The organism is Pseudonocardia yuanmonensis (assembly GCF_039542425.1).
GTDB lineage: Bacteria > Actinomycetota > Actinomycetes > Mycobacteriales > Pseudonocardiaceae > Pseudonocardia > Pseudonocardia yuanmonensis.
Genome location: NZ_BAABIC010000011.1, coordinates 57,672 through 113,398 on the forward strand (window position 1 = coordinate 57,672; position 55,727 = coordinate 113,398).

55 protein-coding genes (2 of these 55 cut by a window edge) are annotated in these 55,727 nt (G+C 75.4%); 24 read left to right on the top strand and 31 right to left on the bottom strand.

The annotated features are described in order from the left end of the window. The 7 genes in view from ABD990_RS17365 to ABD990_RS17395 are tightly spaced (at most 7 nt apart) and all read left to right on the top strand, a layout consistent with a single transcriptional unit that may run on beyond the window. Positions 1 to 772, top strand: the 3' portion of a protein-coding gene (locus ABD990_RS17365; RefSeq protein ID WP_345381592.1) for a hypothetical protein. It extends 665 nt beyond the left edge of the window; only the last 772 of its 1,437 coding nucleotides appear in the window; the start codon falls outside the window, past its left edge; the stop codon is at positions 770 to 772. Continuing rightward, positions 765 to 1,721 (top strand): complex I subunit 1 family protein, encoded by a 957-nt coding sequence (locus ABD990_RS17370; protein WP_345381593.1) that lies wholly within the window; start codon positions 765 to 767, stop codon positions 1,719 to 1,721. Before ABD990_RS17365 ends, ABD990_RS17370 begins: the two co-directional genes overlap by 8 nt. Continuing rightward, positions 1,722 to 2,279, top strand: a complete 558-nt coding sequence (locus ABD990_RS17375; RefSeq protein ID WP_345381594.1) for an NADH-quinone oxidoreductase subunit J — start codon at positions 1,722 to 1,724, stop codon at positions 2,277 to 2,279. Then, complete coding sequence (locus ABD990_RS17380; RefSeq protein ID WP_345381596.1) at positions 2,276 to 2,581, top strand: NADH-quinone oxidoreductase subunit NuoK; 306 nt, start codon at positions 2,276 to 2,278, stop codon at positions 2,579 to 2,581. The genes ABD990_RS17375 and ABD990_RS17380 overlap by 4 nt, the downstream gene beginning before the upstream one ends. A 6-nt stretch (positions 2,582 to 2,587) precedes the next feature. Continuing rightward, the gene (locus tag ABD990_RS17385) at positions 2,588 to 4,474 is read left to right on the top strand and encodes a proton-conducting transporter transmembrane domain-containing protein (protein WP_345381597.1); all 1,887 of its coding nucleotides are present in this window, start codon (positions 2,588 to 2,590) and stop codon (positions 4,472 to 4,474) included. 4 nt (positions 4,475 to 4,478) lie between these two features. Continuing rightward, positions 4,479 to 5,987, top strand: coding sequence for a complex I subunit 4 family protein (locus ABD990_RS17390; protein WP_345381598.1), 1,509 nt, complete (start codon positions 4,479 to 4,481; stop codon positions 5,985 to 5,987). A gap of 7 nt (positions 5,988 to 5,994) precedes the next feature. Beyond that, positions 5,995 to 7,452 carry an NADH-quinone oxidoreductase subunit N gene (locus ABD990_RS17395; protein ID WP_345381599.1) on the top strand — a complete coding sequence of 486 codons (1,458 nt, stop codon included), beginning with the start codon at positions 5,995 to 5,997 and terminating at the stop codon, positions 7,450 to 7,452. On the opposite strand, the gene cydD is transcribed toward ABD990_RS17395, so the two are convergent. The 3 genes from cydD to zwf are packed head-to-tail and all read right to left on the bottom strand — an operon-like array spanning position 7,418 to position 13,648. Further along, on the bottom strand, positions 7,418 to 10,810 hold the full coding sequence (cydD, locus tag ABD990_RS17400) for a thiol reductant ABC exporter subunit CydD (protein WP_345381600.1): 3,393 nt from the start codon (positions 10,808 to 10,810) through the stop codon (positions 7,418 to 7,420). The genes ABD990_RS17395 and cydD overlap by 35 nt on opposite strands. Positions 10,811 to 10,816: 6 nt before the next feature. Beyond that, the gene (locus ABD990_RS17405) at positions 10,817 to 12,214 is read right to left on the bottom strand and encodes an NAD(P)/FAD-dependent oxidoreductase (RefSeq protein WP_345381601.1); all 1,398 of its coding nucleotides are present in this window, start codon (positions 12,212 to 12,214) and stop codon (positions 10,817 to 10,819) included. 39 nt (positions 12,215 to 12,253) lie between these two features. Beyond that, entirely contained in the window at positions 12,254 to 13,648 is a 1,395-nt protein-coding gene (gene zwf, locus ABD990_RS17410) for a glucose-6-phosphate dehydrogenase (protein ID WP_345381602.1), read from the bottom strand. A 261-nt stretch (positions 13,649 to 13,909) separates the two neighbouring features. On the opposite strand from zwf, the gene ABD990_RS17415 reads away from it, so the two are divergent. Together ABD990_RS17415 and cydB are read left to right on the top strand one after the other, a co-directional pair. Then, complete coding sequence (locus tag ABD990_RS17415; RefSeq protein WP_345381603.1) at positions 13,910 to 15,295, top strand: cytochrome ubiquinol oxidase subunit I; 1,386 nt, start codon at positions 13,910 to 13,912, stop codon at positions 15,293 to 15,295. A gap of 31 nt (positions 15,296 to 15,326) precedes the next feature. After that, the gene (cydB, locus tag ABD990_RS17420) at positions 15,327 to 16,337 is read left to right on the top strand and encodes a cytochrome d ubiquinol oxidase subunit II (RefSeq protein WP_345381604.1); all 1,011 of its coding nucleotides are present in this window, start codon (positions 15,327 to 15,329) and stop codon (positions 16,335 to 16,337) included. 153 nt (positions 16,338 to 16,490) lie between these two features. Here cydB and ABD990_RS17425 read toward each other — a convergent pair whose 3' ends face one another. Further along, positions 16,491 to 20,966: a Pls/PosA family non-ribosomal peptide synthetase gene (locus ABD990_RS17425; RefSeq protein ID WP_345381605.1), complete on the bottom strand. Its 4,476-nt coding sequence runs from the start codon at positions 20,964 to 20,966 to the stop codon at positions 16,491 to 16,493. A gap of 243 nt (positions 20,967 to 21,209) precedes the next feature. Continuing rightward, positions 21,210 to 22,313 (bottom strand): VIT1/CCC1 transporter family protein, encoded by a 1,104-nt coding sequence (locus ABD990_RS17430; protein WP_345381606.1) that lies wholly within the window; start codon positions 22,311 to 22,313, stop codon positions 21,210 to 21,212. On the opposite strand from ABD990_RS17430, the gene ABD990_RS17435 reads away from it, so the two are divergent. Together ABD990_RS17435 and ABD990_RS17440 are read left to right on the top strand one after the other, a co-directional pair. Continuing rightward, entirely contained in the window at positions 22,312 to 22,455 is a 144-nt protein-coding gene (locus tag ABD990_RS17435) for a hypothetical protein (RefSeq protein WP_345381607.1), read from the top strand. The two genes, ABD990_RS17430 and ABD990_RS17435, sit on opposite strands and share 2 nt — an antisense overlap. Before the next feature lie 60 nt (positions 22,456 to 22,515). Beyond that, on the top strand, positions 22,516 to 23,607 hold the full coding sequence (locus tag ABD990_RS17440) for a hypothetical protein (RefSeq protein ID WP_345381608.1): 1,092 nt from the start codon (positions 22,516 to 22,518) through the stop codon (positions 23,605 to 23,607). Here ABD990_RS17440 and ABD990_RS17445 read toward each other — a convergent pair. Further along, a complete protein-coding gene (locus ABD990_RS17445; RefSeq protein ID WP_345381609.1) occupies positions 23,597 to 25,048 on the bottom strand; it encodes a glutamate synthase subunit beta in 1,452 nt (483 codons plus the stop codon). The genes ABD990_RS17440 and ABD990_RS17445 overlap by 11 nt on opposite strands. A 162-nt stretch (positions 25,049 to 25,210) precedes the next feature. Here ABD990_RS17445 and ABD990_RS17450 point away from each other — a divergent pair, with 162 nt between their 5' ends. Further along, the gene (locus ABD990_RS17450; RefSeq protein ID WP_345381610.1) at positions 25,211 to 26,719 is read left to right on the top strand and encodes a flavin-containing monooxygenase; all 1,509 of its coding nucleotides are present in this window, start codon (positions 25,211 to 25,213) and stop codon (positions 26,717 to 26,719) included. A gap of 8 nt (positions 26,720 to 26,727) precedes the next feature. Beyond that, positions 26,728 to 27,036 (top strand): Rieske (2Fe-2S) protein, encoded by a 309-nt coding sequence (locus ABD990_RS17455; RefSeq protein WP_345381611.1) that lies wholly within the window; start codon positions 26,728 to 26,730, stop codon positions 27,034 to 27,036. 28 nt (positions 27,037 to 27,064) lie between these two features. Here ABD990_RS17455 and ABD990_RS17460 read toward each other — a convergent pair whose 3' ends face one another. Together ABD990_RS17460 and ABD990_RS17465 are read right to left on the bottom strand one after the other, a co-directional pair. After that, positions 27,065 to 27,757 (bottom strand): SDR family NAD(P)-dependent oxidoreductase, encoded by a 693-nt coding sequence (locus ABD990_RS17460; protein ID WP_345381612.1) that lies wholly within the window; start codon positions 27,755 to 27,757, stop codon positions 27,065 to 27,067. Positions 27,758 to 27,940: 183 nt separating this feature from the next. Continuing rightward, a complete protein-coding gene (locus tag ABD990_RS17465) occupies positions 27,941 to 29,374 on the bottom strand; it encodes an amidase (protein WP_345381613.1) in 1,434 nt (477 codons plus the stop codon). Between the two features lie 127 nt (positions 29,375 to 29,501). Between ABD990_RS17465 and ABD990_RS17470 the strand changes: the two genes are divergently transcribed. Next, a complete protein-coding gene (locus tag ABD990_RS17470) occupies positions 29,502 to 30,467 on the top strand; it encodes a response regulator transcription factor (protein ID WP_345381615.1) in 966 nt (321 codons plus the stop codon). A 14-nt stretch (positions 30,468 to 30,481) separates the two neighbouring features. On the opposite strand, the gene ABD990_RS17475 is transcribed toward ABD990_RS17470, so the two are convergent. Continuing rightward, positions 30,482 to 31,666, bottom strand: coding sequence for an acyl-CoA dehydrogenase family protein (locus ABD990_RS17475; protein WP_345381616.1), 1,185 nt, complete (start codon positions 31,664 to 31,666; stop codon positions 30,482 to 30,484). 225 nt (positions 31,667 to 31,891) lie between these two features. On the opposite strand from ABD990_RS17475, the gene ABD990_RS17480 reads away from it, so the two are divergent. Then, a complete protein-coding gene (locus ABD990_RS17480; RefSeq protein ID WP_345381617.1) occupies positions 31,892 to 32,332 on the top strand; it encodes a cupin domain-containing protein in 441 nt (146 codons plus the stop codon). Between the two features lie 42 nt (positions 32,333 to 32,374). Continuing rightward, positions 32,375 to 33,202, top strand: coding sequence for a CBS domain-containing protein (locus tag ABD990_RS17485; protein WP_345381618.1), 828 nt, complete (start codon positions 32,375 to 32,377; stop codon positions 33,200 to 33,202). Positions 33,203 to 33,214: 12 nt separating this feature from the next. On the opposite strand, the gene ABD990_RS17490 is transcribed toward ABD990_RS17485, so the two are convergent. The 7 genes from ABD990_RS17490 to ABD990_RS17520 form a co-directional block, all read right to left on the bottom strand. Then, a complete protein-coding gene (locus tag ABD990_RS17490; RefSeq protein WP_345381619.1) occupies positions 33,215 to 33,952 on the bottom strand; it encodes a DUF2182 domain-containing protein in 738 nt (245 codons plus the stop codon). After that, positions 33,952 to 34,581, bottom strand: coding sequence for a DUF1326 domain-containing protein (locus ABD990_RS17495; protein WP_345381620.1), 630 nt, complete (start codon positions 34,579 to 34,581; stop codon positions 33,952 to 33,954). Before ABD990_RS17495 ends, ABD990_RS17490 begins: the two co-directional genes overlap by 1 nt. Before the next feature lie 87 nt (positions 34,582 to 34,668). After that, a complete protein-coding gene (locus ABD990_RS17500; RefSeq protein WP_345381621.1) occupies positions 34,669 to 35,370 on the bottom strand; it encodes a GIN domain-containing protein in 702 nt (233 codons plus the stop codon). Between the two features lie 119 nt (positions 35,371 to 35,489). Further along, entirely contained in the window at positions 35,490 to 35,633 is a 144-nt protein-coding gene (locus ABD990_RS17505; RefSeq protein ID WP_345381622.1) for a hypothetical protein, read from the bottom strand. Positions 35,634 to 36,240: 607 nt separating this feature from the next. After that, a complete protein-coding gene (locus tag ABD990_RS17510) occupies positions 36,241 to 36,570 on the bottom strand; it encodes a hypothetical protein (RefSeq protein ID WP_345381623.1) in 330 nt (109 codons plus the stop codon). A 45-nt stretch (positions 36,571 to 36,615) separates the two neighbouring features. Continuing rightward, a complete protein-coding gene (locus ABD990_RS17515) occupies positions 36,616 to 36,933 on the bottom strand; it encodes a hypothetical protein (protein WP_345381624.1) in 318 nt (105 codons plus the stop codon). 84 nt (positions 36,934 to 37,017) lie between these two features. Then, positions 37,018 to 37,599, bottom strand: a complete 582-nt coding sequence (locus ABD990_RS17520) for a DUF6790 family protein (RefSeq protein WP_345381625.1) — start codon at positions 37,597 to 37,599, stop codon at positions 37,018 to 37,020. 146 nt (positions 37,600 to 37,745) lie between these two features. On the opposite strand from ABD990_RS17520, the gene ABD990_RS17525 reads away from it, so the two are divergent. Further along, positions 37,746 to 38,651: an alpha/beta hydrolase gene (locus tag ABD990_RS17525; RefSeq protein WP_345381626.1), complete on the top strand. Its 906-nt coding sequence runs from the start codon at positions 37,746 to 37,748 to the stop codon at positions 38,649 to 38,651. Positions 38,652 to 38,673: 22 nt separating this feature from the next. Here ABD990_RS17525 and ABD990_RS17530 read toward each other — a convergent pair whose 3' ends face one another. Together ABD990_RS17530 and ABD990_RS17535 are read right to left on the bottom strand one after the other, a co-directional pair. After that, on the bottom strand, positions 38,674 to 39,132 hold the full coding sequence (locus ABD990_RS17530) for a DUF6197 family protein (protein ID WP_345381627.1): 459 nt from the start codon (positions 39,130 to 39,132) through the stop codon (positions 38,674 to 38,676). A 104-nt stretch (positions 39,133 to 39,236) separates the two neighbouring features. Further along, positions 39,237 to 39,860: a hypothetical protein gene (locus ABD990_RS17535; RefSeq protein ID WP_345381628.1), complete on the bottom strand. Its 624-nt coding sequence runs from the start codon at positions 39,858 to 39,860 to the stop codon at positions 39,237 to 39,239. A 71-nt stretch (positions 39,861 to 39,931) separates the two neighbouring features. On the opposite strand from ABD990_RS17535, the gene ABD990_RS17540 reads away from it, so the two are divergent. After that, positions 39,932 to 40,489, top strand: a complete 558-nt coding sequence (locus ABD990_RS17540) for a TetR/AcrR family transcriptional regulator (RefSeq protein WP_345381629.1) — start codon at positions 39,932 to 39,934, stop codon at positions 40,487 to 40,489. Between the two features lie 40 nt (positions 40,490 to 40,529). Here the strand turns inward: ABD990_RS17540 and ABD990_RS17545 are convergent, their stop codons facing one another. The 6 genes from ABD990_RS17545 to ABD990_RS17570 all read right to left on the bottom strand — a co-directional run bounded on the left by ABD990_RS17545 (position 40,530) and on the right by ABD990_RS17570 (position 46,124). Beyond that, positions 40,530 to 41,903 carry an MFS transporter gene (locus tag ABD990_RS17545; protein ID WP_345381630.1) on the bottom strand — a complete coding sequence of 458 codons (1,374 nt, stop codon included), beginning with the start codon at positions 41,901 to 41,903 and terminating at the stop codon, positions 40,530 to 40,532. After that, on the bottom strand, positions 41,896 to 42,702 hold the full coding sequence (locus ABD990_RS17550; RefSeq protein WP_345381631.1) for a PEP/pyruvate-binding domain-containing protein: 807 nt from the start codon (positions 42,700 to 42,702) through the stop codon (positions 41,896 to 41,898). The genes ABD990_RS17545 and ABD990_RS17550 overlap by 8 nt, the downstream gene beginning before the upstream one ends. Before the next feature lie 7 nt (positions 42,703 to 42,709). Further along, entirely contained in the window at positions 42,710 to 44,347 is a 1,638-nt protein-coding gene (locus ABD990_RS17555; RefSeq protein WP_345381633.1) for a PEP-utilizing enzyme, read from the bottom strand. Positions 44,348 to 44,535: 188 nt separating this feature from the next. Next, entirely contained in the window at positions 44,536 to 45,063 is a 528-nt protein-coding gene (locus ABD990_RS17560; RefSeq protein WP_345381634.1) for an ATP-binding protein, read from the bottom strand. Positions 45,064 to 45,131: 68 nt separating this feature from the next. Continuing rightward, a complete protein-coding gene (locus ABD990_RS17565) occupies positions 45,132 to 45,521 on the bottom strand; it encodes an STAS domain-containing protein (protein ID WP_345381635.1) in 390 nt (129 codons plus the stop codon). Positions 45,522 to 45,647: 126 nt separating this feature from the next. Beyond that, positions 45,648 to 46,124, bottom strand: coding sequence for an NUDIX domain-containing protein (locus ABD990_RS17570; protein ID WP_345381637.1), 477 nt, complete (start codon positions 46,122 to 46,124; stop codon positions 45,648 to 45,650). A gap of 304 nt (positions 46,125 to 46,428) precedes the next feature. On the opposite strand from ABD990_RS17570, the gene ABD990_RS17575 reads away from it, so the two are divergent. Beyond that, positions 46,429 to 46,698, top strand: coding sequence for a DUF3040 domain-containing protein (locus tag ABD990_RS17575; RefSeq protein ID WP_345381638.1), 270 nt, complete (start codon positions 46,429 to 46,431; stop codon positions 46,696 to 46,698). 6 nt (positions 46,699 to 46,704) lie between these two features. Here the strand turns inward: ABD990_RS17575 and ABD990_RS17580 are convergent, their stop codons facing one another. Beyond that, on the bottom strand, positions 46,705 to 48,435 hold the full coding sequence (locus ABD990_RS17580) for a SulP family inorganic anion transporter (RefSeq protein WP_345381639.1): 1,731 nt from the start codon (positions 48,433 to 48,435) through the stop codon (positions 46,705 to 46,707). Positions 48,436 to 48,563: 128 nt separating this feature from the next. Between ABD990_RS17580 and ABD990_RS17585 the strand changes: the two genes are divergently transcribed. Further along, positions 48,564 to 49,139, top strand: a complete 576-nt coding sequence (locus ABD990_RS17585) for a hypothetical protein (RefSeq protein WP_345381640.1) — start codon at positions 48,564 to 48,566, stop codon at positions 49,137 to 49,139. 26 nt (positions 49,140 to 49,165) lie between these two features. Continuing rightward, entirely contained in the window at positions 49,166 to 50,626 is a 1,461-nt protein-coding gene (locus ABD990_RS17590) for an FAD-dependent oxidoreductase (protein WP_345381641.1), read from the top strand. 5 nt (positions 50,627 to 50,631) lie between these two features. Here the strand turns inward: ABD990_RS17590 and ABD990_RS17595 are convergent, their stop codons facing one another. Then, positions 50,632 to 50,889: a hypothetical protein gene (locus ABD990_RS17595; protein ID WP_345381642.1), complete on the bottom strand. Its 258-nt coding sequence runs from the start codon at positions 50,887 to 50,889 to the stop codon at positions 50,632 to 50,634. A gap of 94 nt (positions 50,890 to 50,983) precedes the next feature. Here ABD990_RS17595 and ABD990_RS17600 point away from each other — a divergent pair, with 94 nt between their 5' ends. Then, positions 50,984 to 51,304 (top strand): hypothetical protein, encoded by a 321-nt coding sequence (locus ABD990_RS17600; RefSeq protein ID WP_345381643.1) that lies wholly within the window; start codon positions 50,984 to 50,986, stop codon positions 51,302 to 51,304. A gap of 31 nt (positions 51,305 to 51,335) precedes the next feature. Here ABD990_RS17600 and ABD990_RS17605 read toward each other — a convergent pair whose 3' ends face one another. Further along, positions 51,336 to 51,704: a VOC family protein gene (locus tag ABD990_RS17605; protein ID WP_345381644.1), complete on the bottom strand. Its 369-nt coding sequence runs from the start codon at positions 51,702 to 51,704 to the stop codon at positions 51,336 to 51,338. A 115-nt stretch (positions 51,705 to 51,819) separates the two neighbouring features. Between ABD990_RS17605 and ABD990_RS17610 the strand changes: the two genes are divergently transcribed. Then, entirely contained in the window at positions 51,820 to 52,728 is a 909-nt protein-coding gene (locus ABD990_RS17610) for an alpha/beta fold hydrolase (protein ID WP_345381645.1), read from the top strand. 42 nt (positions 52,729 to 52,770) lie between these two features. On the opposite strand, the gene ABD990_RS17615 is transcribed toward ABD990_RS17610, so the two are convergent. Together ABD990_RS17615 and ABD990_RS17620 are read right to left on the bottom strand one after the other, a co-directional pair. Beyond that, the gene (locus ABD990_RS17615; RefSeq protein WP_345381646.1) at positions 52,771 to 53,523 is read right to left on the bottom strand and encodes an SAM-dependent methyltransferase; all 753 of its coding nucleotides are present in this window, start codon (positions 53,521 to 53,523) and stop codon (positions 52,771 to 52,773) included. Next, positions 53,520 to 54,302, bottom strand: coding sequence for a phytanoyl-CoA dioxygenase family protein (locus ABD990_RS17620; RefSeq protein ID WP_345381647.1), 783 nt, complete (start codon positions 54,300 to 54,302; stop codon positions 53,520 to 53,522). The genes ABD990_RS17615 and ABD990_RS17620 overlap by 4 nt, the downstream gene beginning before the upstream one ends. A gap of 185 nt (positions 54,303 to 54,487) precedes the next feature. On the opposite strand from ABD990_RS17620, the gene ABD990_RS17625 reads away from it, so the two are divergent. Continuing rightward, on the top strand, positions 54,488 to 54,628 hold the full coding sequence (locus ABD990_RS17625; protein WP_345381648.1) for a hypothetical protein: 141 nt from the start codon (positions 54,488 to 54,490) through the stop codon (positions 54,626 to 54,628). 36 nt (positions 54,629 to 54,664) lie between these two features. Here ABD990_RS17625 and ABD990_RS17630 read toward each other — a convergent pair whose 3' ends face one another. Both ABD990_RS17630 and ABD990_RS17635 read right to left on the bottom strand, forming a co-directional pair. Continuing rightward, complete coding sequence (locus ABD990_RS17630) at positions 54,665 to 55,531, bottom strand: TauD/TfdA family dioxygenase (protein ID WP_345381762.1); 867 nt, start codon at positions 55,529 to 55,531, stop codon at positions 54,665 to 54,667. Further along, positions 55,516 to 55,727, bottom strand: the end of a protein-coding gene (locus tag ABD990_RS17635) for an ABC transporter permease (RefSeq protein WP_345381649.1). Its footprint extends 574 nt past the window's final position; only the last 212 of its 786 coding nucleotides appear in the window; the start codon falls outside the window, past its right edge; the stop codon is at positions 55,516 to 55,518. Before ABD990_RS17635 ends, ABD990_RS17630 begins: the two co-directional genes overlap by 16 nt.

Below are 55,727 nucleotides of genomic sequence, written 5' to 3' on the forward strand. Positions count from 1 at the left end.
CGACTGGCCGGCCGGGCTGGTGCTGGACCTGACCCTGCAGGGCGACGTCGTGCAGGAGGCGGCCGCGCGCCTGACGGACGATCCGGCCACGACCCCGTTCTGGACCTCCGGCGCGCCGGATGAGGCACCGCGCCGCGCCGTCGCGCGGGAGCTGGACGCGCTGGCCCGGGTGCTCGCCGTCGCCGGCTGGGAGGACCCCGCGACCAGGGCCCGCCGCCTGCGTGACGATCTCCTCGAGCCCCCTGCCGGCGCCTCGTCGGTCACCCGGACCGAGGAGACCTACCGGGCCGCCGCCCGGTTGTCCCGCAAGGTCCGCCGCTCTCGGACCCTGCGCCGGATGCTGCGCGGGCTCCCGGACGTCCCGGCGCTGGTCGCCCTGCGCCTGACCGCCCTCGACACCGCCCTCGACACCGCGCTCGACACCGCGCTCGACCGCGCCCTCGACACCGTCCTGCCCACCGACCACCCGCCCGCGTCACCCATGGGCGACCGGCAAAGGGCACGGGCGACCCGGCTCGGCCCGGGCGACGTGGAGCGGGCCCTGGTCGGGGCGGAGCTCGCCGCGGCCCGCCTGCTCGTCGCCGCCGCCGACACCGACACCGCCGCCGACCCCGACGCCGCCGGCCCCGACCTCCGGCCCGACGCCGACACCGGCACCGACGCCGACCCCGACACCGACCTCCAGCCCGACACCGGCACCGAGATCCTCGCGCCCCACGGACGCCCGATCGCCGGCCGACACCCCGCGGAGGAGGACACGGGCCATGGATGAGCCGATGCCGGTGCCGGCCCCGCCCGACGCGCTGCCCCTGTGGTGGGTCCTCGTGCTCCCCGTGCTGCTGGCCGCGGTGACCTGGGCGGCGGTGACCTGGGACGCGGTGCTGGCCGCCCGCGCCGCCGGCCGCCCGGCGGACCTGCGCGCCCCGGTCCGGGAGGTCGCGCGGCTGCTGGTGGGTCAACGCAGGCGCACGGTCGCCGCCGACCCCGTGCTGTGGCGGCTCGGACCCGCGCTGCTGCCGGTCGCGGCGGTCCTGGCGGCGGTGGTGATCCCGCTCGGGACCAGGCCGGTTGCCGACCTCGGCGTCGGGATCGTCTGGTTCAACGCCGTCGAGGTCCTCGGGTGGGTCGCGCTGTGGACCGCCGGGTGGGGCCCGAACAGCGTGATGTCGCTGGTGGGCGGGTACCGGTTCGTCGCGCAGGGCCTGGCCTACGAGCTCCCGCACATGTTCGCGATCATCACCGCCGCGCTCGGGGCCCGGAGCCTGCGCGTGACGGACGTCGTGGCGGCCCAGCAGGACCTGTGGTTCGTCGTGCTGATGCCGGTGGCCTTCGTGGTCTACCTCGTCTCGGCGGCGGCGATCGCGTTCTGGGGGCCGTTCGACGCCCCCGTCGCGGGCGACCTCGCGGGCGGCGCCGGCGCGGAGCTGTCGGGGGTCGACCGGCTGCTTCTGGTCGTGGGGCGGTGGCTGCTGTTCGTGGCCGCGGCGGCGATGGCGGTCCCGCTGTTCCTCGGCGGCGGCGCCGGCCCGTGGCTGCCCGCGTGGGCGTGGGTGGCGGTGAAGACCCTCGCCGTGCTCGCCGTGCTGGTCTGGCTCGGCCGCAGGTTCCCGACGATCCGCATGGACCGCTTCACCGAGATCTCCTGGATCGTGCTCGTGCCGCTGACGATCGCGCAGGCGCTGGCCGTCGCGCTCGTCGTCCTCGGAGAAGGAGGCCCGTAGATGGTGGCGGTGTTCTGGGTGCTCGCCCTGACCGCGGTGGTGTCCGGCTTCGCGGTGTTCCGGCTGAGCTCCATGGCGCAGGTGACCTTCGCCCTGCTCGCCTCGTTCCTGGCCGTGGCCGGGCTGGTCGTGCTGCTCGGGCTGGGCTACCTGGGCGTGGTGCTGGCGCTGATGATGGTGATGGAGATGGTCGTGATGGTCGTCTTCATGATCATGTACATGATGAACCCGGCCGGGCTCATGCCGATGGCGATGTACCACAACAAGCCCGGCGCGATGACGATCTCGGTCACCACCTTCGTCGTGCTGGCCGCCGGGGTCCTGCTCGTCGACTGGCCGGACCGGGCCGGGGAGCCGCCGCCGGACCCGACCTTCGCGCTCGGCCTGTCCCTGATGAGCGGCCAGATGCTCACGATGATGACCCTGGGCGTCACGCTCTTCGCCACGATCGTCGCGACGGTCGTGCTGGCGACGGGCCGGGGCCGCTACGAGCGCCTGGGCGACGGGCTCGACGCGCCGACGGCCGCCGACCCGACCGGCGGGGGTGTCGGCCGGTGATCCTGCAGCTGTTCCTGCTCACCGCGGCCGGGCTGTTCGCGATCGGCCTCTACGGGGCGCTGTCCCAGCAGTCCATCGTCATGCTGATGATGGGGCTCGAGCTGATGCTCAACGGCGTCCTGCTGGCCGCCGCGGCGCTCTGGTACTTCCTCGCCCCGGCCGGCACGGACGGCCAGGTCCTGATCGTCGTCGTGATCACCGCGATGGCGGTGGAGATGGCCGCCGGCTTCGCCGTGGCCACCGCGATCTACCGGGCCCGGCAGGTCGACATGACCGACGGCGCCGCGGACCTCAAGGGCTGATCCGCGGTGCTCCTGGGGTGGTTGATCGGGCTCCCGCTCGCGGTCGGCGCGGTGCTCGCCCTGGCCGACCTGGGGCCCGCACGCCCGCTCGAACCCGAGTCGCGGCGGGGCCGGATCGTGGCCGGGATCGGCGTGGCCACGGCCGTGCTCGTCACGGTCCTGGCGGTCGCCGCCGCCGTCTCCGGGCCGCGCGCGGAGGCGGCCCTGTTCGCCGGGATCCGGGCCGGTTGGGCGGTCGACGCGCTGTCCGCCGTCCTGGTCGTGACCGTGGCCGTCGCGACGCTGGCGGTGCTGGTGTTCGCGGCCGGCGAGCCGGAGCTGCGCACCGGGCGCTTCGCCGGCCTGATGCTGGTCTTCGCCGGGTCGATGCTGGCCACGGTCACCGCCACCACGCTCGCTCCGCTGCTGATGGCGTGGGAGGTGATGGGCGCGGCGAGCTGGGCCCTGATCGGCTACGCCCATCGCGACCCGGCCTCGGTCGGGGCCGCCCACACCGCCTTCCTGACCACGCGGTTCGCCGACCTCGGGCTCTATCTCGCGGCCGGTGCCGCGCTCGCCGGCGGGGCGGGCGCGCTGGCCCTCGACCAGCTCCCCGGTGCCGCCCCGGGCTGGCGGCACGTCGTCGCGGCCGGGATCGTGGCGGCGGCCCTCGGCAAGTCCGCGCAGCTGCCGTTCGCGTACTGGCTCTCCGGTGCGATGCGCGGCCCCAGCCCCGTCTCCGCCCTGCTGCACTCGGCGACCATGGTCGCCGCCGGGGCCTACCTGCTGCTGCGCACCTCCCCGCTCCTCGGCGCGGTCGGCTGGGCCGGCCCACTGGTGGCCTGGATCGGGGCGCTGACGGCGCTCGGCCTGGGGCTGGTCGCCGTCGCGCAGCGCGACCTCAAGCAGCTGCTCGCCGCCTCCACCTGCGCCCAGATCGGCTACATGGTCCTCGCCGCGGGTGCGGCGAGCGCCGCAGCGGGCGCCGCCGCCACGTCCGCGGGCGTGCTGCAGCTGGTGGCGCACGCGGCGACGAAGAGCCTGCTCTTCCTCGCCGCCGGTGCCTGGCTCACGGCGCTGGGCACCCGGCGGCTCGACCGGCTCGAGGGCGCGGCCCGCCGGTTCCCGCTCGTGGGCGTGACGTTCACGGTGGGGGCGCTGTCCCTCGCCGGGATCCCGCCGCTGTCGTTGTGGGTGGCCAAGGACGCCGTGCTCGCCGCCGCCCTGACCTCCGCGCTCCCGGGCGCACCCGCGCTGTACGCGGTGGGGCTCGCCGGTGCCGCCGTCGCCGCCGTCTACAGCGCGAAGGCCGTGTGGTTCGCCTGGCGGCCCGACCGGCCGGTCCCGGACACCGGCCTCGAGCAGGAACCGACCGGGCGGGTCCCGCGCGCCGCGGGGCCGCCGCTGGTCGTGCTGGCCGCAGGGGCGGCCGGACTCGGGGTGCTGCCGCTGGTCGGCCCCGCGGTCCTGGCCACGGACGCGCCCGCCGGGTGGGAGCTCGCGCTGTCCGCCGCGGTCGCGCTGGCGGCCGCCGGATGGGCCTGGCGCCGCGCCGGCCGGCTGCCGGCGCCCGCGCTGCTGCGGGACTGGCTGCGCCTGGAACCCGCCGCCCGCGCGCTCGTGGCCCGGCCGGTCCTGGCGACCGCTCGCGGCCTCGCAAGGTTCGACGACCGGGTCCTCGACCGGGCCGTCGACGGCACCGCCCGGACCACCGTGCGCCTCGCCCGCGGCCTGGACCGCCGCGGCGAGGGAGCCGTGGACGGCGCGGTCCGCGGCGTCGCCGACGGCGCGCGCGTGCTCGGGCGGTGGGCCCGCCGCCCGCAGACCGGGCAGCTGCACCAGTACTACGCCCAGGCCTCGGTGGCGTTCGCGCTGCTCGCCGCGCTGGCCGTCGTCGTGATCGTCGTGAGGTGAGGCGATGCTGTCGCTGATCGTGTTCCTGCCCGCCCTCGCGGCGCTGGTGCTGCTCGCACTGCCCGCCCGCCTCCCGGACCGGGCCGTCGTCGGCGCCTGGATCGCGGTCGCGCTCGCGGACCTGGCGCTGGTCGTCGCGGCCTGGCTGCGCATGCCCACCGGCACCGCTTTCGCGTTCGAGGAGCAGCTGCCGTGGATCCCCTCCGCCGGGATCTCCTACCACCTCGGGGTCGACGGGCTGTCGCTGCCGCTGCTGGCCATGACGGACGTGCTCTTCCTCGCCTGCGCGGTGTTCGCGCTGCGCGAGACCCGCCGCGTCCGGTCCTACGTCCTGCTGTTCCTGGCCCTGCAGACCGTGTGCCTGGGGCTGTTCGCCGCGCTCGACCTGATCCTGTTCTTCCTGTTCTTCGACCTGTCGATCGTGTTCATGTACTTCGTGATCGCCGGGTGGGGACACGCCGGCCGGGCCCGCGCGGCGGCGCTGAAGTTCTTCCTCTACACCTTCCTCGGCTCCCTGGCCCTGCTGCTCGGGTTCATCCTGCTGTTCCTGGCCGCCCGGCCGCACACCTTCGACATCGTCGAGCTCGCCGTGGCGAACCCGCTCGCCGCCGGCGGACCCTACGCCGGCCTGACCCTGCTCGCGATCGGCGTCGGGCTGGCGATCAAGACCCCGACGGTGCCGTTCCACACGTGGCTGCCGCCCGCCCACACCGAGGCCCCCGCCACGGGGTCGGCGATCCTCGCCGGGGTGCTGCTGAAGATGGGCACGTACGGCCTGGTCCGCATCGCGATGCCGCTGCTGCCCGCGAGCTGGCGGCAGTACGCCCTGGTCGTGCTGCTGGTCGGGGTGGTGTCGGTGGTCTACGGCGCGCTCGTCGCGCTCGCCCAGTCGAACCTCAAGCGGATGATCGCCTACACGTCGATCAACCACATGGGCTACGTGCTGGTCGGCGTGGGCGCGGCCGGGCTCGTCGCCGCAGGCGACGCGCAGGCCCGCACGCTGGCCACCACCGGCGCCCTCGTGCAGATGGTGTCCCACGGCCTGATCACCGGGGCGTTGTTCCTGCTCGCCGGCGTCCTGTACGACCGCGGCCGCACCTACGAGCTGGGCGACTGGTCCGGGCTGGCGGCGCGGACCCCCCGCTTCGCCGCGCTGTTCGCGATCGCCGCCTTCGCCTCGCTCGGGCTGCCCGGCTTCTCCGGGTTCATCGCGGAGTTCCAGATCTTCACGGGCTCCCTGCCCGCCGCGCCGGTGCCGGTCGCGATCGCCGTCACCGGGATCCTGGTCACCGCCGCGCTGTTCCTGGTCGCCCTGCAGCGGATCTTCCTCGGCCCGCTCCGCACCCCGGACGCGCCGGGTACCCCGCGCCCCCTCGTCGACCTCCGCCCCTCGGAGCTGGTCGCGATCGCGCCGCTGCTGGCGCTGGCCACGCTCGTCGGGATCGCGCCCCGCTTCCTGCTCGACCTCGTCGAGCCCGCGGCGGCCGCCCTGAACAGCCTGGTCGCCGGGTGACGTCCCCATGGAGATGATGAGCGAGGACCCCGGCGCGCTGGTCCCCGAGCTCGCCCTGCTCGGCGCCGCCGTCCTCGGCCTGCTCGCCGGGTCCTGGCTGCCGCGCGGGCGGCAGTGGCTCGTCGCGGTCCTCGCCGCGGCGGCCTGCCTGACCGGGCTCGTCGCCACCGCCCTGGCCCGGACCCGCCCGGCGGAGACTGTCTTCGGCTCCTACGCCGTGGACCCCACCACGAACGCCGCCCGGCTGATCGTGCTCGTCGCCCTCCTGGTGGCCGTCTGCGCGTCCGTCGACACCGCCCGCGGGCACCGCCGGGAGACCGAGTACTGGGTCCTGCTGCTGCTCGGCGCGCTGGGCGCCGTCCTGATGGCCGGCGCCACCGACCTGCTGCTGCTGTTCGCGGCGTTCCTGCTGGCCAGCATCCCGCTCTACGCCCTGGTCGGCTGGGCCGCGACCGGGCCGGCGACCGAGGCGTCGATGAAGTACTACCTGTCCGGCGCCTTCGCCGGCATCACCATGCTCACGGGCGTCACCCTGCTGTACGCCGCCGGCGGTGTGACCGCCTACGACCCGCTCCGCGAGAACCTCACCACCGCCGCGGCGGACGGCCGGTCGATGCCCGCGCTGGCCGCCGTCGGGCTGGTCGCGGTGCTCGCCGGGCTCGCGTTCAAGGCCGGCGCGGCCCCCGCGCACTTCTGGGTGCCGGACGTCGGCGACGGCACCCCCGCCCCGGTCGCCGGGATCGTCACCACCATCCCCAAGATCGGGGCCCTGGTCGCCGCCTTCCGGCTGCTGCCCGGCGCGATCCCCGCCGAGGTGGTGGACTGGCCGCTGCTCGTCGCGATCCTCGCCGCGGTGTCGATGACCCTGGGGAACCTCGCGGCGTTCCTCCAGACCTCCGTACAACGCCTGCTCGCCTACTCCGCCGTCTCCCAGGTCGGCTACGTGCTGATGGCCGTCGCCGTCGCCTCGCGCACCCCGCAGGCCGGCCCGGCCCTGCTGCTCTACCTCGCCGCCTACGCGCTCACCAACCTCGGCGCGTTCGCCGTCGCCGCCGCGGTCACGACCCCCGACGGGCCGGCGCGCACGCTCGACGACTTCCGCGGCCTCGCCCGCCGCCGTCCCGTCCTGGCCGCCGCCCTCGTCGTCTGCCTGCTCGGCCTGGTCGGCACCCCGCCCACCGCCGTGTTCCTCGGCAAGCTCGCCGTGTTCACCGCCGCGGTCGACGGCGGCACGGCCTGGCTGACCGTCCTCGCCGTGGTCAACACGGTGGCCAGCCTCTTCTACTACCTGCGCTGGATCGCCCCGGTCCTCGCCCTCGACGGGGACGCCGACGCGACCGCGCCGCAGCGGACCCGGCCGTGGGCGGCCGCCACCGCGGTGGCCGCGGCGGCCGCGACCCTGGTCCTCGGCGTCGGCGCGGGGGTGGCCCTCACGGGGCTGCCGAGCCTGCTCGTGACTCCCTGACCAGGCCGTCCCGTGCCGGGAGGACCAGCCGCGGCAGCGCCTCGAGCTCGTCCGGGCGGTGACTGACGACGAGCACGGTCCGGCCCTCCGTGACCTCCAGCAGGGTGGCGCACACGTGCGCCGCCGCGGCGGCGTCGAGGTGGGCGGTCGGCTCGTCGAGCAGGAGGAGCGGGCGGTCCGCGAGCAGCACCCGGGCCAGGCCGAGGCGCTGGCGCTCGCCCCCGGACACCGTGCCGCCGTGCCGGCCGACGGGGGTGTCGAGGCCCTCCGGCAGGCCCGCCGGCCAGTTCCCGAGGCCGGCCCGGTGCAGCTCCCGGACGAGATCGTCGTCCGTCGCGTCCGGGCGGGCGAGCAGCAGGTTATCCCGCAGCGTGCCGTCGAACAGGTGGGCCGCCGGTCCGCACCAGCCGAGGCGGGAGCGCACGTCGTCGCTCCGCAGCCGTCGGGTGTCCACGCCGTCGAGCAGCACCGCGCCCTCCCGCGGCTCCAGCAGGCGCATCAGCGCGGCGACCAGCGTGCTCTTGCCGCTGCCCGTCGGGCCGGCGAGGACGAGCCGGGTGCCGGGCCCGAGCAGCACGTCGACGCCGGCGACGGCGTCCGTCCCCGCTCCCGGCCACCGCACCGCGAGGTCGCGCGCCTCGAGGGTGCTCCCCGGTGGTGCCGGGAGCGGGTCGCGCGGCTCGGCGACGGCCGCGGGCGCCCGCTCCAGCTCGGCGAGCCGGCGGGCCGCGGGGAGCGCGGCGGCCAGCCGGTACGCGGCGTCGGGCAGCAGCGCGACGAGCTCTGCCGTTGCCAACGGGGTCAGCGCGAGCACCGCCAGCGCGGTGCCCGGGAGCGCGCCGGCCCGCAGCGCGAGCACCCCGAGCGCGGTGCACGCCACCGTCGCGCCCCCGACACCGGCGACGGTGAGCGCCACGCCGAGGCCGGTGGCGGTGGCGGCCCGGCGGCGCAGCGCCGCGAGCCCGGCGTCGAGCGCGGACACCCGGTGCCGCCGCTGCGCCGCCGCGCCGAACGCGAGCAGGTCGGGTGCGGCGTCGAGCAGCTCGACGACGGCACCGGAGACGGCGGCCCGGGCCGCCGCCGTGCGCCGGGCCGAGCGTCGCGCGATCCGCACGGTGAGCGCCGGCGCGACGATCCCGGCGCAGACCAGCCCGGCGCCGAGCGCGAGCCCGGCGGCCGGGACCAGCACCGCCAGCCCGGCCACGGTCGCGAGCCCCACCACCGCCGCGGACGCCGCCGGCACCACCCCGCGGACCAGCACGTCCTGCTGGGCGTCGACGTCGCCCACCAGGCGGGCGAGCAGGTCACCGGAGCGCTGCCGCGCCGTCGTCGCGGGGCCGAGCCGGACCAGCGCGGCCCACAGCCGCACGCGCAGCACGGCCAGTACGCGCAACGCGGCGTCGTGCGAGGCCAGCCGCTCGACGTAACGGAGGACACCCTTGGCCAGCCCGAAGGTCCGCACCGCGACGATCGCGACGAGCAGCGTGAGCACCGGCGGTTGCAGCGCCGCCGCGGAGATCAGCCAGGCCGAGGTCGCCGTGAGCGCCACGGCGCTGCCCAGCGCCCCGCTGCCGGCGAGGACCGCGAGGGCGAGCCGGGCCCGGTGCGGCCGGACGACGGCGGCGAGGTCCCGCAGGTCCCCGCGCCGCACCGGCGGGTCCGGCACCCGGACGGGAGGGGCCGCCGGCACGGCCACCGGCGTGGCGGTCTCGGGGCCCGGCGCCGTCGGCGCGGCGTCCCGCTCCGGGCGGTCGGGGCCGGGGAGGGCGAGGACCCGGTCGCACAGCCCGAGAACGGCGGGCCGGTGGCTCACGACCACCGCGGTGCGCCCGGACAGCGCCGCCGGGAGCGCACCCAGCAGCATCGCCTCCGTGTCGGCGTCGACCCCCTCGGTGGGCTCGTCGAGCAGCACCAGCGGCCTGTCCGCGAGCAGGGCCCGGCCCAGCGCGATCCGGCGCACCTGACCGGTGGACAGCCCCTGCCCCCGCTCCTGCACCGGGGTGTCCGGCGTCAGCTCCGGCACGACCAGCGCCGCGACCGCCGCGAGCCGCTCCGGTGCCGCGTCCGGGGCGCCGAGCCGCAGGTTGTCGGCCACGGTGCCCGCCAGGAGCACCGGCCGCTGCGGCACCCAGGCGACCTGCCGCAGCCAGCGGTCCCGGTCGAGCGTCGCGAGGTCCGCCCCGCCGACGGACATGGTCCCCCGGTCGGGGGCCCGCCAGCCGAGCAGGAGGTCCAGGAGCGTCGACTTGCCGGCGCCGCTGGGTCCGCGGACCCCGAGCACCTCGCCGGGGGCGATCGTCAGCGACAGCCCGTCGAGGACCGGGCCGCCGCGGCCCTCGACGCGCACGTTCTCCAGCCGAACCGGGGCGCGGGCGGGATCGGGGGCCGGGCCGCCGCCGGCCGGCGGGTCCCGGTCCAGCACCGCGAAGGCGTCCTCGGCCGCCGCGGCGCCCTCGGCGCTGTCGTGGAAGCGGGCCGCCACGGCGCGCAGCGGCAGGTACACCTCGGGTGCCAGCACGATGACCAGCAGTCCGGTCGCCAGGTCCAGCCGGCCCTCGACGAGCCGCAGCCCCACGGACACGGCGACCAGCGCCACCGACAGCGTCGCCAGGACCTCCAGGACCAGGGCGGACAGGAAGGCCACGCGCAGGCCGCGCATCGTCTCGACGCGGTACCGCTCCGCCATCGCCGCGATCCGGTGCTCCTGGCGCCGCGCGCGTCCGAAGGCCGTGAGCACGTCCAGGCCCGCGACCACGTCGAGGAAGTGGTGCCCGAGGCCGGCGAGGGCGCGCCACTGCCGGGTCGTCCGGTCCCGCGTGTAGAGCCCGATCAGCACCATGAACAGCGGGATCAACGGCAGCGTGATCCCGACCAGCAGGACCGACACCCAGTCCGCGGTGAGGATCCGGACGCCGACGACGAGCGGGACGACGGTCGCCACCAGCAGCTGCGGCAGGTAGCGCCCGATGTAGGCGTCGAGCGCGTCGACGCCGTGGCCCGCGAGGGTGGCCAGCCGCCCGGTGCCCGGGAGCCCGGGGTACCGCGGCCCCAGCCGCAGCACATGGTCGAGCAGGGCGCTGCGCAGCTGCGTCGTGCCCGCGGCGGCCGCGCGCTGCGCCGCGACCTCCGCCGCCCAGCCCAGCACCGCGCGCCCGGCGACGGCGGCGGCGAGCAGCCCGAGCTGCGGCGCGAGCTCGGCGAGCCCCGCGCCGTCGAGGAAGGCGCGGGAGACCACGTCGGCGAGCAGGCCCGCCTGGGCGATCACCAGGCCGGCGGACAGCACCGCGATCGCGGCGCCGACGCCGACGTAGCCGCGCAGGGCGGGGACGTGCTGCAGGAGCCTCCGGTCCAGGCGCATCGACGGTCAGGGACCCGCAGCCGTGGGCGACTCCCGGGGCCGTTCCGGCGCGGGCGGGTCGTAGACGTCGCGCCGGGTGTCGATCTGGTGGGTGGTGAAGGCGCGTTCGCGGCGCGCGTCGCGGGCGAAGGCGACCGCCCAGGTCAGCACGGCTCCGGCCCGGTTGCGGTACCCGGTCAGGAAGGCGATGTGGATGAGCAGCCAGATCAGCCACGCGGGCAGCCCCGTGAGCTTCAGCGGCCCGGCCGAGACCACCGCGTCGCCCCGCGACAGGTACGCCGCCGAGCCGAGGTCGTGGTAGCGGAACGGCCGGACCGGTCGCCCGGCGAGGCGGCGCCGGATGCGGCGCCCCGCGTACAGGCCCGCCTGCATGGCCACCTCGGCGACGCCCGGGAGGTCGCGGCTCATCAGGTCCCCCACGACCGAGATCTCCGGGTGGCCGGGGATCGTCAGGTCCGGCTCGACGCGGATGCGCCCGGCGTGGTCGTGCTGCGCCCCGGTGGCGGCGGCGAGGGCCGCGGCGACCGGCGGCGCCTCGACCCCGGCCGCCCAGAGCACGGTGCCCGCCTCGACCCGGCCGGTGTTCCCGGCGTGGTCGCGCACCTGCAGCCCGTCCCCGTCGACCTCGGTGACGATCGACCTCGTGTGCAGCTCCACGCCCAGCTCCTGCAGGGACCGGGCCGCGCGGGCGGACAACGCCGGGCCGAAGGAGGCCAGCGGCGCCGGGCCGCCGTCGAACAGCAGGACCCGGGCGTCCTCGGGGCGGATGCGGTGGAACTCGCGGCGCAGGGTGTGCGTGGCGAGCTCGCGGATCTGGCCGGCGAGCTCGACGCCGGTCGGCCCGGCGCCCACCACGGCGAACGTGAGCCGGCGGCGGCGCTCCTCCGGGTCGGTGGCGGTGTCGGCCAGCTCGAAGGCGCCGAACACCCGCCGCCGGATGGCCAGGGCGTCCGCGAGGGTCTTCATCCCGGGCGCCCACCGGGCGAACTCGTCGTGCCCGAAGTAGGACTGCCGCACACCCGCGGCGACGACCAGGTCGTCGTAGGGCAGCTCGAGGCGCTCGCCGCCGGGCCGCAGCGCCACCACGAGCCGGGCCGCCGGGTCCACGTCGACGACGTCGGCGAGCACGCAGTCGACGTTGCGGTGCCGCTTGAGCACCTCCCGCAGCGGCGCGGCGATCTGTCCCTCGGAGAGGATCCCGGTGGCGACCTGGTAGAGCAGCGGCTGGAACAGGTGGTGCTGCGACCGGTCGACCAGGGTCACGGCCACGTCGGCGCGGCGCAGCGCGCGGGCGGCGAACAGCCCCGCGAACCCACCGCCCACGATCACGACGCGGTGGGCGGCGGGCGCGGCGGACGGCAGCGGGACGGCTGCGGCGGCGTCCCCGGGCGAGGGTGCGGACATCGCGTCTCCTCCGGCGTGCGTCGGTGCCCGGAAGTCGGGTCAGACGACCGGGTCGTGCCAGGTGTCGCCGTCCGGCAGCAGGGCGTCGGCCTCCTTCGGCCCCCAGGTGCCGCGCTGGTAGCCGTGCACGGGCACTGCGTCGCCGAGCACCGGGTCGACCACCCGCCAGGCGGCCTCCACGGTGTCCTGCCGGGCGAAGAGCACCCGCATGCCGGTGAGCGCGGCGCCGATGAGCCGGTCGTAGGGACGCATGTCCGAGCCGGCGCCCTCGGCGAACACCAGGTCCTGCAGCTGCACCTCGCGGCCCACACCCGGTTTCTTGCCGGCGAGGCTGAGGCTGATGCGGGTGTCGGGCCAGATGCGGAACCGCAGGGCGTTGGGCAGGTGGCCGGCGTCGACGCCGAAGAGGTCCAGCGGCACGCCGCGGAACCGGATGCTCACCTCGGTGGCGGTGACGGGCATGGTCTTGCCGGCGCGGATGAGGACCGGCACCCCGGCCCAGCGCCAGGTCTGCACGGCGAGGCGTACGGCGACGTAGCTCTCCACCGTGGACAGCGGGTCGACGCCCGGGACGTCCCGGTAGCCGTCGTACTGGCCGCGGACGGCGTCGACCGGGGTGAGCGGGCGGATCGCGGAGATCAGCCGCGCCTTGGCGTCGAGCCAGGAGTCGGGCCCGGAGCCGTCCGGCGGGTCCGCGATGACCGTGGCGAGCACCTGCAGCATGTGGTTCTGCACGACGTCCCGGATCGCGCCGGTGCGGTCGTAGAAGCGCCCGCGGTCGGCCACGTCGAAGGCCTCGGCCATGGTGATCTGGATGCTCTCCACGTGGTCGCGGTTCAGCAGCGGCTCGATCATCGAGTTGGCGAACCGGGCGACGAGGACGTCGTTGAGCGGGTCGAGGCCGAGCCAGTGGTCCACCCGGTAGATCGCGTCCTCCGGGAAGTACCGGTGCATCGTCTCGTTGAGCGCGATCGCGCTGGTCAGGTCCGTGCCGAAGGGCTTCTCCACCATCACACGGGCGCCGTCGGCCCGCCCCGCCCCCGAGATGCCCTCGGCGATGCGGGCGAACAGCACCGGCGGCACCTCGAGGTAGTAGAGCGCCCGCCGGCAGTCCGGGCCCATCTCCCGCGACATCGCCTCGTAGGTGGCGCTGTCGGCGAGGTCGCCGTCGACGTAGCGCAGCAGGCCGAGCATCGCCCGTGCGGGCGCCGAGTCCGGGTCCATCCCGTTGAGGCGCAGGGACTGCACCGCGTACTCCCGGAACCGGTCCAGGTTCCAGCCGCTCTTCGCCACGCCGATCACCGGGACGGTGAGCACGCCCCGGTCGACCAGCCCGACGAGGGCGGGGAAGGTCTCCAGCTTGGCCAGGTCCCCGGTGGCACCGAAGATCACCAGTGCGTCCACGCCCTCGGCGGCTGTGGTCTCCGCTGTCATGACTCGCTCCTGTCGACGACCCGACCGGGTGGCACCGGCCCCGACCGTCCGCGACCCGCGTGCGCCGGGCATCACCCGGCCCAGGTGACCCGTTGCGCGGTGCACCGCACGGCCGTCTCTCCTCCGCGTCGGGTGAGGCGGGCGCTCCGGGGCGGCACGACGGTGGGGCTCCGCGAGCGGACCGGCAGGAGGCGGCGATGACCGAGGCCGACGACCGGGGCACCCGACCGGACACCGAGCTGCGCACGACGGGGCACTGAGGTGTCCACCGTCGACCTGGCCCGGCTGCAGTTCGCCAGCACGTCCATCTACCACTTCCTGTTCGTGCCGCTCACGATCGGGCTGGCGCTGATCACCGCGTTCCTGCAGACGCGCTGGCACCGCACCGGGCAGCCGGAGTACCTGAGGCTGACCAGGTTCTTCGGCGCGCTGCTGGTCATCAACGTCGCGGTGGGCGTCGTGACCGGCCTCGTCCAGGAGTTCCAGTTCGGGATGAACTGGTCGGGCTACTCGCGGTTCGTGGGCGACGTGTTCGGGGCCCCGCTCGCGATGGAGGGCCTGGCCGCCTTCTTCCTCGAGTCGGTCTTCCTCGGACTGTGGATCTTCGGCTGGAAGCGCCTGAGCCCGCGCGTGCACCTGGCGACGATCTGGATGGTGGCGCTGGGCGGGGTGCTCTCGGCCGCCTTCATCATGGCCGCGAACTCGTGGATGCAGAACCCGGTCGGCTACGCGATCGACCCGGCGACGGGCCGGGCGCAGCTGACCGACATCGGGGCCGTCCTCACCAACCCGGTGTTCCTGCGCAGCTACCTGCACGTGCTGCTCGCCTCGCTGGTCACCGCGGCCGTCGTCGTGCTCGCCGTGTCGGCCTGGCACCTGCGGCGGGACCCGAGGTCGGACTTCCGCCGCTCGGCCCGCCTCGCCCTGGTGGTGCTCGCGCCGGCCACGATGGTCAACCTGCTGGTGGGCAGCGAGCTCGGGGTCACCGAGGGCGAGTACCAGCCGATGAAGATCGCGGCGGCCGAGGCCCAGTGGGAGACCTGCCAGCCGTGCTCGTTCTCGCTGTTCCAGATCGGCGGGGGCAAGGACGACCAGACCCCGACGAAGATCATCGCGGTGCCGCACCTGCTGTCGATCCTGGCCACCAACTCGTGGGACGGTCAGGTGGTCGGCCTCAACGAGCTGCAGGCGCAGTACGAGCAGCAGTACGGGCCCGGGGACTACGTGCCGAACGTCTTCGTCCAGTACTGGTCGATGCGGGTGATGGCCTACCTCGGCAGTCTCGTGCTGCTGATCTCGCTGTGGGGCCTGTGGCGGTGGAAACGGCTGGAGTCCTCGCCGTGGTTCCTGCGGGTCGCGCTGTGGAGCCTCCCACTGCCCTTCGTGATCAACACCGCGGGCTGGCTGCTCACCGAGAACGGCAGGCAGCCGTGGATCGTGCAGGGGCTGCAGCTCACGCGCGACGCCGTGTCGCCGTCCGTCGGCACCGCCGCGATCGTCGGCAGCCTGGTCGTCTACCTCGTGCTCTACGGCGTGCTCGCGATCGTCGACTGGCTGCTCATGGCGCGCTACGCCCGCCGCGGGCTCGAGGTCGAGGAGGCCCCGGCCGAGGTGGAGCCGTCGCCGGTTCGCACGCCCAGCTACTGACCCCGACCGCCCACAGGGAACAGGAGGTCCGATGACGCTCGCCGGGTTCTGGTTCGTCGTGATCGTCGTGGTCTGGACCGGGTTCCTGGTCCTCGAGGGCTTCGACTTCGGCGTCGGCATGCTGCACCGCGCGGTCGGCCGCGACGAGGCCGACCGCGACCTGGCCATCCGGACGATCGGGCCGTTCTGGGACGGCAACGAGGTGTGGCTGATCGTCGCGGTGGCCGGCACCTTCGCGGCCTTCCCGGCCTGGTACGCCACGGCGTTGTCGGCGTTCTACCCGCTGTACCTCCTGGTGGTGGTGGCGCTGATCCTGCGCGGCGTGTCCTTCGAGTTCCGCGACCACGCGCGCAGCGAGCGGAGCAGGCAGGCGTGGAGTGTGGCCCTGACGGTCGGGAGCCTGGTCGCCCCGCTCGGCCTGGGCATCGTGCTCGGCGGGTACCTGGGCGGCGTCCCGATCGGCGCCGACGAGGAGTTCGTCGGAGGGTTCGGCGACCTGTTCCGCCCCTACGCCCTGCTGACCGGGGTCACGGTCACCGCGGTCTGCCTGCTCCACGGCGCCGTGTTCCTCGCCCTGCGCACGACGGGCGCGGTGCACCGGCGCGCGCTGCGCCTCGCGACCGTGCTCGGCCCGCTGACAGCGGTGGTCGTCCTCGCCTGGGTCGTCTCCACCCGGGTGGACACCGAGGGCGTGCTGCTGTCGGTGGTCGAGCTGGGCACGGTGCTCGTCGCGATCGCGGCCGCGGTGCTCGTGCACCTGCGCCAGGAGGGTGCGGCCTTCGTGGCCACCGCCGCCACCGCGGCCGGGCTCGTCGTGTCCCTGTTCTCCGAGCTGTACCCGCGGGTGCTGGTGTCGACCCTCGGGCCGGCGGCCGACCTCACCATCGCCTCGACGGCCGCGTCGCCCTACGCGCTCCGGGTCATGACCGTGGTGCTCGCGGTGCTCCTGCCCGTCGTCCTCGTCTACCAGGGCTGGACCTACCACGTGTTCCGGCAGCGCCTGAGCCGGACCGAGCCGGAGCGCACCTCACCGGCCGGCTGACCCCCGCCCGCCCGGGAGCTACGGGGCGTCGACGGGGGCGAGCAGCCGGTCGAACCAGGTCACGGCCCGGCGAGATCGCCGACCGCGACACCGGCGAACAGATCGACGTCCGTGTGCCCTCCTCGCGGGGCAGGCCCGCGCGGGGGCACGGACTCATCGGCGGCCGCTCGACGCCGTGACGCGGTCGCGACCGGCCCCGTGCCCGACGGCGGGCGCCGGCGCGGGCACACGCTCGCCCATCTCCTGGGCGGGGTTCCCGCCCCAGTGCGCGCCCGCCGGGACCTCCTCGCCCTTCATGACGAACGAGTCGGGCTCGATCTCCACGGCGTCGCCGACCGTCACGCCGTAGTGGACGAGGGCCCCGACGCCGAGGGTCACGCCCGCACCCAGTGCGGAGCGGTCGGACTTGAAGGCGCCGTCCTCCTGCGAGTGGCACTGGATCATGGCACCGACGTTGAGCGAGCAGTCGTCGCCGATCGTGGTCATGGTGCGCTCGGTGATGCCCGCGCCGTCGTCGAACACCCGCCGGCCGAGGCGCACCCCGAGCGCCCGAGCGACCAAGTTCTTGTACGGGGTGCCGCCGAGGAGCCGCTCGATCGGCGGGATGGTGAGCTTCCAGAACCGCTCGTGCCGCCAGAACCGCACGTCGTAGATCGAGCAGGACTTGGGGCGCAGGCGCCGGAAGCCGAGCACCAGCCGCTCGCACAACACAAACCAGAGCAGCGAGAACAGCACGCTGGCGGCGACCTCGGCCGCGAAGGCGGCCGGGCCCAGATCGGCGTAGTGGTCCACGGCCACCATGGCGAGCAGCAGCAGTCCGAACACGTGCCCCCACCGCACCAGCAGGGCGAGCGCGATGGTGATCGCATTGTGGACGTTCTTCCGACGGAGCAGCCGCCGCCGTTCGTCGGGGGTGATCTCGAAGCCCCGGTCCCGCGCGACCGTCCGCGGGATCTCGAACGCCGGCGAGCCCAGCAGGCCGACGCCCTCGCGGACCGGGCCGTCGATCGGCACGGCCACCTTGGTGGCGAGGAGGCAGTCGTCGCCGCTGCGGCCGCCGACGGGGTAGGCGATGTGGTTGCCGAGGAAGTTCCGGGCGCCGATCGAGACCCGCGAGGTGCGGAAAGAGGTGCTGGAGAAGTCCGCGTTGTTCACCGACAGGCCGTCCGCGATGACCGTTCCGGTGCCCACCGAGGCGAGGAACGGCGTCTCCTGGGCGACCAGGGAGCCGAAGTTCGAGCCGGTCTGCTCGACCTTGCCGAGGTCCCAGCCGAGCACGGAGAGGTAGCCGACGATGTAGGAGCTGTCACCCAGCAGGGTGACGAAGAGCTTGATGTTGGTCAGCCGGGCGCTCGTGCGGTGCAGCGAGTACCGGACGCCGTGCAGCGGATACACGCGATCCGGCCGGACCCCCAGGGCCAGCAGCCGCGGCACGGTGAACACCACCGCCAGCCCGACGAGCAGGCCGCCGAAGACGATCGCGACCGAGCCGAGCAGCGCGTCGAGGTAGAACCCCGCGGTGGTGTGGCCGGCGGCGCCGGGCTCGAGCAGCGCCTGCAGGCTCGGCACCTCGGTGAGCAGGAGGAACAGGCCGCCGAACCCGAGCGGCAGGTAGAACCCGAACAGCTTGAGCAGCTGGCTCGTCACGTAGGTGGCCTTGCGCAGGGGCCGCACGGGGAGGGGAGGCACCGCCCGGAAGTCGGTCGTCGTCGGGACCGGCGGCGACCCGTGCCACCGCTCCCCCGCCGGCACGGCCTGCCCGCGGTGCAGGGAGGAGGCGTGGCCCAGCTGCGCGCCGTCGCCCATCGCGGTGCCGATGTCCAGCACGGACTTCTCGCCGACGACGACGTCCCGGCCCAGCGTGACCCGCCCCTGCTGGATCCACCCGGCGTGGGCGCGGTAGCCGAGCAGGTAGGCGTCCTTCCGCACGACCGTCCCGGCACCGATGCTGAGCAGGTCGGTGCAGACCGGGACGTGCCGGGTGAGGATCACGACGTCCCGCCCGACCGTCGCGCCCAACGCGCGCAGGTAGAGGGTGAAGAGCGGGGACCCCACCATGAGGAGCGCGAGCGGGTTGCCCCGGATCAGGGTCTTCACCAGCCAGAACCGGTAGTAGCGCAGGCTCCAGACCGGGAACTCCGTCTCCTTCCACCGCCCGATCAGCACCCACTTCGCCACGATCGGCAGGAGGGCCGACACCAGGAACGCGACCGCGCCGGCCGTCGCCGCCCGGACGTAGATCTCGAGCACCCCGGCGCTCGTCGAGATCCAGACGTAGGCCCGGTCCATCACGTAACCCGCTCCGGTGACATAGAGCAGGAAGGTCGCCAGCTGCAGGACACCGGTGAGCACGTAGCCGGACGTGCTGTGCCGCACCGGGACCGCCGGCGCGGGAGACGCGGGCTGCGGGGCGGCGCCGGACGACACGACACCCGCGGCGGCGGCCATGCCGGCGACGGTCGGGGCGGCGTAGACGTCCCGGATCGAGATCGACGGCAGGTCCTCCCGCTTGCGCAACCGCGCGCAGAACCGGGTCATCACCATCGAGTCCGCACCCAGGTCGTCGAACACGTCGCTGTCGGCGGGCACCCGGTCGACGCCCAGCACCTCGGCCAGGACCTGCGCCAATCCCTGGACGACCTCGTCCCCGGATCCCGCGGCCGGAGCCGGCACCGCCGGCGCGAACGCCGTCGCGAGCCCGTCGACCGTCGGGTGGGCGTAGACCTCCTTGATGGAGATCGACGGCAGGTCCGCCCGCTTGCGCAGGCGGGCGCAGAACCGGGTCATCACCATCGAGTCCGCGCCGAGGTCGTCGAACACGTTGCGGTCGGTCGGCACCTGCTCGACGCCCAGCACCTCGGCCAGCACCCCCGCGAGCGCCGCGGCCAGGTCCGCGTCCCCCGCAGCCGGGCCCGGCTGCTGCTCCGGTCCGGCCTCCGCGGGCGCCGCCCGGGTCGCCGCCCGGGTCGCCGCCCGGGTCGCCGCCTGGGTCGCCGCGGACTCGGGCAGCGGCAGCTGGTCCCGGTCGACGTGGCCCTCGCGGGTCAGCGGCACGGATCCGAGACGCACGAGGACCGACGGCACGTGGCCGGCCACCACCCGCTCGCGCAGCCGGGACCGGATCACGTGCTCGTCGACCGCGGGTGCGTCCTCGCGGCACGTGTAGTAGCCGATCAGCCGGGTGGGGCCGGGCGGAACCGGACGCACCGCGGAGACCGCGGCGGCCACGCCGGGAACGGCCAGCATCTCCGCCTCGACCGCGGTGAGGTCGACGGGCTCCCCGTCCACCTCCACCTGCAGCGCGAGCCGGCCGCGGTACTCGATCTCGCCGGCGTCGTCGACCCGTCCCAGGTCACCGGTCCGGTAGAGCCGCCCGGACGGGTTGCCGGGGATGCCGAGGAAGTCCTCGACGAACGCGTGGCCGTCCGGGTCGCGGTAGCCGCAGGCCAGGCCGAGACCGGCGAGGCCCACCTCGCCGGTCTCGCCCCGCGGCAGGGCCACGGGCCGGTCCGGGTCCAGCACGACCGTGGCGTAGGTGGGCAGCGGCACGCCGATCATCGTCGGCCGGTCCGGGTCCGGCTCGGCCCAGGCGGCCGGAACCGTCGCCCCGGCCGGAACGTAGGCGGTGAGCAGCCGCCGGCCGGGACGGTGCCATCTCGCGACCAGGCTCTGCGGACAGGGCTCGCCCGAGACCAGCAGGAGCCGCAGCGCCGGGAGGTCCGGGTCGACCGTCGAGAGCACCGCGGGGGTGGTGCACCACGCCGTGACGCGGCGTTCGGTGAGCTCGGCGTGCAGGGCCCGGCCCTGCAGCGGCGGCCCGCCGGGAGCGGGCACCAGGGTCGCGCCCGCGGCCCAGGCCATCCACGTCTCCTCGATCCCGGCGCCGGTCCAGAGGGGCCGGCCCTGGTGGAGCCGGTGCCCGCGGACGCCGAACGTCTCCGAGGCGATCCGCACGGCGTTGCACAGCGCGCGGTGGTCGATCGCCACCGCCTCCGGGCTCCCGGAGGCGCCGGGGGCGTACACGAGGTACGCGGGACGGTCGGCGGGCGCACCGCGCTCGGCCGGCTGCAGCCGCGCCGTGCTCATCTCCGCCACCAGGGCCGCGACGTCGTCGAGCGACACCACCTCGGCCGGGCCGGCGAGCACCCGGACCCGCAGGTGGGACCGGGTGAGAACGACCCGCGCCGAGGAGTCGGCGACGACGGGGGCGAGTCGGTCCCCCGGGGCGTCGGCGTCGAGCGGCACGCCCGTCGCGCCGATCTTGACCACGGCGAGCATCCCGACGTAGGCGTCGACCCGGTCGTCGAGGAGCAGTGCGACCCGGTCCCCGGCCCCTAATCCGCGCAGGCGCAGGTAGCGGGCGAGCCGGTTGGCCCGCGCGTCCAGCTGGTCGTAGGTCAGCGAGACCCGCCCGCCGTCGACGGCGAGCTGGCTCGCCCGGCCGTACTCCTGCAGCCAGTCGCACCGCTCCTCGACGACGGCGTCGAGCCGCTCGTGGCGGCGGACCCGCCAGCCCTGCGCCTCGTGCCGGTCGACGACCACGAGCTCCGACAACGGGACGTCCGGCCGCCGGCCGACGGTGGCACGTGACACCTCGGGACCGCCGTCCCGCGGCCTGACGATCGACATGAGCCCCCCACCCAGCACCGACGCCGCTGCGCCGTACGCACACGTCCGACGACTCGTCTCGGCCGCCCGAGGGTGTCCCGTGGAGAGCCTTCCGGCTTGGGACCAAATACCCGACATCGCGGCCCACCGCGAATTTTTGCCGACGTCTGAGCTGGGGCTTTCGTGATGAACCAGACATTCCGACAGAACCTCGGGAAAGGGCCCGCCTCGAGCTTTCGAGCTTTCTCGAAACTGCCGGCGGGATCAGCCGAGGGTGGCGCCGAAAAGCACGCCGAGACCGTAGGTGACCAGGGCCGCGCCGCCGCCGATCGCGAGCTGCCGCAGGGCGCGCCGCAGCGGCGGGCCGCCCGAGAGCACCCCCACGACGGCCCCGGTGAGCATCAGTGCGATCCCGACGAGCACCCCCGACACCGCCACGGCGAGGCCCCCCGACAGACCCGCGAGGAACGGGAGGATCGGGATCAGGGCGCCGGAGGCGAAGAACAGGAAGCTCGACGTGGCGGCGCCGAGGCTGCTGCCGACCACGTCGTGCCCCTCCGGAGCCGGGTTCGTCGCGGCCACGGCCAGGGCGGGGTCGCTGCTGCGCAGCACCTCCTCGGCCCGGGTGCGGGCCTCCTCGGCGCCCAGGCCGCGGGCCCGGTAGACGAGGGCGAGCTCGTTGGCGTCGACGTCGAGCTGCGGCAGGACCCGCGAGGCGTCGCTGACGTCCGGGGCCGACGCCGCCAGCAGCTCGCGCTGCGACCGCACCGACACGAACTCCCCCGCCCCCATCGACAACGCCCCCGCGAGCAGCCCCGCGAGGCCGGTCAGCAGGACGGTCACCCGGCTCGCCCCGCCGCCGATCACGCCGAGCACGAGCGAGAGGTTGCTGACCAGGCCGTCGTTGGCGCCGAAGACCGCGGCGCGGAAGGTGCCCGAGACGCGGGCCCGGCCGCGCACCGCCAGGCCGCGGACGACCTCCTCGTGGATTCGCTCGTCGGCCGCCATCGCCGGGGTGGCGTCGGCGTCCCACCGGTAGGTCGAGCGGGTCTCTGCCCGCTGCGCGAGCGCCAGCACGAACACCGAGCCGAACCGTCGCCCGAGCCACGCGAGCACCCGCATCCGCAGGGAGCCCCGTCCGGCCGCGGCGGCGTCGTCGCCCAGCAGGCGTGCCCAGTGCGCGACGTGCCGCTCCTCCGCGTCCGCCAGGCCGAGGAGGATCTCCCGCTCGTCGCCGCTGCGCCGGCTGGCCAGGTCGCGGTAGACCTTGGCCTCCTCGCGCTCGTCGGCGAGCATCCGGCGCCACCGGCGCCGGTTCGCGCGGGAGGGCTGCGCGGAGGGACCGCTCGCCGTCGGGCTGTCGGGCATGGGCGACAGTCTGCGCCCGGGCACCGGTCGCGTGCGCCCCGGCCGGATCCAGCGGGGTGTGCCGGGGGTGCTCGCCCGGGTGGCCGGGCGCCGGCGCACGACGAACGACGGGCCGGGCAGCGCGGTCACCCCGCCGGGATGAGGCCGGGGCAGCCGGCGACCCGACACGATCCGATCGGCGGCCGGTCCCGGGGGAGGCTGGGTGGTGCGACGCGTCGGGGTGCTGCTCGGCCTGCTCGTCCTGGTGGGCCTCGTCGCTGCGCCCGGCCCCGCCGCCGCGTTCGGGACGATCGACGCCGGGGGCCAGAGCCGCGAGCACGAGCGCCTGACCCGTGCCGCCCTGAGCTGCGCCGCCGGCTCCGGCGCCTCCGGGCCGGACTGCTTCCAGCCGGGAACCGTCGACTACCTGGCCGGGCACGGTCACGAGTTCGGGGCCGTCGGGGCGCCGGACAGCGACGAGCTGTCCGACCCGGCCGCGCACTGCGACGACGCGGACTACGTCGCCGGCGCCTACCCGCGCACCCGCGACCAGGCCACCGCCGCGCTCGTCGACTGTCTCAACCACCTGCGGATGCGGTTCGGCGAGGCCGTGGACAGGGCGCGGGGCCTGCTCGGGCCGGACGGCGAGGTGCTCCCCACGGAGGTCGGCCTGCACCCGGAGTGCCGGTCCCGGGAGCAGCGCGAGGACCGCGCCAAGTGCGCCACCCTCGAGGCCTTCGGGCGGGCCCTGCACGGCGTGCAGGACTTCTACGCGCACAGCAACTGGGCCGACGAGGCCGACCCGGCCCGGCCCGTCGGGGACGAGAACCCGCCCGGGCTCGGCCTTCCTGCGCCAAGCCCCCTGCTCGACCTGCGCGGGAGTGCGGCGCCCGATCCGCCGGCGGCGCTCAGCACCGGGTGCTGGGCGCCGCGGGACGAGGTCCCCGGGGTCGGGCCCTGCGAGCTCCGCGTCACCCACGCCGGGCTCAACAAGGACCGCGGGCAGATCGACCCCACGACGGGCGCGGCGACCGCACCGACGACCGCGCGCGGGATGGTCGGGGACAACTTCGCCAGGGCGGTGTCCGGCGCCGTCACCGAGACCCGCCGGCAGTGGCAGGACCTCCGCTCGGAGCTGGTCGTCCGCTACGGGACGGACCGCGGCGAGCGCATGATCTGCGCGCTCACCCGCGACGACCCGGTGAACGACTGCGCCGGCCGGAACCTGGCCGCGGCCGTCGCCGTCGGCGCCGGGCTCGCCGTCGTCGCGATCGGGGCGTTCCTGTGGTCCCGCCGGCGCCCGGTCAGGCGATAGGCCGGTCGAGGGGCCGGATCGGCCGCGGCAGCACGTCCCGTCCGGTCAGGTAGGCGTCGACCGCGGCGGCCGCGGCCCGGCCCTCGGCGATGGCCCACACGATCAGCGACTGGCCGCGGCCCATGTCCCCTGCCACGAACACGCCGTCCTCGGAGGACATGAAGTCCTCGTCCCGGGCGACGGTGCCGCACGGGTCGAGCCCGACGTCGAGTTGCGCGAGGAGCGCGCCCCGCTCGGCACCGGTGAAGCCGAGGGCGATCAGCGCGAGCTGGGCGGGGACCTGTGTCGTCTCCCCGGCGGGGTGGAAACGCTTGGTCTCGTCCCGGAAGCCCTCCACGAGCGTGACCGCCCGCAGCCCGCCGTCGGCGTCCCCGTGGAACTCGACGGTGTCCACGGAGAACAGCCGCACCCCGCCCTCCTCGTGCGCGGGCGAGGTGCGCAGCACCGCCGGGTAGGTCGGCCACGGCATGGCGGCGGTGCGCCGCAGCGGTGGGCGGGGCCGGATGTCGACGTGCGCCACCGACCGGGCGGCCTGGCGGTGCACGGTGCCCAGGCAGTCCGTGCCGGTGTCGCCCCCGCCGATGATGACGACGTCCTTGCCCTCGGCAGTGATCGGCGACTCGGCGAGGTCGCCCTCCTGTACCCGGTCCGCCCAGGTCAGGTAGTCCATCGCGAGGTGCACCCCGGCCAGGTCGCGGCCGGGGACGGGCAGCTCGCGCGCGGCGGTGGCGCCGCAGGCCAGCACGACGGCGTCGGACTCCGCCCGCAGCTGCTCGACGCTGACGTCGACGCCCACCTCCACCCCGGCCCGGAAGGCGGTGCCCTCGGCGAGCATCTGCGCCAGCCGCCGGTCGAGCCGGCGCTTCTCCATCTTGAACGCGGGGATGCCGTAGCGGAGCAGGCCGCCGATCCGGTCGGCGCGCTCGCACACCACGACGTCGTGCCCCGCGCGGGTGAGCTGCTGGGCGGCGGACAGCCCGGCCGGCCCCGATCCGACGACGACGACGGTCCGCCCGGTCCGGCGCGCCGGCGGGAGCGGCCGCACCCACCCCTGCTCCCAGGCGTGGTCGACGATCTGCAGCTCCACCTGCTTGATCGCCACCGGATCGGCGTTGATCGTCAGCACGCACGACGCCTCGCACGGGGCGGGGCAGAGCACGCCGGTGAACTCGGGGAAGTTGTTCGTGGCGTGCAGCCGCTCGCTCGCCTCGCGCCAGCGGCCCCGGCGGACCAGGTCGTTCCACTCCGGGATGAGGTTGCCCAGCGGGCAGCCCGCGTGGCAGAAGGGGACCCCGCAGTCCATGCATCGGCCGGCCTGGTCCTGCAGCGCGGGCTCCGGCAGCGGCTCGTACACCTCGCGCCAGTCGCGCAGCCGCAGCTCCACCGGCCGTCGCGGGGTCGGCCGGCGTGCGGTCTTGACGAATCCCCAGGGGTCACCCACGGCGGGCCTCCCGTCGGTGTGGTCCAGGGAGGGTGCACCCCCGCGCGGCCGGTGACAACAGCCGTCCGGCCGCCGTTCCGGCCGCCGTGCGCCGGGCCGATTTCGGCCGGGAACCGGACTAGTATGAGGTGGATCACATACCCCGGCTCCGAAGGGCGACCCATGACGACTGCCCCCGCTACCGAGTCCACCACCCAGGAGGTCCGGGACGCCGGCCACGTCGACGTCCTGATCGTCGGCGCCGGCGTCTCCGGCATCGGGGCCGCCCACCACCTCCGGGAGCAGTTCCCCGACCGGACCTTCGTCCTCCTCGACGGGCAGGAGACCCGCGGCGGGACGTGGTGGACCCACCGGTATCCCGGCGTGCGCTCGGACAGCGACCTGTTCACCTACGGCTACCGGTTCAAGCCGTGGCGCGGCCCGTCGATCGCCGAGGGCAAGGAGATCCTCGCCTACCTCGACGAGGTGATCGAGGAGGACGGGCTGGAGCCGCACATCCGCTACCGGCACCGGGTGACCGCGGCGAGCTGGTCCTCGGACGAGGGCCGGTGGACCGTCGAGGTCGACCGCGGCGACACCGGCGAGCGGCTGCGCTTCACCACGGGCTTCCTGTGGATGTGCCAGGGGTACTACAACCACGCCGAGCCCTACCGGCCGCGGTGGGAGGGCATGGAGCGCTTCCGCGGCCCGGTCATCCACCCGCAGGACTGGCCCGAGGACCTCGACTACGAGGGCAAGCGCGTCGTCGTCATCGGGTCGGGCTCCACCGCCTCGACGCTGATCCCCGCGATCGCGCAGAAGGCGGCGCACGTGACGATGCTGCAGCGCTCGCCGTCCTACTACTTCGCGCCGCCGGTGGTCCACGAGCTCGCCGTGCAGCTGCGCGAGCTGGACATCCCGGAGGAGTGGACGCACGAGATCCTCCGCCGCCAGTACATGCAGCAGTACCACTGGCTGGCCCGGACCTCGCTCGAGGCACCCGACGAGGTGCACGCCTTCCTGATGGAGTCCATCCGCCCGCTGCTGCCGGAGGGCTTCGACGTCGAGAAGCACTTCACCCCGCGGTACCGCCCCTGGCAGCAGCGCATCGCGATCGTGCCGGACGGCGACTTCTTCGCGGCCCTGCGCGAGGGGAAGGCCTCGATCGTCACCGACACGATCGAGGAGTTCACCGAGACCGGCATCCGGGTGAGCTCGGGCGAGGAGATCGAGGCCGACATCGTGGTCACGGCCACCGGCTTCAACCTGTCGGCCTTCGGCGACGTCGCCTTCACCGTCGACGGCGAGCAGGTCGACTTCCCGGAGCGGCTGACCTGGCGCGGCGTGATGATCAGCGGCGTGCCGAACATGGCGTACATGTTCGGCTACTTCCGGCACAGCTGGACGCTGCGCGTGGACCTGGTCGCCGACCTCGTCTGCAGGCTCCTCGAGCGCATGCAGGACCGGGGCGCCACCGTGGTCGTCCCGACCCTGCGGCCCGAGGACGCGGACATGGCGATCAGGCCGTGGTCGGACCCGGAGAACTTCAACAGCGGCTACGTCATGCGCTCCCAGCACGTCCTGTTCAAGCAGGGCGACCGCGAGCCGTGGACGCACATGCTGGAGCACGAGGAGGAACAGGAGGTCCTGCCGAAGGCCGACCTCGACGACGGCAGCCTCGTCTACCGCTGAGCCCCGCCATGTCCGAGCTGGTCACGACCACGGACCGGGTTCCCGTCGGCGGCGGGACCGTCCTGGTGGAGCGCGGTGTGGTCGTGACCCAGCCGGTCGAGGGCACCTTCGTCGCGTTCTCGGCGATCTGCCCGCACCGCGGCTGCACGGTGCGGGCCGTCGCGGCCGGGACGATCAACTGCTTCTGCCACGGGAGCCGTTTCCGCATCGCGGACGGCGCGGTCGTCGGCGGGCCGGCCGAGGAGCCGCTCCGGCGGCTCCCGGTCGCGGTCGCCGGCGACGAGATCCGGGTCGGCGAGGAGCACGATCCCGGCTGACCGCCGCGCCCGCCTTCGCGGGACGGCGTCAGCCGGCCGGTGCAGGAGGGGCCGGGGGCGCGCCGCGGGCCACGCCCGCGACCTGGTCCACCACGGCGGCCCGCCACTCCGGTGGGACCACGGCGAACACGCCGTCGTCGACCGCGCGGAGGGCCTCTCGGGCGACGTCCGCGGGGTCGGCACCGAGCGGCGACATCCCGGTCGCGACCAGCGCCGGGCAGATCATGCCGATCCTTGCGGGCGTGCCCTCGAGCGCCATCGCCGCGTGCGTGACCAGCGCCGTGACCGCGTGCTTCGACGGGCCGTACGCCCCGCCGCCGGGGAACACCGCCATCCCGGCGAGGGACGCGGTGACGAGCACGTGCGCCGGCTCGCCCGCGGCCAGCAGTCGCGGGACGAAGGCCCGCAGGCCGTTGGCCACGCCCGCCACGTTCACCGCGAAGACGCGGTCCCACTCGGCGGCCGGCACCTCCCAGGGCGCGCCGACGGACGGCCCGACGATCCCGGCGTTGAGGCAGACGAACCGGGCCCGGGGCGAGCGCTCGGCGAGCTGCTCCATCGCCTCCGGATCGGACACGTCCGCGCTCACCGCGGTGCCGCCGAGCCGGGCCGCCACCCCTTCCACCGCCGGGTCGAGGTCCGCGAGGACCAGCTCGGCGCCGCGTCCGTGCAGCTGCTCGGCGAGCGCCCGGCCGATCCCGCTCGCCGCGCCGGTGACCACCGCTATGAACGGACGGTCACCGCTCCACGCGCCCCTCATCCCGCCCCGCCGCTCACCACACCGTCCAGGCTAGGGGACCTCCCGGGAGCGGCGATCCGGCGCGACCGGCGGGTGGGACGTGAGGGCTGTCGGAGGTCCGGAGAACAGCCCTGACGTCCCACCCGCCGACAGCGGAGGGCCCCGTCAGCCGACCACGGTCGCGGGACGGTGCCCGGCCCACGGCAGGGCCCGCTCCAGGTCGCCGGCGACGGCGAGGAGCGTTCCCTCGCCGGCGTAGGGGCCGGTGAGCTGCACCCCGATCGGCCATTCCTCCTCCGTGCGGCCGAGCGGGAGGGAGATCGCCGGGTTCCCGGTGACGTTGGACAGGGCGGTGAAACCGGCCGTCGCGAAGATGCGGTCGTACCAGCCCCGGGCGTCGAGCGAGCCGTCGTCGGCGTCGAGGTGGCCGAGGGGCGTGCTGGGCACGTTCATGGTCGGCGTGAGGACCAGGTCGTACTGCTGGTGGAAGCGCGCGACCGCCCGCGTGGTCGCGTTGAACACCCGGTCCGCGGCGTAGAGGTCCGACGCCCGCAGGGTCCGTCCGTACTCGACGCAGGCGAGGGTGGTGGCCTCGAGGTACCCCGGTCCTGGCTCGACCCCGAGCGCCGCGGCCAGGGAGTCCACCCCGTCCGCCAGGAAGCTCGTCCAGGCGACCAGGTTGGCGTCGTCGAACGCCGCCGCGTCGAGCTCGGGTGCGGCGGGCTCGACGGTGTGGCCCAGCCCCTCGAGCGTGCGGCCGACGGCCTCCGTCGCCGCCACGCACCGCGGGTCGACGGCGCCGCCGCCGGAGAACGGTGTGGTGTGCAGGGCGATCCGCAGCGGCCGGCTGCCGTCGCGGACCTCCTCGGCGTAGGGCCGGACCGGGTCCGGCAGCAGGTAGCGGTCGCCCGGCTCGTGCCCGTGCACCGCGTCGAGCAGGCCGGCGCAGTCCCGCACCGTCCGGGTCACCGCGAACTCGATGCCCAGCCCGAGCAGCGGGTCGGCGTAGTCCGGGCCCGGCGAGGTCCGCCCGCGGCTCGGCTTCAGCCCCACCAGCCCGCACGCCGCCGCCGGGATGCGGATGGACCCGCCGCCGTCGTTCGCGTGGGCCATCGGGAGGGCCCGGGCGGCGACCAGGGCCGCCGAGCCGCCGCTGGACCCGCCGGGACTGCGGCCGAGGTCCCACGGGTTGCGCACCGGACCTGTCGCCACGGGCTCGGTGCTGGCGTTGAAGCCCAGCTCGGGTGTGGCGGTGAGACCGAGCGTGGCGAGACCGGCCCGCCGGAAGCGCGCCATGAGGTACGTGTCGGCGGGCATCGGGACGCCCTCGCCGAGGAGCCGGGTCCCGGCCCGCTGCGGCACGCCCGCGGCGTGCACGATGAGGTCCTTGATCGCGAACGGGACGCCCGCGAACGGCCCGGTCGCGTCGTGGTCGAGCGGCGTCGCGAAACGCTCGCCGACCAGCCCGTTCAGCGCGGGCTGCACGGCGTCGAGGGCGTCCGCGGCGGCGGCGTGCACCTCCTCGGCGGTGACCTCCCCGGCGCGGATCAGGGCGGCGAGCGCGGTCGCGTCGAGATCGGCGTACTCGTCGGGCTTCATGGCGTCCTCCGTGGGTCGGGAGGCCGGACGGTAGGGGCCGCCCCGGCGGCGCACATCGGTCGGTTGACGGATCCGCCCCTGCGTCGTCGCTGGTCCCCGGCCGCCCCGCGGCGGTAGCGTGCGCCGTGTGACCGCCCTCACCGCTGCCCGTGAGCTGCGGTCCTTCCTCCGCCGGCACGGCAGCCGCACACCGGGCGCCGCGGCCGCCGCCCTCGAGGGGTTGCGGCCCGTCCTGCCCGCGGACTGCGTGGCGCTGTCCTCGTGGGACCCGGCGGCACGCCGGCACCGCACCCTGGCCTCGTCGTACCCGGCCGCGGTGACCGACATGCTGGACGGGCGCATGCACGCCGATCCGCTGTTCGTCTCCGTCCGGTCCGCGCGGGTACCGGTCCGGGTCCGGGACCTCGCCCCGCGTCGCCGCCGGGGCGAGATCTTCGACCGGATCATCACGCCGCTGGGTTTCCGGGACGGCGTCACGCAGTGCCTGTTCGCCGCCGACGGCCGTTACGTCGGCATGCTCAACGCGAGCACGCTCGACGGCCGGCAGCCCGACGACGACACCGTCGCCCTGCTGGACCTGCTCGGGCCCGAGTTCGCCGCCGCGCTGGACCCGGTCCCCGCGCCCCGGTACCCCACCGGGCAGCTCGTCGCCGGGGAGGTCGACGGCTTCGTCGTCGATGTGCACGGTGGGATCACCCCGCTCTCGCCGGCCCCGCGCCCGGACCTCGTCACCCCGCCGTCGCCGTTGGCCGAGGTGGTGGAGCGGGTGCGCGCGGGGAGCCCGCCCCCGGTCGCCGTCCTGCACCTCGTCCGGCAGGACGCCGTGGTCGCCGTCGAGCTGTCCGCCACCCCGTCCGGGGTGGTCCTCCTCCACCGCGAGGTGCCTCCGCCGGGCGGGCTCACCGCGCGCGAACTGCACGTCCTCGACGGGATCGCCCGGGGCCTGAGCAACACGGAGATCGCCGCCGCCCACGGCATCGGCAGCCGCACCGTCGCCACCCACGTCGAGCACATCCTCGCCAAGACCGGCTGCCGCAACCGGGTCGAGGCCGCGCGGCTGGCCTCGCAGTGGGGTCTGCTCGTGGACCCGTGAGGCGCGGGCAGGCGTCAGAAGGCGAACAGGGGCCACTCCGGCGGGAGCCCCAGCATCAGCTGGCCGACGGACCGATGGCGGTTCGCGGAGACGAAGGCGTGCTGCGTGATGGTGTGGACGTCCCGGAAGTGAGCCGCGAAGGGGCGGGAGTTGCGGATGGCGGAGGTGCCCGCGACCTCGTGTACCAGCCGCACGGCGGTCGCGGCGGCCTCGACGCCGTGGGTGGACGCCGCCTGGACGGCCCGGCGGTGCTCGAGGGCGAAGGGGCGACCCGCCTCGCAGTCCGCGTAGCCCTCGGCGAGCACCTCGCGCAGGAAGGCGCGCGCCGCGCACCGGGCTGCCTCCGCCCGGCCGATCGCGATCTGTGTCTGGGGGTGCTCCCGTAGAGAGGTCCCGGTGAAGGCCGGGGTCTTCACCGCGGCCAGCTCCACCAGCTCCGCGACGGCGGCGCGGGCGATACCCAGCGCGACGGCCGCCTGGACGCCGGTGGACTGCCAGAACACCATTCGGTACAGCGGTCCCTGGAACGCCGGGCCGGGTGGGGCCTCGCCGAAGGGGGCGAGCAGCGCCGCGCGCCGCTCCGGCACGAGGACGTCGTCGAGCGCGACGTCGTGGCTCCCGGTCCCGCGCATGCCCAGGACGTCCCAGTTGTCGACGATCCGCCCGTCGGCCCGCGGGAGGAACACGAGCACCTCGACCGGTTCGCCCTCGTCCGTCGTGCGGGGCACGCCGTCGTCCGTGATCGTCGCGGCGAAGCCGAGCCAGGTGGCGGCGTGGCACCCGCTGACGAACGGGGCCCGTCCGGTCACGCGGTAGCCGCCGTCGACGGGTACGGCCGTGAGCGGAGGGAACAGCGACCCGGCCAGGCGGACGTCGGCGTCGACGAGCATCTCGCGGGCGCCCTCCTCGGGCAGCCACATGGCGAAGAGGCTCGGGGTCACGGACATGTACAGGTTCCACGCGGCGGCCGCGTCGATCGTGGCGATCTCCTCGATCAGGTCGAAGGCGCTCACCGGGTCGATCTCCAGCCCGCCCAGCGACCGCGGGATCCACATGCGGTGGAGCCCGACCTCCCGCATGGCGTTCACCGACGCGTCCGGCAGCCGGCACTCCCGGTCACCGAGCGGCGCGTTCTCCCGCAGCACGGGGGCGATCTTCTCCACGCCCTGGCGCAGGGCCTCGACGTCGGTGACGGTCATGGCGGAACTCCCGGATCGGCGCGGCCCGCGGACGCCCCCGCTCACCGGGGTCTGCGGGCGGGCCGCGACAGGACCCGCCGACCCGCCGAGCGGGAGGGCCAGGGTCCTGCGGGCCACGCCCGGCGTCAACGGTCCGCCGGTACGCAGACCTGCGTAGCCGGGAACGGGCCTTTCGCCGGTACCGTCTCCGGGACGGTCACCAGCTACTCCGGGCAGGTGGAGGACATGTCGAGCACCCTGCTTCCCCCCGGCGCGGGCCGCCGTTTCGGCCCCGTCATGACGGCCAAGGTCGAGTTCGGCCAGAGCGAGGACTTCGCCGTGTTCGAGTCCGCGCTGCCGCCGCACGCCGACGGCCCGCCGCCGCACATCCACCGCGTCTACGACGAGGCCTTCTACGTCCTCGAGGGGACGATCGCCATCACCGTCGACGGCACCACGACGGAGTGCCCGGCCGGGTCGTGCGCCTTCGTCGGCCGCGGGGCGGTGCACGGCTTCGGCAACCCCGCACCCGAGCCGGCCCGGCTGCTGGTGATCACCACGGCGGAGGCGATCCGGCTCGTCGAGCAGGCCAACGAGCTCATGGCCCACGAGCCGCCCGACCGCGAGGCGATGCTGGCGCTGTACGCGGCCCACCAGAGCGAGCTCGTCGGCCTTCCCACGCCGTGAACCCCGGGGCCCCGGGGCCGCCGCGCCACTAGTGTCGGGCGAATGCCCGTCCGCGCACGCGACGTCATGACCCGGCGGCTCGTCACCGTGCAGGCCGAGGACCCGGTGGACGTGGCGGCGCAACGGATGCTCCGGGCCGGGTTCAGTGCGCTCCCGGTGGTCCGCGGCGTCGACCGGCTGGTCGGGATCGTCAGCCTGGTCGACGTGCTGCGGCACCGGGAGGAGGGCACGGACCCGGGCGCCACGGTGGGCTCGATCATGACCACGGACGTGCTGACGATGTCGCCCGTGACCAGCGTGGCCGTCGTCGCCCACCGGTTGCGGACCTACGGCGAGCTGCGGGTGATGCCGATCGTGGAGCGCGGGCTGCTGGTCGGGGTGGTCACCCGCAGCGACCTGCTCCGCGGGCCGCGGGCGAAGCCGGGCGTGCTGACCCGGCTGTTCGGCCGGACCGTGCTGCCCGATCCCGTCCCGCCGCGCCCGCCGCGGCCACGACGGCCGGGCGCCCGCAGGGTCGGGGAGGCGATGACCGACACCGACCTCGTCGTCGTCGCACCCACCACGCCGTGTTCGCGGGCCGTCGAGCTGCTCCTGACCCGGCGGTTCAGCCTGCTGCCCGTGGTCGAGAAGGACGGCTCGCTGGTCGGCGTGGTGAGCGAGGCCGACCTGCTGCGCGATCCGCTCGACGGCAGCCGCGGCGGGCCGCCGCGGACCGTCGGCGCCGCGATGACCCGCTCCCCCACCGTGGTCCGGCCGGACACGCCGCTCGCCGAGGCCCGGCAGCTGGTCGTCGACCGGGGCTTCCGGGTCCTGCCGGTGACCGAGGGCCGCCGGCTCGTCGGGGTGCTCAGCCGCAGCGACCTCGTCTGAGCCGGCCCGCCCTCACGTCCGCGCCACCCCGGCGATCAGCAGCGCCCCGCCGAGGACGAGCAGGCCGGTGCCGATCACCGGCACCAGCCGCGGGCCGTGCCGGCTCGTCTTCTCCAGCACCATCACCGCGGTGAGGCCGAGCATCCACAGCAGCCCCGCGGCCCCGGTCACCACCATGACCAGCATCAACGCCCAGCAGCAGCCCACGCAGGACACGCCGTGCCGCACACCGAGCCGGGCGGCCCCCGCCGGACCACGCCGGTACTCGCGGCGCAGCACGGTGGCCGGGCTCCGGCAGGCCCGCAGGCACGCCTCCTTGAGCCGGCTGAACTGGAAGCCTCCCGCGAGGATCATCGCCAGCCCGAGCGGGACCTCGGGCCGGACGGCGAGCCACGGCACCGCGCCGGCGGCCGCGGCGATCCCGAGTGCGAGCAGGAAGGCCACGGCCGCGACGGCCGTCCACACCCCGAGGTAGCCCGCCAGCAGGGCCGGCAGGGCCCCGCCCGGGCGGGGCGCCCGGGCCCGGACGTGGGCGAACAGCCGGACCAGCGGCACGACGGTCGGCAGCATCATCGCCCCGACCATCACCAGCCAGGCCAGCAGGAACGCGCCCGGCCGGGGCACCGCGGGACCGTGCTGGTGGCCGCCCGCGAGCACGAGCCAGCCGCTGAGCAGCCAGCACGCGCCCGCGGCCGCCCACAGCCCGATCGCCGGGTCGCGGAGCCGGGCCCGGACCGCGACCGGCGCCATCAGCCGGTGAACCGGAAGTGGCCCTGCACCGAGTTGTAACCGGAGATGTCGATGTCCGGGCGGCCGAGCTTCCTGCCGCTGCGCCGGTACACCGACGCCGTGCCGGGGTAGGCCGGCGAGCCCGGGATGGTGGAGAACACGGAGTCGGACAGGGTCGTCGGCTTCCCGGTCGCCCCCACGAGCTGCTGGAACTCCGCCTCCACCACGTCGCCGATCTTGAGCGTGCCCTTGCCCTCGTGCACGGCGGCGGAGAACGGCGCCCGCTCCACGCCCACGACCTCCCCGATCAGCGCGGCGAGATCCGCGATCGGGCCACCGAGGGCACCGGTGAAGACGTTCAGCAGCGCCTTCTCCTGCTCCTCCGAGCAGCGGTCGTCGACGTAGACCATCGCGGTCCAGTTCCCGGCCAGCACGTTGCCGGGGATGTACGCGAGCAGGGCGAGCCCCCGGTCGGACACGTCGACCCCCTGCACGGTGCCGCTGTCCACGTACCAGACGACGGAGCCGTCGCACATCCCGCCGTCCGGATCGAGGCCCACCCAGCAGGGGCAGACCGCCTTGCAGGTGCAGACCTCGAGGAGGCGCCCCTCGATCTCGTAGGTGCCGGTCTCGCTGTCGGTGACCGTCATCGTCGTTCCCCCTCCCTCGGTGCGGATCGGACGAGTGTGACGCAGCACACACCGGAAGGGCCAGTGGTCCGTCCGCGAACGGTCGCGCTACCGCCTGCCGACCTGGCCGAGCCCGGTGACCTCCTGGGTCACCTGCGGGTTGCCCTCGTACTCGATGCTGCCGACGCCGGTCACCCTGGCCTGCAGGGTGCGGCTCACGTCGACCACGGCCGAGCCCGCCCCGCTGACCGTCACGTCCGCCTCCTCTGAGGTCAGGTCCGCGGCGGCGTACTCGCCGACGCCGGTCAGGTCGACGACCTGCCGGGTCACCCAGCCCGACATGACGACCCGGGCCGCCCCGCCGTGCGTGACCGCGACCTCCGGGCCGTCGATCCCGGTCACCGTGACCGCCCCGGCGCCCGACACGGTCAGGCCCGTCAGCTGCCCGACGGTGACGCGGTAGCTGATGGTCGCGTCCGCGGGGATCGAGCCCTCCCGGATACCCAGCTTCAGTGTCGTGCCCTGCACCTCGCTGGTGAGCAGCGGCAGCAGGTCGTCGTCCGCCCGGATCTCGAGCGACCCCGTCCCGGTCTGCTCGATCGTGAGCGTCCCCGCGCTGGCGAACTCCACCGAGTCGAAGCCCGGCACCGGCCGGTTCTCGGTCCGGACGTTCCCGGACCCGGCCGTGACCGTGCTCCCCCCGCACGCCGCCACGAGCGTGACCAGGGCCAGTGCGGCCAGCGCGGCGAGGCCGGTCCGCAGGTGCGCGCGTCCGTGGCGCCGAGTGTGGCGCAGAGAGTCGTAGCCCATCGTCCACCGTCCGTTCGGAAGACCGCCCCGCCGTACGGTCCCAGACCCGGCGACCCGCGGCCATGGGCCTTCCGACCGTTCGACCCGGCGGGCGGCTCGACGGATGCGTCAGGAGCGACTCAGCGGGCGACGGTGGACGCGCGGGCCGGCGCGACCCGCCACACGAGATCGGTCATCGCCTGGATCTGCAGGTCGAGATGGTCGGGGAAGGGCCTGCTCGTGAACTCGTAGAACATGCAGCGGTAGGTCAGCAGGACGAGCATGACCATCTCGGTGCGCGCCAGGTGGCCCCTCGAACCAGGCCGCGGACTGCTCCCGCAGCGCGTGCCGGTGCAGCCACGTGTCGTGGGCCGGTCCCTGCGGCCCGCTGCTGTAGCCGTCGATCGTGACACTCACGTGCGCGACGATCCTGCGCGTCATGGGTCCTCCCCGGCTCGTCCTCTGCAGGGGCGACCCCGCGCCGGGTGCCGAGTCATCGGTGCCGAGTCATCGGTGCCGAGTCATCGGTGCGGGGCCGGGGGGATCAGGGCGGCGACGGGAGCAGGACCTCGCTCCGGTGTCCTCGACCTACGCCGGCGCCTGCTCGAGCGACGCCTGGCCCGGGTGACCGAACGGGCGGGCGTGTACCTGGACGGCGCGTTGCGACCCGGCCTGACCGTGCAGCAGGCCGGCGCTCGGTACGCCGCCCTGGTCTCACCGGAGACCTGTCACCTCTGCACGGTGGAACTCGGCCGGCGCCAGGAGGACGTCCGGACCTGGTTCACCGAGGTCCTGGAGGTGGACCTCCTCCTCCCACGCGCGGACACCTGGACGCGCACGCCCGGAGCGAGAGGAGGAGGTCGAGCGGGGATCGGCAGGGCGTCAAGAGCCCTAGGGACGCACCCGCACGACGACCTCGGAGTCGGTCACGCGCTCGACGCCGACCGTGAACCCGCCCGCCTCGGTCTGCCCGCCGACCGGGACCCGGACCTGCTGGCCCGCGACCTGGATCTCCGCGACGTCGTTCTCGACGCCGACCAGGCGGGCCTCGACCCCGAGCACCGAGACCGACGCGTCGCCGCTGCGCGGGAAGGTGACGGTGCAGCCGTCGAGCCCGCACTGGGTGCTCGACGACCCGCCCCCGCACCCGGCCAGGCCGAGCGTGAGGATGGCTGCGGCGAGGCCGGTCAGCAGCCGGCGGGACCTCGGAAGTGCGCGCACGACCGAGATCCTAGCGCCGGGTTTGTCTGGTTCTGTCAGGCGCACTCAAAGTGCCGCGGCCACCTCGCCGGCGAACACCCGGTCCGTGTCGTAGACCGGTTCCCAGGTGATGTGCACGACGTGGCCGTAGTTCTGCATGTGGAAGACCTGGTACGCGGCGAAGGAGTCCGGGTCGTCGACCTCGATGAGGACGTAACCGCCCCACGCTGAGCCGAGGCTCTTCTGGTGCGCGACACCCTTGTCCACGTTGCCGTAGTTGCCGGTCCTCGCCATCGCGCGGAACGCCTCGGCCCAGGCCGCGTCGATGTCGTTCTTGGCCGCGCCGTCGCGGTAGACGAACTTCTGGAGGTACAGCTGACCCATGGCCCCTCCCGGTGCCTCGATGTGACCGGGCGACCGTGGCGGGCCCGGCCCGGGCGCGCATAGAGCCGGAGGACCCGCCCCGCGTCAGGAGGCCACGTAGAGGGCGATCACCAGCAGCGGGGCGAGGACGTCGTACCAGAGGATGAACCCGGCGTTGCCCGCCTCCCGGTTGCCGTGGCGGACGATCTGCACGACGTGTCCGAGCGCGGCACCGAGGTAGAAGATCGCGAAGGCGAGCACGGCGGCGAGCTGGAACTGACGGTCGAAGCCGCTGCCCGCGAGGATCCCGAGCACCCCGATCAGCACCCCGGCCAGCCCGACCTCCCACTGGAACGGGTTGCCGGCCGGCCAGCCGATCGACTCCGCGATCGGGTCGGGGAACAGCAGGTGCCCGCAGCCGATGACCAGCGAGTTGACGCCGGCGAGCCAGACCAGGGCGTTGAGCAGGCTCGCGGCGGCGAACCCGCTCCAGCCCGAGGTCGCCACCTGCACGATCTCGGACACGACGAACCCGGCGAGGCCGAGGTAGGTCGTCATCCCGAGCAGCCGCAGGACGAGCGGCGGCGGCCCGGACCGCCCGGTGGGCACGACCGGGAGCTCGGCCGTGGGCGGCGGGTCCGCGGCCGGCCGGGGGCTCGGCTCGGCGATCGGCTCGGCGTCGGGCACGCGTACCTCCGGGTCGTCTGTGCTGATCTCCACGTCGCCCCGGCGGCCTCGGGCGTTAGCCCGGACGGCACATCCTGGCGGGCCCGCCCCCCGCCGTGATCCACTGGCGGCGTCCCTGCGACCGCCACCACACCCGGAGCCCGCCCGTGCCGCTCGACCCCCAGTTCCGCACCGTCCTCGACACCCTCACCGCCGCGGGTTTCGCGGGACTCACCGGCGGCGACGCCCCGACCGCGCGGGAGCGGTACCGGACGCTGGCCCTGTCCCGGCGCGGGCCCGGGTTCGTGCCCGAGCCCGTCGCCGGCGTGGAGGACACCACCGCGGACGGCGTGCCGGTCCGGCTCTACACGCCCATGCAGGACCGCGGGCGTGCGGTGGTCTACCTGCACGGCGGCGGCTGGGTGGTCGGCGACCTGGACACGCACGACCCCCTGTGCCGCCGGGTGGCCAACGAACTCGGCGCGGTCGTGGTGTCCGTGGACTACCGGCTGGCGCCGGAGCACCCCTTTCCCGCCGGGCTCGACGACGCCGTCACCGCGTTGCGCTGGACCCTCGCCCGCCACCCGGAACGACCGGTGGGTGTCGCCGGGGACAGCGCCGGCGCCTCGCTCGCCGCCGGCCTCGCCCTGCGCGCCCGGGACGCCGGGCTCCCGCTGGCCGCGCAGCTGCTGTTCTACCCGGCCACCGACCCGTCGATGACCTCCCCGTCCGTCCGGGAGAACGGCGAGGGCTACTTCCTCACCCACGCCGACATGATCTGGTTCCTCGAGCAGTACGTGCCGGGCGGTGGCGCCGGGATCCCCGAGGTGGACCTGCTGACGGCGGACGTGGCCGGGGTGGCGCCCGCCGTCGTCGCCACGGCCGAGTTCGACCCGCTCCGCGACGAGGGCGCCGCCTACACCGAGCGTCTCGCGGCAGCGGGCGTGCCGGTCGAGCACCTGTCCGGGGCGGGCCTCGTCCACGGGTTCGCGGCGTTCCTCGGCGTGGTCGACGCCGCCGACGCGACCACGGTCCGGGCCCTCGACTCGTTCGGGCGGCTGCTCGGGACCTGACCGCGACCCGTGTCCCGCCGCATCACCCCGCCGGCGTGAGCCGCTCCGCCCGCTCGAGCAGGGCGACGACCTCGCCCCGCGTGCGGTGCGGTGCGTCGTTCCACACGGTGAGCTCACGGATCAGCGCCGTCCCCCGCGGTCCCCGCAGCGCGGGCGCGGGGCGCTCACCGGCGCCGGGCAGGCACCGCCAGGCGAGCGCGATCCAGGGCATCGCGTCGCGCTGGACGTTCACCAGCCGCCCGCCGCGGTGCGCCGCCACGGTGATCGCGGCGACGAGACAGGCCTGCTCCACCTCGTCCGGCCGGGGCGGCCCGGCGAGGAGCGAGGCCAGCCGGGAGGGGCGGTTGTCGACGCACCAGCCGTGCTGCAACCAGCCGTGCTCCACGATCGCCCGCGCGGTCGCGAGGACCGTCGGCCGGGGAGCGCGCTCGGGGATCCGGACCGGGGACAGGACCCCGGGCTCCGCCACACACACGGCCATCTGTGCTCCTCCCGCTCGTCGCCCCACGAGTGTGGGCCGGTACGGGCCCGGCCGGTAGGCCCGATCGCGTCGGTCGGCCGTCCCGGATCCGCCGTCGCAACGGATCACGACAACAGGTTCGTCCGGAAGGTCCGGACGGCGGCGACCAGCCCGGCGGCGTCGTCGGCGTGCAGGTGGACCGCGGTCAGCGTGACGGCCCCGCGCCGCGGCAGGCGGACGGTGACCGGTTCGCCGAGGAGCATCTCGACGGTCGTCTGGTTGCCGACCGGGAGGTGGAGGACGCCGTCGTCGACCTGCACCGACCGGCCGTCACGGGTCCGGCGGACCTGCCGGACCCGGGCCACGGCCGGCCAGGGCACTCGCACGTCGACGGCACGGCCGGCGCGGACCCGCAGCCCGCCCGGGCCGACGACGTGCGGGTGCACGGTGACCCCGGCCAGGATCCCGACCGCGAAGAACAGCCCCCAGACGCCGGTGACCAGCAGCAGGACCCGCAGCCAGGTGAAGGCCTCGCTCCACGGCACGATCACGTCCACGGCGACGACCTCGAGGGCCGACAGCACGGTGAAGACGATCAGCGGCGGCATCATCGGGCCGCGGTAGGCGAACGCTCGCCCACCGTCCTCGACGTCCGGCCGGCGCCCGGTCCACCGCGCCAGGCTCACCCAGCCGTCGAGCTCGGCGCGCACGGCGCGCCGCAGCAGGTCCGTCGTCGAACCGAGAGCCATGTCGACCTCCTTCGCGATGCGACCGTATTGCGAAAGGTGCCCGATGGCAATACGACTGTATCGTGACGCGGGTGCCGAAACAGGTCGATCACGCCGAACGCCGCGCACACATCGCGGAGGCCGTGCTCGCCGTCGTCGCCCGGGGCGGCCTCGAAGAGGTCAGCGTGCGGCACGTCGCGACCGCGGCCGGGGTCTCACCCGGAATGGTGCAGCACTACTTCCGCAGCAAGGACGAGATGATGCGGGCCGCGCTCGAGCGGGTCGGCGCCGCGGTGCAGGAGCGGCTCGGCGCAGCCGGCGAGCTACCCCCGCGCGACCTCGTCCGCGCCCTGTTCCTGCAGCTCCTGCCCCTCGACCGGCAGCGGACACGGGAGGCCCGGGTGGCCGTCGCCTTCCTCGCCCACGCCGCCGTGCACCCCGAGGCCGGCGACGAGCTGCGGGCCAACGCCCGCGCACTGCGCGCGCACCTCGGCGCCCGGCTCCTCGGGTCCACGGCGCAGGCCGACGCGGTCGCCACCGGGCTGCTCGCCCTCGTCGACGGTCTCGGCCTCCAGGTCCTCACCGGGCAGCTCGCCGCCGACGACGCCGTCGCCACCCTCGACGCCTGGCTCGACCTCGCCCTGGACTGAGCCCCCTACCCCGGCACCGTCACCGGGAACCTGGCCGCCGTCACGCGCCGTCCGGCGCCGGGGCCTGCGTCCGTTCCGCCGACCGCCCGGGCAGTGCCGCTGCGCACACCAGGCCGGCCACCAGCGCTGCGGCGAACACAGCGAGGACGTTCCGGTGCTCGCTCAGGACGGCGGACCGGTCGCCGGTGAGATCGACCAGGCGCCCGAGCAGGGCGACGCCGACGACCCCGCCGAGATAGCGCATCGTCGAGCCGATCCCGGCGGCGGCACCGCTGCGCTCGCGCGGGACGGCGGACAGCGAGGCGGTCTGCGCGGCGGGTGTGGCCAATCCGACCCCGAGGCCGATCAGGGCGAGTGGGAGCACCGGTTGCCGCAGCGACGACAGGTCCCCCACCGCCAACAGGCCCACCGCGGCGAGGCAGGCGAGGGCGCCGCCCATCGCGACCGGCCGCGGTCCGACGAGGTCGGTGAGCCGTCCGGCGACCAGGGACGCGAGGACCATCGCCGCCGTCATCGCGACGAGCAGGCGCCCGGTGGCCGCGGAGTCGGCCGCGAGCAGCGCGGCGAGCACCTGCGGCAGCTCGAACAGCAGCGTGTACATCACCAGGTTCTGCAGCGCGACGAGCAGCGAGCCGGCGGTGAACGCCGTCGAGGCGAACAGCCCGAAGGGCACGACCGGGTCGGTGGCCCGGCGCTCCCACCACACGAACGGCACCAGGAGGGCGGCGCACGTGCCCAGGAGGACGGCGGCGGCCGTCCCGCGGGCCTGCAGGCCCAGCACGAGCGCGGCCAGTGTCGCGGTGAGCAGGACGGTGCCGAGCACGTCGAAGCGCGGGCGGCTCTGCGGCTCCGTCCCCCGCCCACGGCCGGTCGCCGCGAGCAGTGCCGCGATCCCGATCACGGGCAGGTTCGCCGCGAAGATGCTGGGCCAGCCGAAGGCACGCACGAGTTCGCCGCCGACCACCGGTCCGATGCCGGCCGCCAGCGACATGATGGCCCCGAAAAGGCCGAACGCCCGGCCGCGGCGCTGAGGAGGCAGCTCGATCCGCAGCAGCGCCACGGTCGCCGGCACGATCGCCGCGCCGCCCGCGGCCATCAGGACACGGGCCACCGCCAGTACGCCGAGTGCTCCGGCGACCAGCCCGAGCACGGCGCCGGCGGCCACCAGAACCTGGCCGAGGGCGAGCATCCGCCGATGGCCCAGGCGGTCGCCGAGCTTGCCGCCCGGCCCCTGCAGCACGATCGCGGCCACGAGGTAGCTCGCCACGACGGCCTGTGCCACCGTCCCGGGCGAGCGGGCGAACTCGCGGGCGATGTCCGGCAGCGCCACCGCGATCATCGTCGAGTTGAGCGGCATCAACGAGGAGGCGAGCAGGGCTGCACCGAGCGCCCGCCGGGCGTGGGCGTCAACCACCGGTGATCGGCCGCCGCTGCAGGAGGAACACGGTGCCGCCGGAGAAGGCGAACTCGATGTCGTGCTCCGTCGTGCCGTACGCCGCGTCGCAGGCCTCGGCGAGCGCGTGCAGCACGGCGAGCTGCGCGTCGTCCAGACAGGGTGCGGACACCGCAGGGCCGGCGACCGCGACCTCCTCGGTCCCCGCCGGACCGGCGCGCAGCGCCACGTCCTTCTCGCCCCCCGTGCGCTCGAGCACGCGGCCCCGGGGGTCGAGCCGGTACCGGTCCGGCACGACCAGACCGGCCACCACGGCCTCGCCGAGGCCCCAGCTCGCCTCGATCACCCGCTCTGCGGCCCCGGTGACCGGGTTGCGGGTGAACAGCACGCCGGCCGTGTCCGCGGTCACGAGGTCCTGGACGACCACACCCATCCGGCAGGGGCCGAGGCCGAGCCGGCTGCGGTAGGCGCGGGCGCCCGCCGTGGCGCCGGAGGCGTGCACGCGCCGGACGGCCGCGACGACGGCCTCGGGCCGGCACACCCCGAGGACGGTGCAGTGCGCGCCCGCGAAGCTGGCGGTGCCCGAGTCCTCCCCCACCGCGCTGGACCGGACCGCGCGGGCGCCGCCGTCCGCGCAGGCGGCGCGCAGCGCCGCCAGGACGTCCGGCTCCTCGCGCACCACCGCCTCGACCGCGTCGACGGACAGCGCGAAGCCCGCCGGCACGGGGAGCCCGGCGCGGACGGCCACCCCGAGCGCCATCGCCTTGCCACCGAACTCCGCCTGGTCGGTGGCCTCGGCGAGCGGGGTCATCGGCGGCATGCGGCAGTCACCCCAGCAACCGCACCTCGCCCGTCCTCCCGTCCACCCGCACGCGCGCGCCGTCCGGGATCAGCCTGGTCGCGTCGCGGGTCCCGACGACGCCCGGGATCCCGTACTCGCGGGCCACGATCGCGGCGTGGCTGAGCTGGCCGCCCCGGTCGGTGACGATCGCCCCGAGCAGCGGGAGGACGACTGTGAAGTACGGGGAGGTCATCCGCGTGACCAGGACGTCGCCGGGCTGGACGCGGTCGAAGTCGGTGCCGTCGGCCACCAGACGGGCGGCACCCTCGTAGACACCGGCGTTGACCGCGAGACCGCGGAGCACCGTCGGCGAGTTGGCGGTGTCCGGGACCCCGAACAGGTTGACCATGGCGGCGCCGACCGCGAGCGTGGCGCGCCGGGCCGGCTCCGGGAGCTCCTCGATCGGCGGAGGTGGGGGAGGCGGCGGCCCGATCGTCGCCGGGGCGTCGTCGACGGTCCGTGTCGTCCGCCGCCGGAACCGCTCGGCCACCTCCTGCGCGGTCGGGCCCGGTTCGCCCCGTAGCAGCGCCGCGAGTTCGGCGGCGTCCGTGTCGACGGCGTGTTCCGGGTCGGCGAGCGCGCCTCGGGCGGTGAGCCGCCGGCCGGCCTCGAGCAGGGCGCGGCGGGCGAGGCCGACCGCCCACCCGTCCGAGTACGTCGCCCGCTCGTCCCGCAGCCGGTTGGCCAGCCGAGCCTCGTGCAGGCGGTCGTCGAACTCGGCCAGGTGCTCGGCGGGGACCCGGCCGCGGATGGCGGTGAGCGCGGCGTCCGCGTCGTCTGCCTCGGTCTTCCGGGTCGCGACGGCGGCTCGGATCGCGCCGACGAGCATCGCCGGCAGCTCGCCCGCGCACGGGTCACCGACGTCGTAGCCGATCGACCGGTGGCGGACCGCGTCGAGGTACTCCCGGGTGGCCGCGCCCGCGTCGGGATCGGCGGCGAGGGCGTCGAGCTTCGCCTGCGGATCGTCCGGCGAATCGAGGACGGCCCGCGCGGTGTCGGAGGCCGCGACGACGTCCGCCAGCCCATCCAGCTCGGTGGTGGCGAACCCGGTGGAGATGGCCGAGGTGCCGCGCAGCAGCCCCATCAGCTCCCCGGCGGTGGCGCCGGTCCACTCGGCTGCGCCGGCGAGGAAGTCCCCGGTCGCCATCAGCGACGGCGCGCTGTAGCGGTGGTGCAGCTCGATCATCGCCTCGAGGTGGTCGCGGCACCGCCCGACGTGCGCGGCCAGCTCCTCGTCCGGCAGGGCCGCCGGGTCGACCGCCTGGACGGCCAGGTGCGCCGCGACGGCAGCGGGCTTGACCACCTCGTCCCACCGGGCCAGGTCCTCCCGCCAGAACCGCTCGGCGAACGCCCGGGCCGAGGTCGCGACCCGAGCCTGCATCTGCTCGGGTGTCGCCGAGCCACCGGCGCCGAAGGGGACGGTCTGGGCGTACATGAAGCCACCGATCACCGCCACGTCGTAACGGCCGAGCATCAGCCCGTAGCGCGACAGGCCCTCGGCGAACCCGCGGGGGAAGCCGGCGACCAGCGGCGCTCGGGTGAACCAGCTCACCGGCCTGCTCAGGTGGGTCGTGTCCAGCTCCCACGTGCCGTCGTTCGGGGGTTCGAACAGCTCGTCGTCCACGGGGACTCCCTCCACCCGTCAGGCCCGGGCCCGGCTCGTCACGTCGGACGTGGGGATGAGGGACTCGCGCCTCGGCGCGATCCGTTACCCGGAGGACGTCACCCGTTCACCTGAGCATCACCACCCGTTCGCCTGCCGGTCGAACGGTGCAGTCGCATGCGGTGAGGGTGCCGGAGACCACCCGCCGTTCACGGGCCCGGGACGGGCGGGCTGAGCAGGGTCACCACCGTGCCGTCGCCCGGCTCCGGCCCGCCCCGGTGGATCCGGACCTCGGCCATCACGGCGACCATCATCGGCAGGCCGCGGCGGCGGTTGACGTACGGCTCGAGGTCGGGGCGCGGGAGCCACCGGCCGGTGTCGCGGACGTGGACCCGCAGGCGCCGCCCACCCTCGACCCGGTCGCCGTCCTCGACCTCGGCGGCGACCTCCACGGTCCCGTCCGGGGAGCCGGCGGGCGGGAAGGCGTGCTCCACCGAGTTGCTGACCGCCTCGTTGACGGCGAGGAGGATGTCCAGCGCGGCGTCCTCGGGCCACTCCAGCAGCGCCAGCCAGCGGCGCAGCCCGGTCCGGACCAGGCCCAGCGTCTCCAGTACGGCGGGCAGGCGCAGCTGCCACCGCGGCACCTCCGCGCGGACGGCCGGGGGCGCGGCACGGGCCGGACCCGCCTCCGGGGGCGGGCCCGCGCGGTCCTCCGACTGGTCCCGATGCGCTGGCACTACCCGTGAGTGTGACGCCTGCCGCCCCCGGAGGACCAGCCGGGCCACCGCCGGGCCTGCCCGGCGGGTCAGCCGCCCGGCTCCGACGACTCGGCCAGTGCCTCGGCGACGTCGTAGTACAGGGCCAGCACCCGCTCCAGCCCGGTGATCTCGAGCGGCCGGACCACCGGCCGGTTGTGGTCGACGACGACCCGCAGCGGCTCGCGCTGCCGCTCGGCCGCGCGGTGCGCGTCCACCAGCGCGGTCAGCCCGGCGTGGTCGAGGAACTCGACCTGGGTCAGGTCGACCACGATCACGTCGACGGCGGGATCGGCCAGCGCCCGGCCGACCGCCTCCTCCACCCGCGGGGCGGTGAACATGTCCACCTCCCCCGCGACCGTCACCACCATCGCGACGCCCGCGCGGCGCGACTCCACGCGCAGCAGCTGCTCGGCCGCGGGAGCCTGGTCACCCGTCACGGCGCTCAGTCTCCCCGGCGCCGGGGTCCCGCCGACAGGGCCCCGCACCCCCTGTTCCCTCACATCGCGCGGCCCTCGGCGGAGCCGCGGCGCGGTCGTCGTCGCCCGAGGGCCCGTCGTCGTCCGTCAGCCGACGTGGGCGTGGTCGGGTTCGGCCACGGCGTGCCGGAGCCGCTGGCGCACGGCCGGGTGCATCGGCAGCTCGTCGAGGTGCTCCACGGGCGTCCAGGCCGCCTCGCAGGTCTCGTCGCCGTCGGGCCGCGGGACCCCGGACACCGGCCGGGCGTGCACGCACAGGGCGAACTGCTGGCGCACCTCGCCGGTGCGGGCGTCGACCATGACGTGGCCGGGGTCGCTGTAGACCCCGGCCACCCGCAGGACCTTGACCAGGATCCCGCTCTCCTCGGCCACCTCCCGCTCGGCCGCGTCGACCACGGACTCGCCGATCTCGACGCGGCCGCCGGGGAGCTCCCAGAGCCCGTCGTCGACGCGGCGCACCAGCAGGACGCGGTCGGCGTCGTCCCGCACCACGGCGAACACGCTGGGGGCCACGACGGTGGGCCGCGGCGGGGCCGGGTGGTGGTAGTACTCGATGCGGGCCATGGTCAGCGGGCCCCGCCGACCCAGCGGACCGACGACCGGGGTGCGCGCATCGCCGCCGCCCTTCCGTTCGGTGGTGCCCGCGCGACACCGTGTCGTCGCGGCATCCGCGCCGGGACGCGGGCGGGGCCCCGCCGGCCGGACCCGTCCAGTCCTACCGTGCGCGCGCGGCGCCGCCTTCACCCCGCCGGGGCGAGGCGCGCGGGCGCCCGGCCGCCCATCGTCCGACGCAAGGGCGAGCGGGGGGAGGTCGCGCGGTGTCTGTGGGGGACGAACGGACGGGAACGCCCGGCACGGGGCGTGCGCCGTGCTGAGCGGCGACGAGGAGCGCCTCCTCACCGCGATCGAGCGGCAGCTCCGCGCGGAGGACCCGGACCTGGACCGGCGGCTGGGACGCTGGCTGGAACCGCCGCCCCGCCGGCGTCGCTGGATGCTGCCCGCGCTGGTCGTGCTCGCCGTGCTCTGCATCCTCGTCGGCCTCGTGGTGGCGGAGGCGGGGGTGTTCCTCGGCGGACTGGTCCTGGCCGGGGTGGCGTGGGTGATCGTCCACCGCCGACGCCGCGCCGGGCCGGCCTGAGAGCGGTCACCCGGGCCGGGGGGCGGTCCACCGCTCGCCGGTCTCGTGCCGGAACGCGTCGACGGCGGCGTCCACGGTCGGGAAGAAGTGCGCGGGGTCGATCGTCCGGGTGAGCTCGTAGCGGTCGATCTTGCGCCGCACCGGGTCCTTCATCCCGGCGAACACGAGGTGCACGGCGCGGGCGTTGAGCGCGACGTCCAGGTCGTGGAGCATGTCCGCGGCCGTCGTGTCGACGTCCGTGATCGGCTCGGCGGCCACCACGATCCAGCGGGGCGCGGGCTCCGTGCGGCTGCGCCGCTCCAGCTGCTTGCGGAAGGTCCGGGCGTTCGCGAAGAAGAGCGGCGCGTCGAACCGGACGAGGACGCAGCTCGGCAGCAACTCCGCCTCCGGGTAGCTGCGGACGTCGTGGTAGCCGGGCAGGCCGGGCACCCGGCCGAGCACCGTCTGGTACGGCCACCACGCGCGGCGGAACACGTTGCCGATCGAGAGCGCGACGGCCACCGCGATGCCGGGCAGCACGCCGAGCAGCACGACCCCGAGGAAGGCGGCGACCGAGAGCGCGAACTCGCTGCGGCGCACCCGGAGGAGCCGCAGGGTCGCGGGGAGGTCGGCGAGGGAGACCGACGCCGCGATCACGACCGCCGCGAGCGTCGGCTGCGGCAGGGTGCGCAGCAGGCCCGGGGCCAGCAGCAGGATCAGCGTGATCGCGGCGGCCCCGACGAGGCCGGTGACCTGGGTGCGCGACCCGACCTGCCACGCCACCGCCGTGCGCGAGCCGCTGGTGCTGACCGGGAAGCCCTGGAAGAAGCCGGCCGCGAGGTTCGCCGCGCCGATCCCCACGATCTCCCGGTCCCCGTCGATCGTCCGGCCGTCCCGGGCCGCGAAGGCCGACGCCGTCGAGATCGTGTCGGTCAGCGAGACCAGCGCGATGCCCACGGCGCCGGCGGCGAGCGGGAGCAGGTCGGCGGCGGTGATCAGCGGCACGGTCGGCGGCGGGAAGCCCTGCGGCAGCGGGCCGACCAGGGCGACGCCGTGCTCGTCCAGCCCGAACAGCGCCGCCGCCAGCATCGACAGGACGACCACCACGAGCACCCCGGGGACCCGCGGGAGCACGCGTTGCAGCACCCCGATGAGGACCAGGCCCCCGAGGCCCACGGCCAGCGCGGCGGGCACCACCTCGCCGCCCAGCACGCCGCGCACGAGCCCGGCGACCTCGCCGCCGAAGCCCTCGGCGTCGACGGAGAACCCGCACAGCTTCGGCAGCTGCCCGACGAGGATCGTCAGGGCCAGCCCGTTCAGGTAGCCGATCATCGTCGGCTTCGAGATGAGGTCCGCGACGAAGCCCAGGCCACCGAGGCCGGCGATCGCCATGATCGCTCCGGTCATGAGCGCGAGCGCCGAGGCGAGCGCGACCGCGCGCTGCGGGTCGCCGCCCGCCGCGACGAGCGGGAGGACCGTCGCCGCGATCATCGGGCCGAGCGAGGAGTCCGGCCCGAGCACGAGGATCCGGGAGGGCCCGAAGACCGCGTACGCGAGCAGGCAGAGGATCGACGTGTACAGGCCGGTGATCGCCGGCAGCCCGGCCAGCTCGGCGTAGGCCATGCCCTGCGGCACGAGCAGCGCGGTCAGGACCAGGCCGGCGACCAGGTCGCGGGGCAGCCAGCCCGCACGGTAGGTCCGCAGCACCGACAGCAACGGGACCGGCGAGGACGCGCCGCCCCCTCCCCTCTCGCCCACGCGCCACAGCATGGCGGGCGGGGAGCGGAGTGACCTCACCTCGGGGGTGTGGCGCACGGGGGTGCCGTCCCGGCTCTCACCCGCTCGGGGTGACGGCCCGCGGGCCGCCGGGGGTCCATCGTCGGACGATGGCTCCCACCGACCGCGACGCGGGGGTGACGGCAGGGCCGGACCGGGCTGCGGCGGCTCCCCCGGACCTCCTCCACAGGATGCTGCGCCGGACCGTGGCGAGCCGGCACCGTTGGCAGAGCGAGCACGACCTCGCCCAGTCCATCTACGGGACGGTGATCGGGGCCGCGGGCATCGCGGTCGGGAGCGCGCACGGCGACCTCCGCGAGATCGTCCTCACCGTGGTGGTGACGGTCGCGGTGTACTGGGCCGCCGAGCGGTACGCCGAGGTGCTGGCCGCCGCCGTCCACGCGGCCGGGCGCCGCGCGCGCGTCCTGGCCGCCCTGCGCCGGGGACTCCCGGTCGTCGAAGCCGGGCTGACACCGCTGGTCCTCCTGGTCGTGCTCGCGCTGCTCACCGGCCGTCTCCCCCTGGCCGTCTTCTCCGCGCTCGGCCTCGCCACCTTCATGCTCGGGGGCTTCGGCCACGTGGCGGCGCGACGGGCGGGGGCGTCCCGGCTCCAGGCCGTCGGGTGGGGACTGTGCAGCGCGGCGCTGGGCGGGGTGGTCATCGGCCTGAAGATGCTGCTCCACTGAGGGGGACGACCCGGGGGGTGGACGGCGTGGACGTCGTGATCGTGGGCGCGGGGGCGGCCGGGCTGATGACTGCGCTGCTCACCGCCCGCGCCGGGCACCGCGTCACCGTGCTCGAACGCGAGCCGCTGCGCCCCGCCGCCACCGTCGAGGAGGCCGCCGGGCGCGCCTTCCGGCCCACGGCGCCGCAGATCGTCCAGCCGCACGTCCTCCTCGCCCGCTACCGGCTCCTTCTGCGCGAGCACCTGCCGGACGTGTACGCCGGGCTGGTCGGGGACGGTGCCGTCGAGTCCCGCCTCGAGGCCCAGCTCCCGCCCACGCTGCGCGACCTGGCGCCCGAACCCGCGGACGACCGCTACACCATGCTGCTCACCCGCCGGTCCACCCTCGACCGCGTCCTGGACGCGAGGGTGCGGGCGGAACCCGGGATCACCTTGCACACCGGCGCCACGGTCCGCGGGCTGCGGACGGAGGGCGGCGCTCCCCCGCGGGTGACCGGCGTCCGGCTCGGCGACGGCGAGCTGGCCGCGGACGTCGTCGTCGACGCGTCCGGGCGCCGCTCCCGGATCGACGCCTGGCTGACCGCCACCGGGGCACGGCCGCGGCCCGTGGTCGTGGCCGACTGCGGCCTGGCCTACTACAGCCGGCACTACCGCCTGCGCGGCCCGGACGGCCTGCCCGGCCGGGCGGACAACCGCACGATCCTGCCGCTCGACGAGTTCGTCGCCGGGATGTGGGGCGCGGACAACGGCACCGTCGTGCTGGGCCTGTGCCCGCTGGCCGAGGACCATCGGTTCCGCGTGCTGCGTGATCCCGCCGTGTTCACCGCGGTGTTCGACACCGTGCCGGGGCTGCGGGGGTGGCTCGACGTGCTGGAACCGATCAGTGACGTGTTCCCGATGGGCGGGCTGCACAACACCCTGCACCGCCTGGTCGACCACGCCCGACCGGTCGCCCTCGGCATCCACGCCGTCGGCGACGGCGTGTGCACCACCAACCCGACGCTCGCCCGCGGGCTCGGGGTTGCCCTGCGCACCGCGCTCGACCTGGTCGAGGTGCTCGACGCGCATCCCCGCGACCCGTTCGCCCGTGCCCTGGCACACGACGCGGCGATCACCGAGGGCGTCGAGCCCTTCTATCTCGACCAGGCGCGCACGGACGCGGCGCGGCTCGCCCGGGTCCGAGGCGTGCTGCACGAGCGGGGCGTGCTCGACGGCCCGCCCCCCGCCCCGGCGGCACCGCCCCCACCGGCCCCGTCTACGGGCCGGGTGGGGTTCGACGAGCTCTCCGCCGCCGCCCTGTTCGACGCCGCCCTCTTCCGCACCGCCACCTCGGTACGCGGCATGCTCGCCCGCCCCGAGGAGGTCTACACCGACCCCGCCGTCGTCGCGCGGGTCCGGGCCGTGCAGGCCGCCCACCGCGACGGGGTCCCCGCCCCCGCCCAGCCCGACCCCGACCGCCTCGCGACGGCGCTCGCCTGCGGGGCCTGAGCGGATCAGGCCGGCTTCTCCTCCACCCGCTTCCGGGCGGCGCCGAAGCGCTGCTGGACGTTCTGCTTCGTGGTGCCGTACAGGGCGCCGATCTTGGACCAGCTGGCCCCCGCCTCGCGGGCCTCGGCCGCGCGGCGTCGTTCGACCTCCTCGGCCGCGAGGCGGAGGTCCCTCGCGGCGGCCAGGGCCTCGAGCGGGCTCCCGGCGGCGGCGAGCGCGTCGAGGGCCTTCTGTACGTGTTTGAGGCCGCTGTCAGCCGACACACGTCAATCCTAGCTTGACGGATCCGCCGTCAATGATAGGTTGACGAACGTCAACCCGGCATTGACGAGCGGTGGCACCGGGAGGTGTGTGCAGATGGACGGACGGATCCACCAGCAGGGCGGGGCGGAGCGCGGCCGGCGCGGGCCGGTGCCGGACCGGGAGCTGCGGCGCGCCCTCCGGGCGGTCTACTTCGCGGTCGCCGCGCTGCGGCACTCCCCGCGGTCGCCGCGGGTCCCGCAGGCCATCTCCGAGGCGAGCACCGCCGTCGCGACCCTGCCCGCGGGCTTCGTCGCCGAGGCCCTCTACCGGCTGATCGGCACGATCGAGGACTGCCACCGGGCGGGCACGGCGGGCTCCACGCGGCTCGACGAGCGGTGGCGCACCGCCACCGCGGCCGTCCGGCTCGCGGGCTGAGCCGACCGGAGGAGCCGACCGGGGGGCGACCTCAGGAGCGCTCGGCCACGAGCAGCTGCCGGCCCTCGGGGTCGGTGACGTTCACGAAGGTGCCCCAGCCCTCGGTCGTCGGCTCGGAGACCTCGATCCCGGCGGCCCGGGCCTGCGCGGCGAAGGCGGCGACGTCGTCCGTCGCGAAGGTCATCGGACAGCCCTGGTCGGGCTCGCGGCCGAAGTCCTTCGCCGCGCTCAGCACCACGGAGGTCTCCGCGCCCGGGGGCCGCACCTCGACCCAACGCGCACCCGGCCACATCTCGGCGTCCGTCACGGTCTCGAACCCGAGCCGCCCGAAGAACTCCAGCATCGCGTCCTGGTCGGCGACGGCCAGGATCGCGCCCGCCACCCGCCTGATCCCGCTCATGCGGCCATCGTGACAGCGGCCCCCGCCGCGCGGAAGACTCGCGCCGCGGGATTTGCGAACATCGTACGCGATCTACTAGCGTGGTTTGCGAACAACGCTCGCGAAGGAGGCCGCGATGACCACCCGACACGCCGCCCACGGCGGGGTCCGGATCGCCTACGAGGACCTCGGCGGCCGCGGCGGCGAGCCGTTGCTGCTGGTCATGGGCCTCGGCGCCTCGCGCGCGTGGTGGCCGGAGGGCTTCGTGGCGGCCCTGGTGGAGCGGGGCTTCCACGTCGTCTCCTACGACCAGCGCGACGCGGGTGAGTCCACGCACTTCACCGACCGCGACCGGGTCCACCCGTTCGTCGGGCTCTTCCGGCGGCGGCCGGTCGCCTACACCGCGGAGGAGATGACCGACGACGCCGTCGCCGTGCTCGACGCGATGGGCTGGGACTCCGCGCACCTGTTCGGGCACTCCCTGGGCGGCCTGCTCACCCAGCGCGTCGCCCTGCGCCACCCGGACCGGGTCCGGAGCATCACGGTGTCCGGGGCCATGCCGAGCGACGCGCGGGGCCTCGCCCCGCTGCGGCACGTCCGGCTCGGCTTCGTGCTGTGGGCGTCGCGGCTGGGCGGGCCCGAGGACGACGCCGGGCACGTCGCCGCCGGCATCGCGCTGGCCCGCCGGATCTCCTCGCCCGGCTACGCGTTCGACGAGTCCGCCGCCCGTGCGGCCGTCGAGCGCGAGATCGCGATGTCGCACGGCATCCTCGACGGCGCGGCGCAGGGCAGGCAGACCGGCGCGCCGTGGAGCGGTGGGCGGCTCGCCGGGATCCGCGTCCCCACGCTGGTCCTGCACGGCGAGCAGGACCCGGTCGTCCGGCCCTCGGCGGCGCGGGCCACGGCCGCCGCCGTGCCGGGCGCCCGGCTCGTGCTGCTGCCCGGCGTGGGCCACGACCTGCCCCGGGAGCTCTGGCCACGCATCACCGGCGAGGTCAGGGCGATCGCCGACGCCGCTCTCGCGTCCGGCGCCCGCCGACCGTGACGCCTGCGGGGTGGGCTTCCCGTCGCGGCGAGCAGGGCGGGCTCAGCGCCTGCGTGCGGCGAGCAGGGCGAAGGAGAGCAGCTCGCCCCCGTCGGCCTCCAGCATGGCCAGGCTCGGCGCGGCCCCGGCGGCGTCGCCGTGCTCCGCGCACACCCGGGTCCAGGTCAGCCAGTCCCGCCAGCCGGACTCCTGGCACCGGGCCGCCACGACCTCGACCAGCCCGGTGGCCTCCCACTGGAACCGCCACCACTCCGGGGTGTGCCAGGCCAGCGCCTCCCCTCCGACGCACGCGCGGACGTGCGGCGGGATCCCGCCCAGCTCGCGGACCTCCCGCCGCAGCGCCGGCGTCGCGACCCCGAGCGCGCAGCCGGGCCGCAGGAAACCGACGAGGTACGGGAGGTAGCCGTCGGCGGTGCCGAAGTACTCCCACGCGTCGATGCAGACGATCGCGTCGAAGGTCTCGCGGGCGAAGGGCAGGGCGCGCGCGTCGGCGCGGACCGGCAGCACCCACTCGCCGACGCCGGACCGCGCGGTCTGGGCGGCGACGTCGTCCGGCGGCACGTGCAGGTCCACCGCGGTGACCCGGACGCCGAACTCGCGGACCAGGAAGACCGAGGTGGCGCCCAGCCCGCAACCGAGGTCGAGGACGTGCATGCCGGGCCGGAGGCCGAGGTCGACGGAGAGGTCCTCGAGCAGCCACAACGGGTTCGGCCCCCGGTCGCAGGCGACCAGCCAGGCCGGGTCGTACCCGGCGGCGCGCGGAGAGCGGGGATCGCGCAGGAGGTCCAGGCTCACCCGGCGGCCGCCAGGGCCGCGAGCACCGGCTCCTCGACGGGCGTCGGGTCGGTCGCGTGCAGGTCCAGCAGGCCCGTCGGGTCGAGGGGCGGCTGGGCCATGAACCGTGGCCGGGTCCCGCGGTGGGGCTGCGCGGAGTGCACCAGGAACGGGTGGACGAGGTAGACGTCGCCGGGCAGGCCGGTCGCGAGCGCGACGGGCAGGTCCGCGGTGGCCGGGACGGCCTCGCCGGCGAAGGCGAAGAAGTCCGCGCCCTCGTTGCCGTGCGGGGCGAGCAGCCGGGCTGCCTCGCGGTGCGAGCCGATCCGGACCTTCGTCGGGGCGTCCGCCTCGCCGACCTCGGAGAACAGGAAGAGCATCAGCAGCGCCCGGTTCCGGGAGCGCAGGTTCAGCCGGAACCCCCCGTCCGGTCCCGCGAAGCTGCCCTCGACGTGCCAGCCCGCGTCGCCCGGGTCGTCGGGGTGCGGGAGCCGGATCGGGAACGTGCCGAGCCCGAGCCGCGGGTGCCACCGCCCCGGCCCGACGAGCTGGTCCAGCGCCCCGTGCAGGCGCTCGGTCGTCGCGGCCCGCCGGAAGGGCGCGTCGGCACGGCCGGGGATCCGGTGGACGGGCACGGTCCAGGTGGCCGGGTCGTCCGGCGTCGCCCCGGTCTCCGCGCGCACCTGCTCCCACAGCAACGCGCGGCACTCGTCGGCGAGCGCGCGCGGGAACGCCTCCTCGAGCCGGACGACGCCGTCGTCGACGAAGGCACGGACCTGGGCGGGCGAGAGCACGGTCATCGCCGCGGATCATGAGGCTCCGGGCCGCGGCGTCGCCACCGGTTTCCCGGCGCGGCGCAGCGGCGCCCATGATCCACGTCCGGACAGGGGGACGCTCGATTCGCGAACGGTCCGCTGCCCGACCGCGGATCACGGGGCCGCGGGAATCCACTGGACGGGAGCGGAGGCCTCGATACGGTCGGGCCGTGACCGCCGCCGTGCCCGACGATCTCGAACCCCGCCGCCGCGACGCGCAGCAGCGGCTGGAACGCGCCGTCGGCGAGGGGCGGCTGACCCTGCGGGTGTGGTCGCTGCTGGGCGACGTGACGGTCCGGAGCGCGGGCTGACCCGTCCTCCCGTGGGTCCGACGCCGGCGGCGCCGCCTATGCCGCCTCGGTCGTGCGCACCGTGAGCACGTGCAGGACGCGCTCGCCCTCGTAGCCGTCCCGCCCGTGCAGGAACCGGTAGTTGTCCAGCACGAACAGGTCGCCCGCGTCGAGCCGGAAGCGCGGGGCCACCTCCATCGCGGTGGCCAGAACGTCCGCGTACCGCTCGATCAGCCCGAGATGCCGGTCCCACTGCGGCTCGCGCGGGACCGGGGCGGCGTAGTCGCTGGCCCGCACCACGCGGCGGCCGGCCCGGGTGTACTCGACCAGCCGCCGCACGAGCGGGGTACCCGGCACCCCTCGAGCCCGGTTGACCAGGTGCCGAAGTAGTCGACGTCCGTCCCGACGAGGAAGTCGTGCACCTCGCGCAGCTCCGGCTCCGCCGCCGTGCGAAGGACCTCGACCAGCGCGTACCCGTCGATCAGCACGGAGTCGCCGCCCGCGTCGGCGGAGCGGCCGCACAGCATGAGCAGCCAGTCCTCGTCCGGGTCCCGCAGCCGGACCGACCGGCCGTGCACGTCGACGACCACGTTCGCGCCGTCCGAGTGCAGCCCGAGCGGCGGCGCGTCCGGCCCGCCCTGCGGCCGGATGCCGAACAGCTCGCGGAGACGGCCGCCGAGCGCGGTCGCGGCCGCGTCGACCAGCCGCTCCGGGTCCGTGGCGTACCCCGCGACGACCACGGCGCCCTCCGCCGCGAGGCCCGCGCGCAGGTCGATCACTACCGGCGGGACGACGCCGACGCCGCCGAGCGTCTCCTTCCACCCCGGCCGGACCTCGCCCCGCCGCCGCCCGCTCGCACTCGTGACCGCCACCCGGGACCCCTCTCGCAAAACACTGGCAGGAGCACCTTATCGGCCGGACCACCGCGACTCCAGCCTCCGGCCGAGCAGGGTGACGGCCAGCGAGACGGCCACGACCGCCATCGCGGGCACCAGCACGAGCTGCGGGGCGGCGAACAGGTACTGCCGACCCTCGGCCAGCATCGCGCCCCACTCCGGGGTCGGCGGCTGGGCGCCGAGCCCGAGGAAGGACAGACCGGCGAGCGACAGCAGGACGTTGG

What these genes read in the sequence shown, in the direction of transcription:
- ABD990_RS17435 (WP_345381607.1), top strand. Translation starts at nt 22,312, where the DNA reads ATGGGCGACAGTCTGCGCCCGGGCACCGGTCGCGTGCGCCCCGGCCGG.
- cydB (WP_345381604.1), top strand. Translation starts at nt 15,327, where the DNA reads ATGACGCTCGCCGGGTTCTGGTTCGTCGTGATCGTCGTGGTCTGGACC.
- ABD990_RS17570 (WP_345381637.1), bottom strand. Translation starts at nt 46,124, where the DNA reads ATGGCCCGCATCGAGTACTACCACCACCCGGCCCCGCCGCGGCCCACC.
- ABD990_RS17490 (WP_345381619.1), bottom strand. Translation starts at nt 33,952, where the DNA reads ATGGCGCCGGTCGCGGTCCGGGCCCGGCTCCGCGACCCGGCGATCGGG.
- ABD990_RS17530 (WP_345381627.1), bottom strand. Translation starts at nt 39,132, where the DNA reads ATGGCCGTGTGTGTGGCGGAGCCCGGGGTCCTGTCCCCGGTCCGGATC.
- ABD990_RS17610 (WP_345381645.1), top strand. Translation starts at nt 51,820, where the DNA reads ATGACCACCCGACACGCCGCCCACGGCGGGGTCCGGATCGCCTACGAG.
- ABD990_RS17475 (WP_345381616.1), bottom strand. Translation starts at nt 31,666, where the DNA reads ATGACCGTCACCGACGTCGAGGCCCTGCGCCAGGGCGTGGAGAAGATC.
- ABD990_RS17585 (WP_345381640.1), top strand. Translation starts at nt 48,564, where the DNA reads ATGGCTCCCACCGACCGCGACGCGGGGGTGACGGCAGGGCCGGACCGG.
- ABD990_RS17375 (WP_345381594.1), top strand. Translation starts at nt 1,722, where the DNA reads ATGGTGGCGGTGTTCTGGGTGCTCGCCCTGACCGCGGTGGTGTCCGGC.
- ABD990_RS17550 (WP_345381631.1), bottom strand. Translation starts at nt 42,702, where the DNA reads ATGCCGCCGATGACCCCGCTCGCCGAGGCCACCGACCAGGCGGAGTTC.
- ABD990_RS17500 (WP_345381621.1), bottom strand. Translation starts at nt 35,370, where the DNA reads ATGGGCTACGACTCTCTGCGCCACACTCGGCGCCACGGACGCGCGCAC.
- ABD990_RS17465 (WP_345381613.1), bottom strand. Translation starts at nt 29,374, where the DNA reads ATGAAGCCCGACGAGTACGCCGATCTCGACGCGACCGCGCTCGCCGCC.
- ABD990_RS17515 (WP_345381624.1), bottom strand. Translation starts at nt 36,933, where the DNA reads ATGGGTCAGCTGTACCTCCAGAAGTTCGTCTACCGCGACGGCGCGGCC.
- ABD990_RS17405 (WP_345381601.1), bottom strand. Translation starts at nt 12,214, where the DNA reads ATGTCCGCACCCTCGCCCGGGGACGCCGCCGCAGCCGTCCCGCTGCCG.
- zwf (WP_345381602.1), bottom strand. Translation starts at nt 13,648, where the DNA reads ATGACAGCGGAGACCACAGCCGCCGAGGGCGTGGACGCACTGGTGATC.
- ABD990_RS17390 (WP_345381598.1), top strand. Translation starts at nt 4,479, where the DNA reads ATGCTGTCGCTGATCGTGTTCCTGCCCGCCCTCGCGGCGCTGGTGCTG.
- ABD990_RS17450 (WP_345381610.1), top strand. Translation starts at nt 25,211, where the DNA reads ATGACGACTGCCCCCGCTACCGAGTCCACCACCCAGGAGGTCCGGGAC.
- ABD990_RS17425 (WP_345381605.1), bottom strand. Translation starts at nt 20,966, where the DNA reads ATGTCGATCGTCAGGCCGCGGGACGGCGGTCCCGAGGTGTCACGTGCC.
- ABD990_RS17495 (WP_345381620.1), bottom strand. Translation starts at nt 34,581, where the DNA reads ATGACGGTCACCGACAGCGAGACCGGCACCTACGAGATCGAGGGGCGC.
- ABD990_RS17455 (WP_345381611.1), top strand. Translation starts at nt 26,728, where the DNA reads ATGTCCGAGCTGGTCACGACCACGGACCGGGTTCCCGTCGGCGGCGGG.
- cydD (WP_345381600.1), bottom strand. Translation starts at nt 10,810, where the DNA reads ATGCGCCTGGACCGGAGGCTCCTGCAGCACGTCCCCGCCCTGCGCGGC.
- ABD990_RS17370 (WP_345381593.1), top strand. Translation starts at nt 765, where the DNA reads ATGGATGAGCCGATGCCGGTGCCGGCCCCGCCCGACGCGCTGCCCCTG.
- ABD990_RS17620 (WP_345381647.1), bottom strand. Translation starts at nt 54,302, where the DNA reads ATGACCGTGCTCTCGCCCGCCCAGGTCCGTGCCTTCGTCGACGACGGC.
- ABD990_RS17605 (WP_345381644.1), bottom strand. Translation starts at nt 51,704, where the DNA reads ATGAGCGGGATCAGGCGGGTGGCGGGCGCGATCCTGGCCGTCGCCGAC.
- ABD990_RS17480 (WP_345381617.1), top strand. Translation starts at nt 31,892, where the DNA reads ATGTCGAGCACCCTGCTTCCCCCCGGCGCGGGCCGCCGTTTCGGCCCC.
- ABD990_RS17600 (WP_345381643.1), top strand. Translation starts at nt 50,984, where the DNA reads ATGGACGGACGGATCCACCAGCAGGGCGGGGCGGAGCGCGGCCGGCGC.
- ABD990_RS17430 (WP_345381606.1), bottom strand. Translation starts at nt 22,313, where the DNA reads ATGCCCGACAGCCCGACGGCGAGCGGTCCCTCCGCGCAGCCCTCCCGC.
- ABD990_RS17485 (WP_345381618.1), top strand. Translation starts at nt 32,375, where the DNA reads ATGCCCGTCCGCGCACGCGACGTCATGACCCGGCGGCTCGTCACCGTG.
- ABD990_RS17505 (WP_345381622.1), bottom strand. Translation starts at nt 35,633, where the DNA reads ATGCTCGTCCTGCTGACCTACCGCTGCATGTTCTACGAGTTCACGAGC.
- ABD990_RS17395 (WP_345381599.1), top strand. Translation starts at nt 5,995, where the DNA reads ATGGAGATGATGAGCGAGGACCCCGGCGCGCTGGTCCCCGAGCTCGCC.
- ABD990_RS17535 (WP_345381628.1), bottom strand. Translation starts at nt 39,860, where the DNA reads ATGGCTCTCGGTTCGACGACGGACCTGCTGCGGCGCGCCGTGCGCGCC.